Origin of the sequence: Enterobacter sp. HMSC16D10 (assembly GCF_001807145.1) — a bacterium.
Lineage (GTDB): Bacteria > Pseudomonadota > Gammaproteobacteria > Enterobacterales > Enterobacteriaceae > Enterobacter > Enterobacter roggenkampii.
The window spans coordinates 57,672-112,610 of the sequence record NZ_KV787899.1 but is presented as its reverse complement, the minus strand read 5'-3'; the positions used below and the strand labels follow the sequence as shown (position 1 = coordinate 112,610).

Genomic DNA, 54,939 nt, shown 5'->3' with positions numbered 1-54,939 from the left:
GCGCGGAAGCGCTGGCGGCACGCTTTATCGAAAAACCGGTTACGTCAGTTAATAACAATAAATCCGTCTACTAAACGTAAGATCTGGAGCGCACCATGACGACCTCTACCCTGCAAGCCCATGATAATAAAGCCGTTGAACACCGCGTCATTCACAAGCTGTTCCGACGCCTGATCGTCTTTCTCTTTATCCTGTTTGTTTTCTCGTTTCTCGATCGCATCAACATCGGCTTCGCCGGGCTGACGATGGGCAAAGATCTGGGCCTCACCTCAACCATGTTTGGCCTGGCCGCGACGCTCTTTTACGTCACCTACGTGCTGTGCGGGATCCCGAGCAACATCATGCTGGCGAAGATCGGCGCGCGACGCTGGATCGCCGGGATCATGGTAGTGTGGGGTATTGCCTCCACCTGCACCATGTTCGCCACCAGCCCCGAAACCCTTTACGTTCTGCGCATGCTGGTGGGCATTGCCGAAGCCGGTTTTCTGCCGGGGATTCTGGTCTACCTCACCTGGTGGTTCCCGGCCTATCACCGCGCCCGCGCCAACGCGCTGTTTATGATCGCCATGCCGGTGACCATGATGCTCGGCTCGATCCTCTCCGGGTACATTCTGGCGATGGACGGACTGTGGAACCTCAAGGGCTGGCAGTGGCTGTTCCTGCTGGAAGGGCTGCCGTCGGTGGTGCTCGGCGTGGTGACCTGGTTTTACCTCAACGACACGCCGGACCAGGCCACCTGGCTGGATGAGGACGAAAAGCAGGCGCTCAAAACGATGATCGCCCGCGAGCAGGAGGTTGCCATTGCTCAATCCGTCACGCCGCGCTCGACGCTGCGCGAGGTGCTGACCCCGGCGGTACTGCTCTACACGCTGGCCTACTTCTGCCTGACCAATACGCTGAGCGCGATCAACATCTGGACCCCGCAAATCCTGCAAAGCTTTAACACGGGGAGCAGCAACATCGTCATCGGCCTGCTGGCGGCGATCCCGCAGTTCTGCACCATCCTCGGGATGATCTGGTGGAGCCGCCGCTCCGACAGGCTGAAAGAGCGAAAAAAGCACACCATCCTGCCGTACCTGTTCGCCGCGGCGGGATGGATGCTGGCCTCCGCGACGGATCACAGCCTGATCCAGCTGCTTGGCATCATCATGGCCTCAACCGGATCGTTTACCGCCATGGCGATATTCTGGACCACGCCGGATCGGGTGATTAGCCTGCAGTCCCGCGCGGTGGCGCTGGCGGTGATCAACGCCATCGGCAACGTCGGCTCCGCCGTTAGCCCATTGCTGATTGGGATCCTGCGCGACGCGACCGGCAGCTTCAGCTCGGGGCTGTGGTTTGTGGCCGGGCTGCTGGTGGTCGGCGCGCTGGTGCTGACGCGCATTCCGATGACGCAGCGGGATCAACAGAGGAACGATCATGTGCCAGAGCCCTATCGCCAACATTGATATCAGCAAGGAGTACGACGAAAGTCTGGGCACCGACGATGTGCACTACCAGTCGTTCGCCCGCATGGCGGCCTTTTTTGGCCGCGACATGCAGGCGCATCGTCACGACCAGTATTTTCAGATGCACTTTCTCGATACCGGGCAGATTGAGCTCCAGCTCGACGATCACCGCTATTCGGTGCAGGCCCCGCTGTTCGTCCTCACCCCGCCGTCGGTGCCGCACGCGTTTATCACCGAATCCGACAGCGACGGACACGTGCTGACGGTGCGCGAGGATCTGATCTGGCCGCTGCTTGAGGTGCTCTACCCCGGCACGCGGGAGGCGTTTGGCCTGCCGGGGATCTGCCTTTCGCTTGCCGACAGGCCGGACGAGCTGGCGGCGCTGAAGCACTACTGGCAGCTGATTGCCCGGGAATCCACGGAGCAGCTGCCCGGGCGCGAGCATACTCTGGTCCTGCTGGCCCAGGCGGTTTTCACCCTGCTGCTGCGCAACGCGAAGCTCGACGACCACGCGTCAGGCGGCATGCGCGGCGAGCTGAAGCTGTTCCAGCGGTTTACCCAGCTGATCGACACCCACTACCACCAGCACTGGACGGTGCCGGAATACGCCAGCGAGCTGCACCTGACCGAATCCCGCCTGACCGATATCTGTCGCCGCTTCGCCAACCGCCCGCCAAAACGGCTGATCTTCGACCGCCAGCTGCGCGAGGCCCGACGACTGCTGCTCTTCTCCGACAGCACGGTCAGCGAGATTGCCTGGCAGCTGGGGTTCAAAGATCCGGCCTATTTCGCCCGCTTTTTTAATCGCTTAGTGGGGTGCTCGCCGAGCGCGTATCGGGCGCAGAAAGTACCGATCTCTTAGAATGAGACCTTCAGACGTACTGGATGTTCATCGTGCCGCGATCGGTTCGATAGATGGAGGCATCCACCTGCCAGGTTGACTGAATCAGCTCCGGCGTAAGCACGGCGGCAGGTTCACCGGATGCCACAACTCTTCCTTCATTCAGAACGACAAGGTGCTGACAATAATTCGCCGCCAGATTGAGATCGTGTAAAGCCACGATGACGGTAACAGGCAACGCGGTAACAAGACGCATCAGCTCAAGCTGGAACTGGATGTCCAGATGGTTAATCGGCTCGTCCAGCAGCAGAATATCCGGCTGTTGAGTGAGCGCACGCGCTATCTGGCATCGCTGACGCTCACCGCCAGAGAGCCTCTGCCAGGCTCGGTGGGCCAGGGCATTAAGTTTCATCATCGAAAGCGCCTGCTGTACCGCATCCTCATCAGCCTGATGCCAGGGCGTAAACGCTCTGCGATGCGGTGTGCGCCCAAGGCGAACAATATCAAGAACGCTCATTTCCGCCTCCGCTTCCGCATGTTGCGGAACGAAAGCCAGCTTGCGGGAAAGCTGACGCTGGCTCAGGGTATTCGTCTGCTTACCGCCCATTGTGATTCCGGCATAAGTGCAGGGCTGGACGCCCGCCATGGCACGGATCAATGTCGATTTTCCCGACCCGTTAGGGCCGAGTAGCCCTACCGTTTGCGACCGTTGTGCCATAAAACTGATGTCAGACAACACCCGGCGCGCCTGGAGCGTCACGCTCAGCTTATCCACCACGACATGCATGCTTATTTCTCCCGGTTACGGTACAGAATCAGGGCAAAAACAGGCGCACCAACCAGGGCGGTGACCACACCAACTGGCAAAACCTGGTGGCTAATCAGCATGCGTGAAATCAGGTCTGCAAGGATCATGAAATGACACCCGCCGAGGAAGGCGAGAGGGACAGTGAGCAAATGGCGGTGCCCAGCAATCATGCGGGTAATATGCGGGATGACCAGCCCAACAAAGCCCACCGCACCAATAGCACTGACGATGACCGCCGTTATCAGCGCGGTGGTCAGCAGTAAAATCACGCGTACCCGCTGAACGCGTGTGCCAAGCGTCGCGGAAACGTCCATGCCGAAATTAAAGGTATCCAGTGAACGGGCGTAGCAGATCGTTATCAGCAACCCTGCCACAACGACGGTGAAGCACAGGAGTGCATCAGCCCAGCGCACACCGCTCAGACTCCCCAGCAGCCAGAACATGACCCCACGAGACTCCTCCGCGTTAGCCGACGTACTGACAATGTACGACGTGAGCGCGTTAAACAGCTGCGTACCGGCGATTCCGGCCAGTACAATCCGTGCTGCCTTCTCGCGCATACCGCCTGATAAGACGACGATCAGCAGAAACGCCATACAGGCACCAATAAACGCTCCGGCGCCTGTCGTAAGGACACCGCTGCCAATCCCCAACAGCATTACGCTGACGGCACCGGTTGAGGCACCGGCAGAGATCCCCAGCAGGTAAGGGTCCGCAAGCGAATTACGCAACAGCGACTGCATGACCAGACCGCACAACGCCAGGCCACCGCCGCTGCTGGCCGCCATCAGCGCACGACTCATACGGTATTGCCAGACAATTCCGGCTTCAACGGCAGGCAAATCGACGTGGGTGATACCCAGACCATTGGTTATTGCCCAAAACGCAGTGGCATAGCTCACCGGTATATCACCAGTCGCAGCAGCCAGCGTTATCATGATCGGTAGACTCAGGATCCCAGCGCAGATGATCGTGCCGGTTCGCCAGTAATAAACGGTCTTGTGCATCATCTGGCTTGAGTCATCTCTTTCATATGCTGGCCGATGAGCTCAACCGCTTCGACGTTACGCAGTGAGGGATCCAGCGACATGGCAGGAACCACCACGATATTCCCTTGCCTGACCGCAGCCATTTCACGCGTGACGGGATCGGTTTCCAGGAACCGTTTTTTTGTCACCACGTCATCTGCGGGATGCAGTCGTCTGTCCATACTCGCGATGACGATAATATCAGGCTGAGATTTAACGATATGTTCCCACGTCACCGCAGGCCACTCCTCGCCAGAATCGATGATATTTGTCAGACCAAGGGTTTTACTGATCCAGTCTGGTGCGCCTTTATTGCCCGCTACCCACGGATCGCCTTTCAGGCGGGAGCTTGAAAACCAGTAAACCACCTTAAGCGGCGCCTGCGCATGCTGCTGCGCGGCGGCAATGCGCCCGGAAACTTTCTGTTTCAGCGCTTCGCCACGTGCCGGTACGTCAAAAATGCGAGCCAGAGCCGTAATCTCTTCAAGAATGATATCAATGGAGTAAGGCGCAGAGCGTGCGCCGTCGCCATTGGAGGTGGCTGTGACGGCCTTATTGGTACAGTCGGCTGGCGAGATCCAGGTCTTGATGCCTAACTGTTCAAATTGCTGACGCGTAGCAACCTCACCTTGCGGCCCGACATGCCAACTGTACTGGGCGAGAACAAGCTCAGGACGTTGAGCGACTACGGCTTCGAACCCAGGAGCATTCTCTGCCAGTCGCTTAAGTCTGGCACCCTGCGCGCTGACATCGTCGGGTAAGGCGCCAAACCAGACGGTAGTACCCGCAATCTTATCTGCCAGCCCCAGGGCGAGCATCAGTTCTGTTTCGTGCTGACCAATTGTCACCACGCGTGAAGGGGCATGCGTGAAGGTTTCTTTAATGCCGCAGTTTTCGATGGTTATCGGATAACGAGTATCAGCCGTGCTCACCAGAGGAAAGGTCAGCAATGCAGAGAGCATAAGGGGGATTGTAAATTTCATCATTTCGCTTAAAGTTATGTTATAACATAACAATATGCACAGTATAAAACATGCTGTCAAGTCAACGCGAGGCGAGGCGACAACGATCACAAAGCCCATACCCACCCGAAAAGTACCCGTCGTTGTCCCAATCGTCCCTTCACGTTACGCCCCTCTCAGGCTTCAATTAAACAACAAAAACAAAACATAAATTTAACAACACAATTCCGATACGAGGTCCCTATGAAGCCTGAAGAGTTCCGCGCTGATGCCAAACGCCCGTTAACCGGCGAAGAGTATTTAAAAAGCCTGCAGGACGGACGCGAGATTTACATCTACGGCGAGCGCGTCAAAGACGTCACCACCCATCCGGCGTTTCGCAATGCGGCGGCCTCCATCGCGCAGATGTACGACGCGCTGCACAAGCCGGACATGCAGGACACGCTCTGCTGGGGCACCGACACCGGCAGCGGCGGCTATACCCACAAGTTCTTCCGCGTGGCGAAAAGCGCCGACGACCTGCGCCAGCAGCGCGACGCCATCGCCGAGTGGTCGCGCCTGAGCTACGGCTGGATGGGCCGCACGCCGGACTACAAAGCCGCGTTCGGCTGCGCGCTGGGCGCCAACCCGGCCTTCTACGGCCAGTTCGAGCAGAACGCCCGCAACTGGTACACCCGCATTCAGGAAACCGGCCTGTACTTCAACCACGCCATCGTTAACCCGCCGATCGACCGCCACAAGCCGGCGGACGAGGTGAAAGACGTCTACATCAAGCTGGAGAAAGAGACCGACGCCGGGATTATCGTCAGCGGCGCGAAAGTGGTGGCCACCAACTCCGCCCTGACCCACTACAACATGATCGGCTTCGGCTCCGCGCAGGTGATGGGCGAAAACCCGGACTTCGCGCTGATGTTCGTCGCGCCGATGGATGCCGAGGGCGTGAAGCTGATCTCCCGCGCCTCCTATGAGATGGTGGCAGGCGCAACCGGCTCCCCTTACGACTACCCGCTCTCCAGCCGCTTTGACGAGAACGACGCCATTCTGGTAATGGATCACGTGCTGATCCCGTGGGAAAACGTGCTGATCTACCGCGATTTCGACCGCTGCCGCCGCTGGACGATGGAAGGCGGTTTCGCCCGCATGTACCCGCTGCAGGCCTGCGTGCGCCTGGCGGTGAAGCTCGACTTCATCACCGCCCTGCTGAAGAAATCCCTGGAGTGTACCGGCACCCTGGAGTTCCGCGGCGTGCAGGCGGATCTCGGCGAAGTGGTGGCCTGGCGCAACATGTTCTGGGCGCTGAGCGACTCCATGTGCTCCGAAGCCACCCCGTGGGTCAACGGTGCGTATCTTCCTGACCACGCGGCGCTGCAGACCTACCGCGTGATGGCCCCGATGGCCTACGCCAAGATCAAGAACATCATCGAGCGTAACGTCACTTCCGGGCTGATCTACCTGCCGTCCAGCGCGCGGGACCTGAACAACCCGCAGATTGACCAGTATCTGGCGAAATACGTGCGCGGCTCCAACGGCATGGACCACGTCGAACGCATCAAGATTTTGAAGCTGATGTGGGACGCCATCGGCAGCGAGTTTGGCGGCCGTCACGAGCTGTACGAAATTAACTACTCCGGCAGCCAGGATGAAATTCGCCTGCAGTGTCTGCGCCAGGCGCAGAGCTCCGGCAATATGGACAAGATGATGGCGATGGTCGACCGCTGTATGTCCGAATACGACCAACACGGCTGGACGGTGCCACACCTGCACAACAACAGCGATATCAACATGCTGGACAAGCTGCTGAAATAGCGCAGCGGGAGGTTGCAATGCATTCAGATGAACAACGCCTGCGTTTTCGCGACGCAATGAGTAGCCTGTCGGCGGCGGTTAACGTGGTCACCACCGAGGGCGAGGCGGGCCGCTGCGGCATCACCGCCACCGCCGTCTGCTCGGTCACGGACACCCCGCCGTCGGTCATGGTGTGCATCAACGCCAACAGCGCCATGAACCCGGTATTCCAGGGCAACGGCAGGCTGTGCGTTAACGTGCTGAACCACGAGCAGGAGATCATGGCGCGCCATTTCGCCGGGATGACCGGTATGACGATGGAAGAGCGCTTTGCCCTCTCCTGCTGGCAGAAAGGGCCGCTGGCGCAGCCGGTGTTGAAGGGCGCGCTGGCCAGCCTTGAAGGCGAAATAAGCCAGGTGCAAACCATCGGCACGCATCTGGTTTATCTGGTTGAAATTAAAAACATCATTCTGAGTGACGCGGGCCATGGCCTGATCTACTTCAGACGCCGCTTCCACCCGGTCATGCTGGAGACGGAAGTCGCCGTGTGATCCCCCCTCGCGCTGGCCTTTTTTCCGGCCAGCGCCGCTTTCTGCAAAAACTCCTAAGGTTTCCGCTAAATCACGCCGTTATATACCCATAAGAGAAATTTTCTGTGCCTGAATACTGACGCCGCCTGTCAGTGCACCCGCATCATTCAGCGCATACCTATATATACAGGATGACCTTATGGCTAAAACGACGCGGAGCCGCTCGGCTGAACGTCTGGTCGATATTCTCCTTGAGCTACATTTAAACGGTGTGGTAAACCGCGGTGCGCTAATGGAGAAATTTAAAATTACCGAACGCACCGTCTACCGGGATTTAAATGCCCTCTCGCCCATTGTTGAACATACCGGTAACGGTCTATATCGGCTGATTCATTCCGCACAATCGCCGGGTGGGCAAGGATTGCATCACACTCTGGCTAACTTTCTGAATGCCGACAGCTTTTTCCCTGAAAGAAATATGGAATTCTGGCAAAAGCTTGAAACGCGCGTAGACGAAAACCATATTCTTATTCTTGGCAATGAAGCGGAACATACGGTAGAACGCGATATTCGCCGTCATTTAACGAAAATCGAGAAATCGATTAAAAACCATAATGTTTGCCAGATCGTTTATAAGGGTAAAACCCGCCTGATTAATCCCTATAAACTCATTAACAAAAAAAATATATGGTATTTACAAGCCACCGAAAATAGCCGGCTGAAATCCTTCTCATTGAGCCAGATTAGCTGGTTTGATATTCAGAAAACGACCTTCACTCCCGAAGAAAATGTTCTTGAGCTGCTGGAGAAAAGCCTCGATCCCTGGGTGTCCGAAGATACTTTCGCGGTGAAAATATTTATCAAAGATAATATTTCACATTACTTCCTGCGCCGGGATCTTCTGCCGGAACAGGAGCTGCTAGAGGAGCAGCAGGACGGCGTCACGCTGCGCTGCCAGGCGGCCCACGAGAACCAGATCCTGCCGCTGCTGTTCTACTGGCTCCCCCATATTCAGATCCTGGAACCGAGCTGGCTGAAGGAGAAACTCATCAGGACGCTGGAGAGCTATCTGGCCGTAGAGCGCAACCCGAATAATCAAGTGATCTCAATCACATAATTTCGCCCTCCGGCGGCGCGCCGAAACCGCTCGTCGCCGCCTTTGACCGCTCACCCGGCACTTTCAACCACTCATTCATTTACCGTCCTTTTCGCGCGCGGGGATCTGGCACGATCGCTCCAGCATTAATCAATACCTCCTCACAACGAACCCTGACCCTTTTTTCTTTACATAAAAAACCAGGTCTTACTATGGATACTAAAAAACTACTGAAGCACGTGCCCTGGGCCTTACTCGGGATCCTCGGTGCTTTCTGTCTGGCGGTTGTCGCATTACGCCGGGGCGAACACGTCAGCGCCCTGTGGATCGTGGTCGCGTCGGTTTCCGTCTACCTTGTGGCTTATCGCTACTACAGCTTATACATCGCGCAGAAGGTCATGAAGCTCGACCCGACGCGTGCCACCCCGGCGGTCATTAACAATGACGGCCTGAACTACGTGCCTACCAACCGCTACGTGCTGTTTGGTCACCACTTTGCCGCCATCGCAGGCGCTGGCCCGCTGGTCGGCCCGGTACTGGCCGCGCAGATGGGCTACCTGCCGGGTACGCTCTGGCTGCTGGCGGGCGTGGTGCTGGCGGGGGCGGTGCAGGACTTTATGGTGCTGTTTATCTCCTCGCGCCGTAACGGTTCGTCGCTGGGTGAGATGATCAAAGAAGAGATGGGCCGCGTGCCGGGCACCATCGCCCTCTTTGGCTGCTTCCTGATCATGATCATCATCCTCGCGGTGCTGGCGCTGATCGTGGTGAAAGCGCTGGCCGAAAGTCCGTGGGGCGTCTTCACCGTCTGCTCTACCGTACCGATTGCGCTGTTCATGGGCATCTACATGCGCTTCCTGCGCCCTGGCCGCGTTGGCGAGGTCTCGGTGATCGGTATCGTGCTGCTGGTCGCCTCCATCTACTTCGGCGGCGTGATTGCGCACGACCCGTACTGGGGCCCGGCGCTGACCTTTAAAGACACCACCATCACCTTCGCGCTGATCGGTTACGCATTCGTTTCTGCCCTGCTGCCGGTGTGGCTGATTTTGGCTCCGCGCGACTACCTGGCGACCTTCCTGAAAATCGGCGTGATCGTCGGGCTGGCAATCGGGATTGTGATCATCAACCCTGAGCTGAAAATGCCGGCGGTAACCCAGTACATTGACGGTACCGGTCCGCTGTGGAAAGGCGCCCTGTTCCCGTTCCTGTTTATCACTATCGCCTGCGGTGCCGTGTCTGGCTTCCACGCGCTGATCTCCTCCGGCACCACGCCGAAGCTGATGGCCAATGAAACCGACGCGCGCTTCATCGGTTACGGCGCAATGCTCATGGAGTCCTTCGTGGCGATCATGGCGCTGGTTGCGGCGTCGATTATCGAGCCTGGCCTGTACTTCGCGATGAACACGCCACCAGCGGGTCTGGGCATCACCATGCCTAACCTGCATGAGATGGGCGGCGAAAATACCGCGCTGATCATGGCGCAGCTGAAAGAGGCCAGCGCACACGCGGCGGCGACCGTCAGCTCCTGGGGCTTTGTGATTTCGCCTGAGCAGATCATGCAGACCGCGAAAGACATCGGCGAACCGTCCGTGCTGAACCGCGCAGGTGGTGCACCGACGCTGGCGGTAGGTATCGCACACGTGTTCCACAAAGTGCTGCCGTGGGCGGACATGGGCTTCTGGTACCACTTCGGTATTCTGTTCGAAGCGCTGTTCATCCTCACCGCGCTGGATGCCGGTACCCGTGCGGGCCGCTTCATGCTGCAGGATCTGCTGGGTAACTTCGTGCCGTTCCTGAAGAAAACCGACTCTCTGGTGGCGGGCGTACTCGGGACCGCGGGCTGCGTAGGCCTGTGGGGTTACCTGCTGTATCAGGGCGTGGTTGACCCACTCGGCGGCGTGAAGAGCCTGTGGCCGCTGTTCGGTATCTCTAACCAGATGCTGGCGGCCGTGGCCCTGGTGCTGGGTACCGTGGTCCTCGTGAAGATGAAACGTACCAAATACATCTGGGTCACCGTGGTGCCTGCGCTGTGGCTGCTGCTCTGCACCACCTGGGCGCTGGGTCTGAAGCTGTTCAGCACCAACCCGCAGCTGGAAGGCTTCTTCTTCATGGCTAACCAGTACAAAGAGAAGATTGCTGCAGGCGGCGCGGATTTAACCGCGCAGCAGATTGCCAACATGAACCATATCGTGGTGAACAACTACACCAACGCGGGTCTGAGCATTCTGTTCCTGGTGGTGGTGTACAGCATCATCTTCTACGGCATCAAAACCTGGATGAAAGTGCGCAACATCAATGGCCGCACGGATAAAGAAACCCCGTACGTGCCGGTACCGGAAGGCGGCGTGAAGACCTCTTCACACCACTAAAACAATGGCGGGTGGCGCTGCGCTGACCCGCCCTACAACGGTGCTGTAGGCCCGGATCGCTGCGCGCCACCGGGCTTTTTCTTATCAGGACACGTTATGTTTGGTAACTTAGGCGAAGCAAAAAAATACCTCGGTCAGGCGGCGAAAATGCTGATTGGCATCCCGGACTATGACAACTACGTTGAGCACATGAAGACCAACCATCCGGATAAGCCGTACATGACCTACACCGAATTCTTCCGCGAGCGTCAGGAAGCGCGCTACGGCGGAAGTGGAGAAGGCGGCGTCCGCTGCTGCTAAAGGAGAGACCATGACCCCGATTGCCGTTACCCTGCTGACCGGTTTCCTCGGCGCCGGTAAAACCACCCTGCTGCGCCACATCCTGAACGAGCAGCACGGCTTCAAAATCGCCGTCATCGAAAACGAATTTGGCGAAGTCTCCGTAGACGACCAGCTGATTGGCGATCGCGCCACGCAGATCAAAACCCTGACCAACGGCTGCATCTGCTGCACCCGCTCTAACGAGCTGGAAGATGCCCTGCTGGACCTGCTCGACAGCCGCGATCGCAGCGACATCGACTTTGACCGTCTGGTGATCGAGTGCACCGGCATGGCCGACCCCGGCCCGATCATTCAGACCTTTTTCTCGCACGAGATCCTTTGCCAGCGCTACCTGCTGGACGGCGTCATTGCCCTGGTCGATGCGGTCCACGCCGACGATCAGATGAACCAGTTCACCATCGCCCAGTCTCAGGTGGGCTACGCCGACCGCATCCTGCTGACCAAAACCGACGTGGCGGGCGAAAGCGAAAAACTTCGCGAGCGCCTGACCCGCATCAACTCCCGCGCGCCGATTTACACGGTGACGCACGGCGATATCGACCTGTCTCAGCTGTTCAACACCAGCGGCTTTATGCTGGAGGAGAACGTCACCGCAAAACCGCGCTTCCACTTTATGTCCGACAAGCAAAACGACGTGGCGTCGATTGTGGTGGAGCTGGATTACCCGGTGGACATCAGCGAGGTCTCCCGCGTGATGGAGAACCTGCTGCTGTCGTTTGCCGACAGGCTGCTGCGCTACAAAGGGATGCTGTGGATTGACGGCGAGCCGAACCGCCTGCTGTTCCAGGGCGTGCAGCGCCTGTACAGCGCCGACTGGGACCGACCGTGGGGCGATGAAGCGCCGCACAGCGTGATGGTGTTTATAGGCATCCAGCTGCCGGAAGAGGAGATTCGGGCGGCGTTTGCGGGTCTGAAGAAATAGCCTCCCCGCTTAACTATGCGATCCGAACAATCCCCTCTCCCCTGTGGGGAGAGGGGTGAGCGGTAAACTTATTTCACCGCCTCCGGCAGCGTCACAATCCACAGCTCGCTGTCGGACTCCGGCTTCTTCAGCGGCTTCACGCTGAGCGTGGTTTCCACCGGTTTATCCTCCAGCGTCAGCTTGCCTTCCGCGTTCACCCGGTAATCCTTAAGCTTCTTGCCCTCGACCGGGTTTTGTATCGCGACCTTCACGCCAAAGTCGTTATCGTTCGCCACCGCAAGCGTTTTGCTGTCGATCAGCGCCAGTCCTTCAGCCTTCTCCTGCTGCCAGCCCAGCGCGCGGAGATCGACCACCTGCGTTTTTGCCGCAAGGGTAATGCCGCGCTGCGCCAGGGTTTTCTCATCATCAAACTCCGGGTACTCGCCCGGCTTGTCGAAGGCGGAAAGATCGCTCGCCTTGCTGAGATCCACCTTGTAAATCAGGTTGCGCATCCCGTCGTTTTTATCGCTTCCCTGCTCAATCAGCAGGATGTGCTGATTATCGAGCGCCACGATGTCGCCGATTTTGGCATCGCTGTTTTTGTCGTAGGCCGCGCTGTCGATAGGGTAACCGTACATCGCGGTTTTGCCGGTCGCCGGGTCGAAGCTCACCAGACGGGTGAACAGCGCCTGCTTTTTGCTCTTCCCGTCGATGTCCAGCGTGCTTTGCACGGCGGCGATAATCCGCCCGTCCGGCATCCGGGTCAGGCCTTCAAAGCCCCGGTTGGGCTGGCGCCATTTGATGATGTTTGGCAGACCGCCCGCGATAGATTTTTCCCCTTCCGCGGCCTGCGGCCCGTGGATCGCGAGGATTTTCCCTTTGCTGTCGACGTTAATCAGGAACGGGCCGTACTCGTCGCACAGCCAGTAGCCGCCTTTGCCGTCCGGCGTAATGCCTTCCGTATCCAGTCCGCGGTTATCACCTTTCAGGACCTTGAGGGTGTCGCTGAACGCCACTTCATTGGTGGAGCCAATCACGCCGCTTTGCAGCGGGAGACCGTTAATCTCGCCTTTATCGTCGTGCAGCGGGCGGGCATCAACCGCCTCCGCTTTGCCGTTCTGGACGCGGATGGTCATCAGGAGCGGCGCGAAATCCGGCGTAACAAAGATTTTGGCTTCGTTTTTACCCATTTTTGGCGCATCGGCGTTGGGACCGCGATCGGTCACGGTCGCAAACGTCAGGGCATCGCCCTGCTTGCCCGTAAACAGCAGGCCAGAGCCAATCCCCACCGGGAGCCCGTTCGGGAACGCATCGGCAAACGCGCCGCTGTATTTCACATGGGAGCCGTCAGGGAAGCTGACGATATAGCGCTCAGCGGTAGGCTGCGCAGCCAGGCCAGAGAAAGAGAGCGCACAACCGATAAGCACAGGAATAATTTTTCTTTTCATATTGTTAGTGTCCAGTGAGTGAAGCCAACAACGTAAAGAATAAACGTGTCAGAAAAATGACATAGAAAGGCAACCGACGTGCGCGGGTGAACGTATATTCATTGCCCTGAAATGTAAGGTTGTGTTGTATTGTGTGACATCTGAAATACTTCTGGAAATTATTAGAAACCCAATTAATTCACCTCTAATCACTATCCCTTCCTCGTTCAGTTTATGTTTAGTCAAAAAATTAAACGGTGCCTAAACGTCCAAACATCACGCGTTGACACCTCGACAATCAAACATCAATGCAACATTTCAAATAAAAAAGTTAACAATATCAGCATAAAACAGCGACCTTCATCACATTTGCAGTCATAAACATCGCTTGTTAAGGTGCCCCCAGATGAATTTAATGACGAGGCATAAAACATGAAAAAACTGAATATCCTTCTTCTTTCTGCTCTGACCGCCCTCTCGGGTTCCGCTCTGGCAATGGGCGGCAGCATTGAGCAGGGTAAAAACTTTACCAACCTCAACCTCGAGATGGGGAAATCCTCATCCGGCCTGTATGCCGAAAGCAACTGGCTTAAAAACACCGATGACGGTACCCAGACCGGCGGCGTGGGCGCAGGCTACAACCTGGAAGTGGGCCCGGTGATGCTGAATGCGGGTGCCAAAGCCATTTACATCGGCCCGAAGAAAGGCGATAACGGCGTGGCGTTCCCGATCGGCGGTGGTGTGAACGTTGCCCTGACCGACAGCATCCACGTGTACGGTGAAGGCTACGTGGCGCCAGAAGGGCTGAACAACAGCGTGAAAAACTACGTGGAAGCCAACGGCGGCGTAAGCTGGACGCCAATTACGCCTGTGACCCTGAAAGTGGGTTACCGCCACGTGAGCGTTGATGGCAAGGACGGCCGCCCTGGCCACACACTGATTGACGGCGCATATGTAGGCGGTGGAGTCACCTTCTGATGAAACACCGCATGACCGCGCTTTGCGTTCTGAGCCTCACGCTGATGCTCACCGGCTGCGTCCAGTACAAATGGGTGAAACCGGGCGTCAGCGATGCGGAAATGAATAAAAAGCTCACGGAATGCGAAGCGCAGGCGCTGATCGATCTTCCCCCGGATAACGTGGTGACCGGTTCGAGCTCGGAAAAAACGGACAAATCGAAAAAGAAAAAGGATATTTCCACGAGCTACACGGTTGAAGACGCGAATGAATATCGCCGGGATACGCTGGTTGACAGCTGCATGTTCAAAAGCGGCTGGGACAAGATCGAAGTGCAATAACTCCATAAAAAAACCTGCCGGTTGGCAGGTTTTTTTTATGGCCTCTTACTGACGCACCACCACCAGCTTCTGGTTCACAAACTCTTTGATCCCCAGATCCGACAGCTCGCGTCCGTAACCGGAGCGCTTCACGCCGCCGAACGGCAGCTCTGGCGCGGTATCGGTGAGCCAGTTGATATACACCATCCCGGTCTCGATCCGGGACGCCATCTTCTTCGCGCGCTCGATATTCTGGCTGAATACCGCCCCACCCAGGCCGTAGTGGGAGTCGTTCGCCAGCGCGACCGCCTCGTCGTCGTTTTTTACCACGTACATCTGCGCCACCGGGCCGAAGAACTCTTCAAAGTACGCCGGGTTGTCGCGCGAGATATTCGTCAGGATCGTCGGTTCGAAGAAGCTCCCCTCACGCTGCACCGGCTTGCCGCCATAGCGCAGCGTCGCGCCGTTTTTCACCGCCTCGTTGACCTGTTTGGTCAGCGTTTCCAGAGCATCTTTCGACGACAGCGGCCCCAGCGTGGTGCTTTCGTCGAGCGGATCGCCAATTTTCACCTGCTTAAATGCCTCGGTGAATTTGCTCAGGAAGGTGTCGGCAATCTTTTCATGCAGGATAAAGCGCTTCGCCGCGGTACAGACCTGCCCGGCGTTGTTGAGCCGCGCATTCACGCCAATCCTGACGGCTTTGTCCAGGTCCGCATCGTCCAGCACCACGAACACGTCGTTACCGCCCAGTTCAAGGGTGGATTTCTTGATGTGCTTCGCCGCCTGCGCGGCCACCACGCTGCCGGCTTTTTCAGAGCCGGTCAGCGCTGCACCCTGCACGCGATCGTCAGCAATGATGTTCGCCACCTGCTCGGACGAAATAAACAGGTTGGTCCACGCCCCTTCCGGCGCCCCCGCCTCACGCACCAGGTGGGCAAAGGTCTCGGCGCAGTGCGGCACGATGCTGGCATGCTTGGCGATAACGGGGTTACCCGCCGCCAGGTTTGGCGCCAGAACGCGCATCAGCTGGTAATACGGGAAGTTCCACGGCTCAACGGCCATCAGCACGCCGATGGGGTGATGCTCCACCCACGCTTCCCCGAGTTCGGATTGATACTTCACCGGGGCCAGGAACTGCTTCGCGTTGTCGGCGTAGTAGCGGGCGATCTGCGCGCACAGCTTCACTTCGCCACGGCTCTGTTCGATGAGCTTACCCATCTCCTGACTGGCAATTTTCGCCAGCTCCTCGGTGCGCTCGTCGATCAGATCGGCAAGCTTATGCAGCACCGGCAGGCGCTGATTGATGTCGCCTTTCGCCCAGTCCGAATGGTAAAGCGCATCGGCCGCCTTCAGCGCCGCTTCGATATCCGCGTCGGTATGCGAGGGGTATTCTTTGATGAGCTGGTTAGTGGCAGGATTTACTGTCTGATAAGCCATGTCGAATCTCCTTGTTTTACCGCTTAGGGTATTAAGGGTAGTCAACATGACTGGCTGTGGACGTAAAGTTGGGTATATCCGGAAGGTTCTTAATGAAGCGCTGCAAGACGGTTCGCTGACGTGGTATAAAAAACGTCCAGAAGGAGTTCATATGACCGATACCCGACACATCCGGCAGACTTTTCACCGCGCCTCAGGCCTTGAGCTGCGCAGCACGTGGCAGAGCACGCAGGCGTACAAACGCCACAGTCACCCTCAGCTCTCTATCGGCGCGATTATGGAAGGCCAGACCTGCTGCATTTGTCATGACAAAGAATACATCCTTAACCCCGGGGACCTCATTGTGATCCCGGCCTCTGCGCCGCACAGCTGCAACCCCGTCGCCGGGCAACCGCGCAGCTACCATATGCTCTATATCGACACCGATATTCCTCAGGCGTTACAGGTGATTCGCGACCCTGCGCTGTTTAAGCGCTACCTGGATATTGTTGAGGCGATGTCGCCTGTATCCGTGGACACGCTGCTTTCAGCCCTGCCCCGCTGCGTGGAAAACGCCGACGCGCTTCGCTCAACCAGCCAGCACGTGCGGCAGGCGTTTCTTGCCGACCTGGCCGCACCGCCTTCGCTTGACGAACTTGCCCAACGATTCTCGCTGCGCAAGGAGACGCTGATCCGCACCTTCCGGCAGGATACCGGCCTGACGCCGGGCAGCTTCCTCAACATCTCCCGCGTGGAGTTCGCCAAAGCGCGGCTACGAGCCGGGGACGACATTGCCGACGTTGGCTACCAGAGCGGGTTTGCCGACCAGAGCCATTTTCATAAGACCTTCGTCAGCTATACCGCCGCCACGCCGCGCCAGTACGCGACGGGCCGATCAATATCTGACAATAAATAACGTTGGCATCACCGTAGCCTGACCTCAGATTGTTAACCGAGGTTGCTATGGAACTGTTCTTCCCTTCCGCTTTTCTCGCCCTGGCGCTGGCGCATTTTGTCGCCCTGTTAAGCCCGGGGCCGGACTTCTTCCTGCTGGTGGGCTACGCGGCGCGCTACCGACTGCGCGGCAGCGCCGGATTGTGCGTCGGCATCGCCGCGGGTAACGCGCTTTATATTGTTCTGGTGATTATCGGCTGGAGCGCGCTGCGCCAGTTTGGCTGGCTGTTTACGCTGATAGAGCTTTGCGGGGCGCTGTACCTGCTGTGGATCGGCTCGCATCTGGTGCGCAGCCAACCGCAGGCACTGGCGCTGAATGAACCCCGTCAGCGCTGCCCCTCGCTGCGCAAGCAGATCCTGCTGGGGCTCGGCTCGGCGCTGCTTAATCCGAAGAACGCGCTGTTCTATCTGGCGCTGATGACGGCATTGCTGGGGCCGGACGTCACGCTGCTTCAGCAGGCAACGTGCGGCGTCTGGATGGTGACGGTGGTGCTGGCGTGGGATCTGGCGCTGGTGACGCTGATGGGGCTATCGCCGGTGCAACAGAAGCTCAGCCTTGCGCTGTGGCTGATAGAGCGCACGGCGGGGGTGGTGTTGATGGGGTTTGGCGGGTGGGTGCTGTGGCGGCTGCTGGAAAATATACGCTGAGATAGCGGGCAGCCAAACGCTGCCCGCTATTTATTTTTTGTTTTGATCGCGCAGCATTGCTTCACGCAAAATGGCATTGAGCCGCGTCTGATAACCTTTCCCAGGCCGTTTAAGCCACTCCATCACATCGGCGTCAATGCGTACAGATGCCTGAGTTTTGAGTGGTCGATAGAACTTCCCTCGCACCGCCCCTGACCACTGTTCATCGTCCGTGGCAGGAATATCGCTGTAATCAATCTCCGCATCTGGTTTTTCAGCTAATGCTTTGAGCTCAGCCACACGACGAGCGCTTACCTCAGGCGCACTACCGCGTTTATGTTTAACGATGCTCATAACGGCTCCTCTCTTTGCGGTCCGCCTTTCGTGCGCTAATGATACGGATGATTTCTCCTCCGCTTTCAAAACGTACCGTATGTGCGACCAAAATAACAAGAAGGCCTTGCACAAGGCCGATGGTTTGCCAGCGAAATTCCCCGTTTTCATAGCGATCCTGAACAGACAAATGATAAGGATCGTCGAAAACCATAACCGCATCCTCAAAGCGTATGCCATGTTTTTGCAGGTTACTTTTCGCCTTATTGTTATCCCACTCATACTCCATTGGCATAGTGTACCCTTCCCTGATTGTATATACAAAAAAGCATATACAAATTGCACAATGATTAAACCAAATATGTAAAAAGGTGTTTAATTCCGGAAGGTAGATTCCAGAAGCTGGAATGACATAACGTTCCCTGCTTTGCACATTCCCCTCGTATCCCTCTATCCTTAACCCATGGAAAAAATAGCTGAACTCAAACGCGCCAAGCTGCTGGCGCTGTCGCTGCTGCTGGTTGCCGCCGCGGCCTTTATCACCACCCTGTTCCTGCCGCAGACCTTTAGGGTGCGCGGCGTCAAGGCCATTGCCGAGGCGGCGATGGTCGGCGCGCTGGCGGACTGGTTTGCGGTGGTCGCGCTTTTCCGCCGGGTGCCGATTCCCTTTATCTCCCGCCATACGGCGATCATCCCGCGCAATAAAGACCGGATCGGCGACAATCTCGGCCAGTTCGTGCAGGAGAAGTTTCTGGATACCCAGTCGCTGGTGGCGTTGATCCGCCGCTATGAGCCCGCACAGATGATTGGCGCCTGGTTCAGCAAGCCCGACAACGCCCAGCGCGTCGGGCTGCATCTGATGCAGGTGATGAGCGGTTTTCTCGAACTGACCGACGACGGGCGCATTCAGCGCCTGCTCAAACGGGCGGTACATAAGGCCATCGACAAGGTCGACTTCACCGAAACCAGCGCCGTGATGCTGGAGAGCATGACCAAAAACAACCGCCACCAGGTGCTGCTGGACGCCATCATCAACCGGTTGATTACCCTGATTCAGCGGGAAAGCACGCGGGACTTTATTGCCGACCAGATTGTCCACTGGCTCAAGACCGAGCATCCCCGCAAGGCGATGGTGCTGCCCACCGAGTGGCTGGGCGATCAAAGCGCGGAGATGGTATCGAACGCGGTCAACACGCTGCTGGACGATATCAGCCACGACCGCACGCACCAGATCCGCCAGGCGTTTGACCGCGCCACGCTGAAGCTTATCGACAACCTGAAAAACGATCCGGAGATGGCGGCAAAAGCCGACAACATTAAGCACTACCTGAAAAACGACGAGGCGTTTAACCGCTATCTGGGGGAGATGTGGGCCGACCTGCGCCAGTGGCTGAAGGCGGATATGCAGAGCGAGGATTCGCGCGTGAAGCAACGCATCGCCAACGCCGGACTGTGGTTTGGCGAAACGCTGTCTAACGACGCCAGCCTGCGGGCATCTCTGAACGAGCATCTGGAGCAGGCGGCGCACCGCGTCGCGCCGGATTTTGCCGCGTTCCTGACCCGCCACATCAGCGACACGGTGAAAAGCTGGGACGCCAAAGACATGTCCCGCCAGATTGAGCTCAACATCGGAAAAGATCTTCAGTTCATCCGCGTCAACGGTACGCTGGTGGGCGGGACGATTGGCCTGATCCTGTTTTTACTCTCGCAGCTGCCTGCCGTGCTGGGACATTAATCCGCTTTGGGCGGCGCGATGACGTAGCGCGTTGCCTCGAAGCGGTTGAGGATCAGGTGCATCAGAAAGACCATCGTCAGCGTCGCCACCAGCGAAAAGGTGACGGAGGTGATGCGGTACAGATCGCTGAACACCAGGTCGGTATCCGGGTGCATGTTCTGCCCGAACATTATCCCGATGGTGGTGATGCTGGAGAAGCCTACGCCCGCCCCGACCTTCTCCATCACGTGGAGTCGCGCGCCAAACGCCAGCCCAAGGCCGATCAGCGGCATCATCAACAGCATATGGCTGCTGTGATCGTAGAGGATCAGCTGCACCACCAGAATATAGAGGCAGCCCAGCACCACGCCGACCACGCGCCAGATGGAGCTCATCACCGCGCCGCGATAGTGCATCGGGAACAGGATCAGAATCCCTGCCATCAGCGCCGAGAGCGAATCGCTTAAGTCGCTGATCTGAAACACCACGAAAATCATCGTCGCGACGGTGCCGGAGAGCAGCGACTCGTGGCGCACGCGGGCGTCGTCTTTCTCAATCAGCGGCGGCGGCTTGCGGGGCTCCACGTCCGGCAGGAGGTAGTTCATCAGCGCGCTCAGGCACACCGCCATCACGCTGGCTTCGATGTTCGAGAACAAAAGCGTATGCCAGTTGGTGGTGGGGTAGCTCATAAAGTTGAGCATCACGCTCTGGCACACCACGCCCATCGAACCGAACAAAAACAGCGGCCCTTTACTCATAAAGCGAAAACGCATCACGTAGAGGGCGAAGACCACCAGCGTCATGATCGCCGGCCATTGCGACAGATAGCCGATGATAATCACCATTTCAACGCAGTTCAGCGATGCGCTGAAGATAAACTGCTTCGCCACGTGGCGGTTAAACACCGGGACCAGCGAAAGCAGCATGATCGGGTAGACCACGAAAAAGACGCCGTAGCTAGTGTTGTAAAAGCTGGAGATGCTGAGCGCAATCATCCCGGCAAAGACGATGCGCAGAGTCTGGCGAAAGTCGTTTGCCGTATAGACGATGTTGCCGTGCGGGGTAAACACCCGCGCCAGGGTGCTAATAGACATAGTGAAGCAGGCTCACCAGGTGGATTTGCATCCCGGAGAAGAAGCGCGCAAACGGCCCTTCGCTGTTGTAGAGCTGTACGGTCGCGCGGGCGCCGGTCGGCAGATGCTTCGGCAGCGGCTCATCCAGCGAGACGTGAATGCGCATGCGCTGGGCATCGCGCACCCAGCGGTTAGAGGTTTCCGGCTCGGAAAGCTGGCCGTTAACGGCCTCCTGACCGGCGAGGATCCCCGCGTCGCTGCTGGTGACGTGGGCGCGGAAAACGTGTCCCGGGAAGGCGTCAAACACCACGGCCGCATCGGTGCCCTGATGGGTATGGCGCAGGCTCTTCTCACGGAAATCGGCCACGATATCGGTCTGGTTGTTTACCAGCGCCAGCGCGGCCGAACCGGAGGAAGCGTAGAAGCCCGGGCTCAGCTGCAGGTTACTGACCGTGCCGTCCGCCTGGGCGTAGACCTTCGTCCAGCCGAGGTTCAGCTCTGCTTCATCCAGCGCGTTGCGGTATTTTTGCAGCGTCACGTTGCGGTGTTCTTCGCGCTCACCACGCTGGATGCGCAGGTTCCGGATGTTGGCCTGAATCGTGCTGACGGACTGCTCGCTGCTCTGCCAGGTGGTGCGAACCTTATCCAGATCCGCCTGCGAGACGTTCTGCAGGGTGCTCAGCTTCTGGTAGCGATCAAAGGTCACTTTGTCGTTACGCGCGGTCAGCACGGCGGTTTTCAGGCTGGCCTGCGCGGCAGCGATCTGCGCATCCAGCTGTTCGTTGGACAGGCGTGCCTGCTCGAGCGCGATTTGCGCCGCTTCCACCTTATTGCGAAACGGCGTGTCGTCGAGTTCAAACAGCAGATCGCCTTTCTTCACCTGGCTGTTGTTATGGACATGTACCGCCGCCACGTAGCCGGAGACGCGCGGAGACACCGGCGTCACCACGCGCATCACGGTGGAGTCCGGCGTCAGCGGGATCCAGATATCCGCGACGATAAAGTAGACAAACATCAGCAGGAAAGAGGCAATACTCACCCTTACCCAGCGGGCAAACTTTTGTTCAGGGGTCATTATTTTTCGGTCTTGTTATCTTCTTCGCGGATTGTCCGCAAATTGCAGGCGATTTGATTCAACGTGGCGCTGAAAATGTCGAGATGTTCCGGCGCGATGTTTTGCGATACGCGCGCCTGATACGTCTCAATCACCTGAGTGAGCCTTTTTAATATGGCTTTTCCCTCAGGCGTCAGCGTCAGAAGCCGGATGCGCTTGTCATAAGGCGATGTGGTGCGCAGCAGGTAACCCTGTTTTTCCAGCTGTGTGAGGGTGCGCATCAGCGGCGGCAGTTCAATGCCCTGCACCTCCGCAAGCTCACTCATTGAGACGTTATCCCCGAGCTGATGAAGCTGCATCATCACCGTCCAGCTCGACTGGGTTAACCCGGTATCGAGAATGGCGTCGTCGATGACGGCACGCCACTGGCGCACGATCATCGCCATCCGCATGCCCATCGGCCTGCGGCAGAACAGTTCTTCTTCACTCATGGGGAACCTCTCGTCACACGCGGTCAAGATAATAGTTATCAGGGTAACTATCAAGAAACGGGAAGTTAAAGCGCAGGAATTGCGAAAGGTGTTACTGGAGGCGATGTACACGTAGGCCCGGTAAGCGCAGCGCCACCGGGGGTTTTTAGCGGCTAAAAAGCCTCTTAACAGCAGCCTTTCCCGAGGCCGTCACCACCACCTCCCGATACCCCGCCACCCGCTGGATCCAGCCTTTACTTTCCAGATGGTCGAGCAACAACGCACCGGCTTCTCCGCCCAGGTGAAACCGCCGCTCGCTCCAGTCCAGGCAGGCGCAGCAGGCCTTCCGGCGGGGATGCGCGCTTAACGAAATGCCGAGCGCCAGGAACTGCTCCCGGCCATAGAGTGTCAATGCGGAACCGTCAGCCTCCAGCCAGCCTTCCGCCTGCATGAAATCATAGATCTGCACCGCCACGGCGCCTGCGAGGTGGTCGTAGCAGGTCCGGGCTTCACGCATGGCTTTCGGCGCGGTGGTTTCCGGCGGGGTAATGCGGCTCCACGAAAGCCCCATCATCTGTTCCACCAGCGCCGCCACGTCGTGCCCGGCAAGACGATAATAGCGATGCCGCCCTTGCGACAGGCAGGTTATTAGCTTTCCTTCAACCAGCCGGGCAAGATGCCCGCTGGCGGTCGACGGCGCAACGTCTGCCGCCGCGCTCAGTTCAGTGGCCGTCCACGCACGCCCGTCCATTAGCGCACAGAGCATCTTCACGCGCGACGGATCGGCCATGGCAGCCGCCACCGCGGCAATCGCCTTTTCCAGCATCGCGCTGTTATCGGAGGGTAAACTCGTCTTAAGCATGGGCCGCCCAGGGTTCGGTGATCTCTGCGGCCAGCTTATCATCATCCGTCAGCAGAATAAGGTGATTCGCATGGTCGCTGTACTGTGTCAGGATAGACACGCCGCGTGCCCTCCGGTTTCGGAACTGTATTCCCGCACCAGCTGCGCCACCCGAATACGGTAGAAAGAAAAAATCGACGCCCGCCCTTCGGCCTGCGCCGCCTGATGAAAGACGTTCTGCTTCCAGTGGCGGACGGCCTCTTCATCCCGCCACCAGGAAAGAGAGAGGATTTTGCCGTCGGTCGTCAGGCTCTGGAACCGTTCGATATCAATAAAGCCGTCGATGTCGGCCAGTAAAGGCTTAAGCTCTCCGGCAAGCTGAAGATAGCGCGCCTGATGGGCAGGCTCGGCTTTGGCTTCGAAAAGAACTGCGATCATGGTTTTCTCTCCGTTGTGATGTTGGGGAGAGAATGCAGGAGGGAAAAGCACAATGCTTCGGCAAAGAGCGAAGCGTTGTGCCGGATGGCGCTGCGCTTATCCGGCCTACGGCTCATGTAGGCCCGGTAAGCGCAGCGCCACCGGGCGGGTTTTAGCCCACCATCGACCTCGGCTCCATAAACGCCCGAATTCCCCACTCGCCCATCTCGCGCCCCACGCCGGAGTGTTTGAAGCCACCAAATGGCGCTTTCGGTTCATGAGCCAGGGTGTTCACCAGCACGCGACCGGAAACAATCTGCTGTGCCACGCGTCGCGCGCGGTCCACATCGGCGCCCAGCACCATCGCACTCAGGCCGTACTCGGTATCGTTGGCAATGGCGATCGCCTCCGCCTCGTCCTGATAAGGGATGACGCACAGCACCGGGCCGAAAATCTCGTCGCGGGCAATGGTCATCCGATTGTTCACGTCGGCAAACAGCGTCGGACGCACGAACCAGCCGTCCCGGGTGCCGTCCGGTCGCCCTTCGCCGCCCGCCAGCAGGCGCGCCCCTTCTTCGATTCCTATGCGGATATAGCCCTGCACCCGCAGCCACTGCTTTTCGCTGACCATCGGGCCGACGTCTGTCGCGCTGCTGCGCGGGTCGCCGGATTTCACTGCCGCCACGGCCTGCGCCAGCGCGGTTTCGATCTCCGCCTTGCGCGAGTAAGGCACCAGAATGCGCGTCCCGGCCACGCACGCCTGCCCGCTGTTCATAAACCCGGCCTGGATCACCAGCGGGATCGCCTGCGCGAGATCCACATCATCCAGCAGGATCGTCGGCGATTTACCGCCCAACTCCAGCGTGACGCGCTTAAAGCTTTCCGCCGCGTTGCGCAGGATCGCCTTGCCGGTATTCGTGGAACCGGTGAACGAGATTTTTGCCACGTCCGGATGACGGCTAATCGTTTCGCCCACCGTCTCGCCGCGTCCGGTGACGATGTTAAACACGCCCGGCGGCAGCGCGGCGTCGCGCAGCGCTTCGGTGACAATCTGCGTTTGCAGGGCGCTCATTTCGCTCGGCTTGATGACCGCCGTGCAGCCCGCCGCCAGCGCGGCCGCCAGTTTGCCGCAGATAAACCCCGCATCGCTGTTCCACGGCGTAATCAGCCCGGCCACGCCGAGCGGCGTCATCTGCACCGTTGCGGCACCTGCTGGAGTGACAAACTCAAACGCCTCAAGCGCCTCGATGGCCTGAGCAATCACCTCTGCCGGATAGCTTGCCATCCACGCCGAGCGCGAGGCGGGCGCGCCGTACTCCTCAACAATCGCGTCCAGCAGCGCATCATGACGGGCGGCAACGGCGGCGTGCATGCGCTTCAGCGCGGCGATGCGTTCCTGCTTTGTGGTCCGGGACCACGCCGGAAACGCAGCTTTCGCCGCCGCGATAGCGCGTTCAGCGTCAACCTCATCCGCCAGGCGAACCTGACCCATAACCTGCGCCGTCGCCGGGTTGTACAAATCAAACCACTCGGTACCGTGCGGGGTAACAAATTCGCCGTTAATAAAGATCTGTTCGATGGTGTGCATATAAACCTCCTCAGGCTGTGTGAGCCCAGTCTGTCACGGCTTCTCCGTTGCGATAATCCACGCTATGCTGCAAGGGTTGTTTCGATTTTCAGGATAATCTATGCATCGTTCAGGTCTGACAGAGCTGGAAGTGGTGATGGCGGTGGTGCGGCGCGGCAGCTTTCGCGGTGCGGCGCAGGAGCTGGGGATGTCCGCCACGGCGGTCAGCAACGCCATCGCCGGGCTGGAGAGCCGCCTTGAGACGCGACTTTTCAACCGCACCACCCGCAGCGTGGCGCTCACCGACGCCGGGCAGCGCTACGTGGCGCGTATCGGCCCGGCGCTGCAGGAGATCCGTCTCGCCGGGGAGGCGATCCACAGCGACACCGGGGAACCCGCCGGCACGCTGCGCCTCAACGTGCCGAACCATATCGGCACGCTGTTTCTGGACCAGCTGCTGATCGACTTCATGATCCGCTACCCGAAAATGCGCGTGGAAACGGTGAGCGAAGCGAGGATGATCGACATCGTCGCGGAAGGCTATGACGCGGGGATCCGTCTCGAAGAGTCCGTCCCGCAGGACATGATCGCCGTGCCGCTGACCGGTGAGATCCGCCAGCTCGTCACCGCCACGCCGGACTATTTCGCCCGTCACGGCACACCCGAGACGCCGGACGATCTGCTTTCACACCAGGGGATCGGCATGCGTATGGCCCACGGCGGGATCTACCGCTGGGAGCTGGCACGCCGGGGTGAAACGTACGCGCTTGCCGTGCCGCCGCGCTTTGCGACGTCCGATCTTTTTGCCTCGATCCGCGCCGTAAAAGCGGGGTTAGGGGTGGGATTTTTACCGGAACTCTATATTCAGGACGAGCTGAAAAGCGGGGAGCTGGTGAGCGTCTTAAACGACTGGGCGCAGCCGTTTGCCGGGCTGCGCCTGTACTACCCTGGCCATCGCCACGTCCCGCCGGGGTTGCGGGCGCTGGTGGCGATGATCCGCGAGCGCGGGATTATTCCAGGTTAGCCTTATTCAGCCCGTACGCCGCGTCCAGCGAGCCGGGCGCCATGCGGGAGGTGATCCCCAGGCGGTTCCAGGCATTGATCGCCACGATGGCAAAGTTCAGCTCTGAAATCTCCACGTCGGAGAAGTGCTCCGCCACGCTGCGGTACAGCGCGTCGCTCACCCCGTGAACGCCAATCTGGGTCAGCGCTTCGGTGAAGGCCAGCGCCGCTTTCTCGCGGGCGCTGAACAGCGGGGACTCGCGCCAGGCCGCCAGATGGTACAGGCGCAGCTCGCGCTCCCCGGCGATTTTGGCCTCTTTAGAGTGCATATCCAGACAAAACGTACAGCCGTTCAACTGCGACACGCGAATGTCGATCAGGTGCTTCAGCGCCGGGTCGATGGAGGTTTTTGCCACCTCCATGCTCAGGGCAGACAGCGCGTTGGCGAGGGCAGGTGTAGCTTTATGGTGGTTAACGCGAGTGCTCATGGTCTTTCCTCTTTTTGTGCGGCATGTGTCATGCGATGAGGCAAATCTACGCCGTTCATGACATAGTAAAAAGATACAAAAATCGTGAAACGAGGTAGGACATGAAGCCGGGCTATCACGAGATTTATTCCCGCTATCGCGACAACATTATGCGCGGCGTGCTGAAGCCGGGCGACAGGGTACCTGCCATCCGCGTGCTGGCGGAAGAGCTGAAGGTGGCGCGTAAAACCGTCGAAACGGCGTATGCCATTCTGACGGGTGAAGGGTATCTGGTGAGCCAGGGGGCGCGCGGCACGCGGGTTAACCCGGACCTCCTGCTGCCGGACAAGCATGCCCCGGCGGAGCAGCCCACCGGTACGCTTCTGGCCTCGCTCATCAGCCAGCGCGAGCGGGCGGGGTTTCTGCGCCCCGGCATCCCCGCCCTCGACAGCTTCCCGTATAAAAAGTGGCTGCTGCTGGCGGGCCAGGCGACGCGGGCCATGCGTCAGGAGGAGATGCTCAACCCGCCGGTGCTGGGCTGGTATCCGCTGCGCCAGGCCATCGCCAGCTACCTCAACATCTCGCGCGGCTTGTCCTGCACCGCAGAACAGGTGCTCATCACCAGCGGCTACAGCGGCAGCCTGCGGCTGATCCTCGACACCCTCGCCAGCCGCAGCGACAAGGTGGTGTTTGAGGATCCGGGCTATTTTATGGGCCAGCAGCTGCTGAAGCGGATCGTGCCGCGCCTGCACACGGTGCCGGTCGATCGCTGCGGCATCGACACGGACTACCTGCTCCGCCACCATCGCGACGCCCGTTTTGCCATCGTCACCCCGTCGCATCAGAGTCCGCTGGCGGTCACGCTCTCGCTGCCGCGCAAGCAGCAGCTGCTCGACTGGGCCAGCCAGAACGAGGCGTGGATTATCGAAGACGATTACGACGGAGAGTTTCACTACACCCGCAAGGTGCTGCCGTCGCTGAAAAGCCTCGACCAGCACGACCGGGTGATTTTTATGGGCTCCTTCAGTAAAACCATTATGCCGTCGCTGCGCATGGGCTTCGTGATGATGCCCGCCAGCACCGTCGGGGCCTTTACCGACTGCGCGGACATCACCACCAGCGGCCAGCCGGTGCTGACGCAAAAGATCCTCACCGCGTTTCTCAACGAAGGGCATTTTTTCCGTCATCTGAAAAAGATGCGCGCGCTGTATCAGACCCGCCGCGACTGGATGATTGCCGCCCTGCGCGAGGTGTATGGCGATCTGTTTTTCACCGAGCAAAACGACGGCGGGATGCATATCGTGGCGTTCCTGACCAAAGGAAGCCGTGACCGGGAAATCGCGCGCTGCTGGCAGGAACAGCAGCTGCAGGTCAATGCGCTCTCGGAGTGGTATCGCGGGTCAGGCAAACGCTACGGGCTGGTGATGGGCTATAACAACGTGCGCTCGTATCAGGAGGCGCTGGATTTGCTGGAAAGGCCGAAGCGGCAGACGCTTGCGCTGTTGCGCTAAACATCGCCCGGTGGCGCTACGCTTACCGGGCCTACGGGATCGAGTAGGCCGGGTAAGGCGCAGCCGCCACCCGGCGACGACGTGGATCACACATCATATCGCGACAACCCGACGTCCTTGAGCTGCTCGTCGCTCATCTGGCTCAGGATGCGGCGGGTGCGGTTGATGCGATACCAGTTACGCAGCGTTTTCGCGATCCAGACAAACACAACAAACGGACGTTTTGAACGATTCTCGTAGAATTCCATGATGCTCTCCTCACTGTGTCAGTGGGGTTATCATCCCGGAAATCGGCCTGTGCAATACAGATGCAAAAACAACTTTTGTTTAACATACAGATCCGCTAAAACAGTATCTGCATGGCAATTTTCGCAGCAATCTGTACTGGTTTTATAATCTGTATGGTGAAAACAGAGGATACAGCATGACGCGCTATCAACATCTCGCCAACCTTCTGGCAGAACGCATTGAACAAGGGCTGTATCGCAGCGGCGAACGTCTGCCGTCGGTGCGCGCGCTGAGCCAGGAGCACGGCGTGAGCATCAGCACCATACAGCAGGCCTACCAGATCCTCGAAAACCTCCAGCTGATCACGCCTCAGCCGCGCTCCGGCTATTTTGTCTCGCCGCGCAAGGCCCAGCCGCCCGTCCCGGCGATGACGCGCCCGGTGCAGCGCCCGGTGGACGTTACCCAGTGGGATGAGGTGATGATGCTGCTGGACGCCCGCGCCGACAAAGAGATGATCTCCTTTGGCGGCGGTTCGCCGGACATTAACCAGCCGAGCCTGAAGCCCCTGTGGCGCGAGATGAGCCGCATCGCGCAGCATAACCCCGGCGAGATGCTGAGCTATGACGTGCTTGACGGGCGCCTGGAGCTGCGCGAGCAGATCGCCCGCCTGATGCTGGACGGCGGCTCCACCGTCTCGGCAAGCGACATTGTGATCACCAACGGCTGCCACGGCGCGCTGTCGATCGCCCTGCTGTCGGTGTGTAAACCGGGGGATATCGTGGCGGTGGAATCGCCGTCGTTTCACGGCACCATGCAGATGCTGCGCGGGTTTGACATCAAGGCGATTGAAATTCCTACCGATCCCGAGACCGGGATCAGCATCGAAGCGTTAGAGCTGGCAATGGAGCAGTGGCCGATCAAGGCGGTGATCCTGGTGCCCAACTGCAATAACCCGCTCGGGTTTATCATGCCGGAGGCGCGGAAAAAGCAGATGTTGGCCCTCGCCCAGCGGCACGATATCGTGATTGTCGAGGATGATATTTACGGCGAGCTGGCGGCGGAGTACCCGCGCCCGCGCACCATTCATTCGATGGATATCGACGGCCGCGTGATCCTCTGCAGCTCGTTTACCAAAACCGTGGCGCCGGGCCTGCGCGTCGGCTGGATTGTGCCGGGGCGCTACTACGACCGGGTGATGCACATGAAATACGCCGCGGGCGGGTTTAACGTGCCGGGCACGCAGATGGCGGTGGCGGCGTTTATCCGCGACGGCCATTACCATCGCCACGTGCGCCGTATGCGCCAGATTTATCAGCAGAATATGGAAACCTACACCTGCTGGGTGCGGCAGTATTTTCCGGCAGAGATTTGCGTCACGCGCCCGCAGGGCAGCTTCCTGCTGTGGGTGGAGCTGCCGGAAAATGTGGATATGGTGTGCGTCAGCAAGCAGCTGTGCCGGCTGAAAATCCAGGCCGCGGCCGGGTCGCTGTTTTCCGCCTCCGGGAAGTACCGCAACTGCCTGCGGATCAACGTGGCGCTGCCGCCAACGGAGAAAAATCGCGAGGCGTTGAGGAAGATGGGTGAAGCGATTGTGATTGCGATGGAGGAGGGCTAGTGCGGCCTGATGCCCTCACCCCAGTCCTCTCCAACGGTTCAGTAAGTCCCTATAGCGGGCTGGTTTAGATGCCATTACTCAACCAGCCGCTGAGTTACAGAGCGCTGCCCTGCTCCTGACGTGACGGCGCGTGCGTCAGAAACTGCACCTCAACGCGGCGATTACGCTCATCGCTGGGTGAAATCCCTTTTAGCGGCTGAGAGTCGCCAAAACCGGCCACAATCACACGATGCGATTGCTGATCGTTGAGGTTCGCAATTAACAATTTACGTGCTTCACGGGCTCTGGCAGCCGAGAGCGTGTAGTTATCGTCATACACGGTACAGAACCTGGTGTAATCGACCACAGGGTTATTCACGCTGATGTTATCCGTATGCCCCTCAACAAAAACCTGAGTGTTCGTCGAACCGCTCACGAACGCCTGAATCCGTGGTGCCAGACGAGCAAGTGCATCTCTTGCCTGATCGGTGATACAGGCACTACCGCGGGCGAAGATTTTATCCCGCAGCGTAATTTTTCCGCTGGCTATATCAAACCCCACCAGCGCAGCATCTCCCTGATCCACCATCTCCTGCTGCATGCTGTGCATCATGGCATTCAGTTTCTGTTGAGCGGCTGCCTGGCCGCTGTTTTTCTCCTGCTCGCGTTTTACGTCAGCCACTTTGTTTTGCAGTACCGATAACACCAGCATCAGCATCACCACGGCCATGACCCCTGCCATTAGATCGGAAATAGAAATCCACTCATTCGGTTTATCTTTCATCGGCAATATCAGACCTCAACACGTTCGGCGACAAGCTGTTGAGCCGGGAGCAACTTATCGATGCGGGTGCACAATGCAGACACCTGAGTGGTGATCTGCTTAACGGTTTCCGGCAATGCACCAAGCTGATCGAAGGCCTCGTTAAAGCGCGTGATGTAGTGCTCCATCTTACGGTTGCCTTCGGAAACGGCGGCCAGACCGAGAGCGATCTCCTTCGTGACGCGCTGAATATAGTTTGTCATAGAGGTGACTTGTTCATTCAGCGTCAGGCTGGTTTCGGAGAATTCATCCATCGCCTGACGTTGAATTTTCGCCGCGGCTTCGGTTCTCTCTTTCACCGTGGTCATGGTTGAATCGATCTGCGAAGACATGTTGTTAACCGACTCGCTGATCTGCGAAGTGGCGGATTCCAGCTGGTTGGCCATCTGCGTCATGTTGCCGCGGAAAGACGCATCCATGCTGGCGATAGCACCGTTAAGGGAGGTTTCTATCTGGCCCATTGTCGTACTGAGCTGATGAGTAGACTCCGCCAGCTTATCGCTCATCTGCTGCACGTTGCGAGTGAAGTCGGCATTCATCTCATTCACTACCTGCGACAGCTCTTGCTTAATGCCGGTCATGACCTCACTAAGTTCGGCACCCAGCGCGGTAACCACTTTTTCCAGGCTCATCGCCGAGCCAGAGACTTGCTGCGAAGCATCACTCATAGTAGTCGCCGCCTGCTGCAGTGCTACCAGGTTCTCTTCACTTTTACGGGTGTAAGTTTCCAGCAGATTGCGCGACTGATTATTAATATCTGCGATCTCTTTTAACGCCGCCAGATGGTATTGATGACGCTGCGCTTCCTGCTCTTCACTGCGTTTTGCCTGCTGACTGAACTCCTCGCGCAACGCGACAGTTTGCAGCGCCATCGCCTCCACCAGACGCTCGGTAGCCGCGTTACGTCCAGCTTCACGCTGCTGCTGCCTGGAAGCATTTTCCTCCGCCTGCAGGGCATATTCTTCGGTCAGGGAGTGCTGCAGTTTGGCCATACACCAGTTGAGACGGCGCTCTTCATAGCCATTTTTCGACTCCCAGATTTTGAGGGCGATAAAGGCAATAATCCCCCAGGTTGAGGTTTTGAATTTCGTGCCCAGGCCCTGCATCATCTCCATCAGGTCGCGCATGGAGGAGTCCATTGCACCAATGCTGTTTCCCGCGTTATGCAAAATGCCGGAAGCTTTATCGAGCGCCAGCCCCAGCCCAAGAAAGGTTCCCAACAGACCAAGGATCAACAGCATACCCGGCATAATGGCGGCTATTTTCTCAGCTTTGGTCGCCAGTGATTGGCTCAGCTCAGCGGCCGATCCCATTTCTGCACTCACCCCCGGCTGAGCAGCCTGTAATCCACTTTGCTCCCAGGCATGCTGCCAGCGCGCTTCCTGCGCATTGCGCCTGACGGAGAGCCAGGTGTAGATTACTGCCAGCAGCATTACGCCGAAAAAGCCCATCTGCAGCGCATCAAAGCCTGGGATCAAAAAGTGGCCAATTTCAGTCAGCAGATTCATGCAACCACCTCGACGAGCAGACCCGCTTCAGTACGTTTCTGGCAATCGGCAGCAAAGATGTTGGCGAAATCGGTAATTAAGCTCTGTTCCTGCTGGGAAAGAGAAGACCAGGCACGATCGTTTTGCGAGCAGTCGATCAGCAGTGCACCCACAATCGCCCCCTGATCGAGCAGATACGCTTTGCCTTCCGCAATCAGCTGCTGTTCTTCTTTTTCGAGCATCTGCAGAAAGCCTTCCGCCGCGTTGACGTAGCTATGGCGCGCCAGTAGATCGTCGCCTAGTTGTTCCAGATCGGCCGTATCACGCGGCAGGGTGATTTTAAGATCGTTCAGCACGCCCACTTCACCCGGTTCAAGTTCTTCGTATTTTAGCGCGCGCACCAGACGGTTATGCAGCAAACGATCTTTCGAAAGCGCGCTGTTTTTCTTCTCCCACTCCTCTTCCAGAAGCTGACGGCTTTTCTCCCATGCAATAATCATCTCTTCGAAGACAAACGGGATAATCGGCTTGCCGAATAGTCTCTGAGTGAGGTTATCCAGACGCAGAGTATCGGCATCGCTAAACTCTGCCTCCTGCTGGATCAGCGCGTTCGCGGCATAAACCATAAAGTGCATATCCGCATCGACATCACTGATGGACTTCACGGCCTGCATACGGGTTTCATAGAAGGCGAGCAGCTTTTGCACTGCACGCAGGCGCAGGAAATACTCGAAGTCCTGCAGCGTATCTCGCTTCACGGCGATATCCACTTCTGCTTTTGCGATAAGATAGCTGTTCACCAGTGCGAAAGCCGACACAGCCTCTTTCTCCTCACCACTCAACTCACCTCCCGCTTCAGCCATAGCCTGAGCATGATGGCGAGCCTCTTCAAGCTCCTGCTCCTCCATTTGTTTCTGGTGGGCGTTTTTACACCAGTTAATGACCCACTCCAGGGCTTTCTGCAGCTTTTTTACCAGCGGCTGTTTATCAAGTTTTTCCAGCCATGCCAGCGCGCGATCCAGCCCTGCCAGCGCGCTCTTTACCCATGGCAATGTGATAAAACCGCCTAGCATCTGAAGAATTTTACGTCCCGTGCCGATATGCGGCTTAATGCGTTGCCACATCTGGCTGACTTTACCAACAAAGCCTTCCGCTTTTTCTGCCATGAAACCGATCGCTTTTCCGGCAATTTCTTTTGCTTTGCTGACGACGGATGAAGCGACATCTCGTACGTACGAGACTGCAGAGCAAATACGACTCCATAAACCCATGATTCAACCCTTAGCTCAAACCGAGCATTTTTTTTGCTGTGTTAATGTGTGGTGGAACGAAAGAGGCCGCGTTCGATATCGCGTCGTAAGCATCACGAATTTGCGCAAGTGCACTTTCAAGATGCTTAAGCGTAAGTTTTTGTTCTGATTCCAGTACGGCTTTAGGTAGCGCCAGGCGCATGGCATTGCGGATATCTCGGCCAGAGAGCCCTTCGGAGAGAGACACGGCGCTTTCCAGCATCGTTTCCCGTGCATCGGCAAGCGGAATAGCGCGCACGAGCAATTTTTCCCAGATGCGAAAACGCTCCTGGCTGCCGGGTAACGTAAAACCAACATGGTGAGAGATACGGCTGAGGAATGCGCTGTCGTAGTTTTTGACGAAGTTGGTAGCAAAGATGACGATACCGGTATGCTTTTCCAGCTCAATCAATAAGGTGGAACGCATCGCGTTTACTTCATTATCAATGCCCTGAGTAACAGATGAGAGACGTTTACCCAAAAGGGTGTCTGCTTCATCAAAGAACAACACGGCCTCTTCCTCCGTGGCCTGACGGAAAAGAGCAGCGATATTTTTCGCGGTTTCACCCATAAATTTGCTTTCGAGATCGGCAATACTGACAACCATAATCTTGCGCTTAAGCGAACCTGCCAGCGCCTCTGCCGTCAGGGTTTTGCCGGTTCCTGGTGGGCCAAAAAAATTCAGCACGATCCCGTTCCCCATAGGGTCGACCGCTGCGAATTCCCATTCCACGTAAATTTTATGGAAGTGGTCAATTTTGGCTCTGGCTTCATCAAGCTGGGCAATGACCTGCGTCGTCAGCGCCACATCGTTTTCTAGCGTAAAACGGGGAATAACCGCTGATGCAAACGCCTTATTTTCTTCACCGGCTGCTTTCTCCAGGCCCTGCGTAAATTGCGGTCGAATTCGTCCCAGAGACATGTATTACCTCATTATGGGCTGTAGGAAATTTGAATTAAGTTGCTGGTGCAATATTGGTTAACGGCAGGAGCGTCGAAAACTCCAATGATATTTCCTACCGTTTCGAGCAGACCTACCAATATTGGTCAGTGAAGAGAAAATAGAGGATGGGACTGACAAAATGTGTCAGAAAAAAATATGCTTCAAGAAATAAGAAGAATACCTGGAAAAAGTTCCAGGCATCATCATGATTACGCTTTAAGAGGAAGGGGGGCGATGGAAACCAGCTCCTGGAGCAGTAGCGCGTTATCTTCCGATTTAAATAACAGACGCAAATCTTCCTGCTTACGGGTAAAGGCAAGCGACTGTGGCTCAACGCGACCGCTGATGCTCTCCTTAACTTTGCTATTACACCACTGGCGATAATGTTCCAGCGTGGCAGCATAGCGGCGTGAGTTTTCGCGCATCAGGTGCTCTGCCAGCCTGAATTTTCCGTAGCGATCGCAAAGTTGGCTCTCGATGTAGATCGCTTTTGGCACCAGATCGAGCATGAGAGTAATGAAATCCAGAACCTGTTCTAAATGCCTGTCGCTGAGTTTATCGGCAAAGGAGAGCAAGTTATCAATAAACGAGAGAACCTCGTTGCGTTCATTGCCCATTCGGACAATGAGGTGTGCCGCAACGTCATGCGTCTCATCCACCAGCGTGCGATCCAGCAACATAACGCGAGCAGACTCTACGACGCCAAAGTAGCGAGACAGTTTATCCATGTAGAAAATAACATTCTGCGCGTGCACATCTTCGGAGATCAGATCCATGCTCTGCTGCAGTTGATCAATTTTTTTCGACAAATACATGGTTTGTACCACCATTGCCCCCACGATGATCCCCGTGGAGACGCCGACTGCAGCCAGCTGAACGGTCTGTGCCATTTGTATAAGTTGTTTGATGTCGCCAATCGAGGCCGTTTCCAGCACCACCTCTTTTAGCGGAAGGTGTTGAGCGATCCCGCTTTTACCGGACATGGCGTGCCAGTACGCTACCCCATCACGAATAATGACGTGCCCGGTTTCCAGCGCGCTTTGAACCTCTTTGTACACATTCACCCAGTCGATAGTAAGCAACGTTTCCTTCATCAAAAGAAATCTCCACCTTTGTTTAGCATTTGCTGGCGCATGGCAGCAATTTGCACCACGGCAGGCAGCGTAACGCGAAACGCCGGGCCGCTGATGGCCGGGATAGTCAGTAACGCCGTAATGGCCATGCCGATCGGACCGGCAAAAATCCCAATCGCGCGTACCAGTCCCGCATTGGCGGCAGCGCCAACCCCCTGCCCAGCACCGCTTTCGCTACGGCATTCGCTACGATCATCGCCACCTGGTAGGACATAAATCCGCCCATACGGATTGCGGTGATGATTGCCGTCAGTGCCGCACCACTAGCAAGATTCCCGTCAATTTTGAGTTCGCGACGGATGTTGCGGCGCTCTTCCTCATTCATTTTATCCCAGGAGTCAGTGAATAATTTTGCGAGAAGGGCCTGCTCAATATCGACAGCATCCGCAGAGAAATCGGTTTTAACGGAGAGTTTCTTGCATACGTCCGTCAGGATTTCTTTATAAAGCACGCCGTTACCACGGAAGAGGTTAACAAAGGTATCGCCACCGAAATGTTGTAGCTCCGCCCCGATGAGTTGCCAAACCTGCTTATAGTTTTTACCTGCATCCTGAAATGCTTTCTCACCCGTTAAGGACTCAGTGTAACGCGTCGACCCGTCTTTATCCGTGGTGAGATAGTTAACCAATACTTCCAGCATCTCGTTGTCTGAGTAGCGAAGTAGCTCCAGGTCTTGATCTGTTCTGTATTTTCCCATTATCTCTTACCAGCCGAAGGCTATTTTCAGTTTTAATTGCGTAATTATTAAGGGTGCCTGATAGGTGTTAACGGCATTTGCAGAAAAAACTGCAATGAAAACCCTTCTCTTTTTAGGTAGTACAAGAATAACCGCAGGTAATGACAGAACATGTCAGCGGAAAGCAGAAAAAAACGGCCTTAACCCGAAAGCTAAGGCCGTATTGACGGTAAACGTCACTACTCGTCGAAGTACCAGTATCCCTGGTTAATCAGCCCGGTGAGCTCCTCGACAAACGCCGGGTTTTTCAGCGCATCGCCCAGCTCGGCCTGACCGAGTTCGGTGTAGCGGCACAGCGCATCCGCCGCCTTCGCGTCTACCGTCTCCAGCTGTTCGCTGTTGATGAAGAAGCTGCCGTTAACGTTCAGCACGCGCAGCCCGCTCAGGCGAGACAGCGTTTCGCCGCCCTGCAGCGCGTCCAGCACTTCTTCCGGCGCATACGGCGGCTCGGCGGCGGCGATATCCAGCTCGTGGCGCGGCGTGGAGACAAAGCTGCCAAACCATTTTGTGAAATCTTCCGGCTTGCCGATCATGTCGATCATCATCTGACGGATGCGATCAAGCTCGTACTGCTCCACGCGGCCCGGATGTTCGCGGCAGGTCAGATCCGGATCGCTGTAGTGCTCGCCGCCCAGATCGTTTTCCAGCGCATAGTCGGCGAAGCTGCTGATCAGATCGCGGCCGTTCGGCCCGCGGAAGCCGACGGAGTAGTTGAGCGCCGTTTCATGGGTAAAGCCGTCGTGCGGGAATCCTGGCGGGATGTAGAGGATATCGCCCGGGGCCAGATCTTCGTCAATAATCGGCTCGAACGGATCCACATGCAGCAGCGCCGGATGCGGGCAGAACTGACGCATCGGCAGCTTGTCGCCCACGCGCCAGCGGCGGCTGCCCATCCCCTGAATGATAAACACATCGTACTGATCGATATGCGGACCCACGCCGCCGCCCGGCACGGAGAAGGAGATCATCAGATCGTCCAGACGCCAGTCCGGCAGAACGCGGAACGGACGCACCAGCTCCGCGGCGGGCATATGCCAGTGGTTCACCGCCTGCGCCAGCAGCGACCAGCCGGTTTCGCCCAGATCGTCGAAGTGCTCAAACGGGCCATTGCTGGCCTGCCATTTACCGTTGAAATGGCTCACCAGACGGCTATCGACCTCCGGCTCCATCGCCAGCCCTGCCAGCTCGTCCGGGGTAATCGGATCGACAAAATTCGGGAAGGCATTTTTCAGCACAACGGGTTGTTTTTGCCAGTATTTCTCAAGAAATTCCGGCCAGTTCAGGTTCAGTTGATACGCCATGGGTAGCACCAGTGAGAGGGGAAACAGGCGCGATTATAGGTAAGAAAGCAGAGGGGGAACTTGTCATGGGTCAAACGAGGGCGTGTAGGTCGGGTAAGGCGTAGCCGCCACCCGACACGTACACGGCGGTAAAAACTTAGTCCAGCTTCAGCTCGTCATAATGGGTGATCAGCTTGCCCACGATGCCGTAGTCCAGCGCTTCCGCCGGGGACATCCAGAAGTTGCGGTCGGTGTCTTTTTTCACTTTTTCCAGCGGCTGGCCGGTGGCGTCAGCGATCAGCTTGTTCACGCGATCCAGCATGCGGATGATCTCGCGCGCTTCGATCTCAATATCCGTCGCCTGGCCGCGCACGCCGCCCAGCGGCTGGTGGATCATAAAGCGGGTATTTGGCAGCGAGTAGCGGTGCTCTTTTTTCGCGGCCAGGAAGATGGTGATCCCGGCGCTCGCCACCCAGCCGGTGCCGATGACGTGCACTTCCGGGCGAATGAATTTGATGAAGTCGTGGATGGTGTCGCCCGCTTCCACATGGCCGCCCTGGCTGTTGATGTACAGCTTGATCGGATCGTTGCTGACGCTTTGCAGCAGGATCATCTGGGTGATCACTTTCTGCGCCAGCTCCTGGTTGATCTCACCGGAGATCACAATCGAACGGGACTCCAGCAGTTTTTGCTGCAGAGCGCCCGCGCCGTTTGACCCTTCCGCTTTATCCTTGTCGCTTTCTTTCAGTGTGTAGTGCATTGTCTTTTCCTCAGCTTGTAGCGCTCAAAACCAGAGTGTAGCCTGTTTTACCGGTGAAAGTCCTCACCGACACATCACGAGGGAACTTATGCATATTGCCCATGTTGCACTCTGGACCCGCAGCCTGAACGCCCAGGTTCAGTTCTGGGAAACGGTTTTTAATGGCCGCAGCAATGAACGCTACGTCAGTAAAAATCGTCCGGGGTTTGAATCACACTTTATTACGCTGGATGACGGTCCGACCATCGAGCTCATGACGCTGCCAGAGCTGCCCGACGCCCCGCCGCACCCGGAGTTTATCGGCTGGGCGCATATCGCCATCAACGTCGGCAGCAAGGCAAAAGTGGATAGCATGGCCGAGCGAGCCCAGGCCAGCGGCACGCTGCTCAGCGCTCCGCGCCTGACCGGAGACGGCTTTTATGAGGCGGTGATCGCGGACCCGGACGGCAACCGCATTGAGCTTGTCGGTGCATAAAAACAGCGTTTCGTTCCTTCACCGCCCCCGCCCCGGCTCGCTATACTTCATACGGTTATCATATTGTTAAATGATAATGATAGTTAATGTGTTAAGATGAAAGGCAGCATAAACAGTCTCTTACGTCGCCGTAGTGACTGTTTGCATCCTCGACATGTCAATCAGCACCGGGGCGGTGAATGGAACACATTGTGTATGTGGTAGATGACGATGACGCCGTCAGACAGTCCGTGATCGGGCTGCTGGAATCGGCAGGCCTGAACGCCATCGGCTTTTCATCGGCAGAAGCGTTTCTGCAATACCGCTTTGAGGATCTGCCGTCGTGCGTGATCCTCGATATGCAAATGCCCGCCATTTCGGGTTTTGAGGTAGCAGACGCCCTCAAGGAAAGCGGGCGCGAAATCCCGATTATTTTCCTCACCGGCCACGGCACCATCCCGATGTCGGTGCGCGCCATCAAAGGCGGCGCGTACGAATTCCTTACCAAGCCCGTCGAATCTAACGCGCTGATAGACGCCATCGAATCCGCACTGCAGCTGGCGGAAAACAACGCCGTGCGCAATAAAGAGCACTACGCCCTGAAGCAGCGCCACATGTCCCTTACGCCGCGCGAGCACGAGGTGCTGACGCTGGCGATAAGCGGCATGCTGAACAAGCAAATTGCCGCCGAGCTGGGCGTCAGCGAGATCACGGTGAAGGTGCACCGACGCCGCGTGATGGAGAAAATGCAGGTGCGCTCCGTGGCCGAGCTGGTCAGGGCCGTTGAGCGCCTGACCAATAGCCAGCCTGCGGAGTAACCTTTACCCTTCCTGCGCGGCCAGCGGCAGCGCAAACGCAAACACCGTGCCGTACGGCTCCCGGCGGCGCGCGCTTAGCTTCCCGCAGTGGCGCTCGATAATGCTGGCGCTGATGGTCAGCCCCATCCCCATTCCCTGCGGCTTGGTGGAATAGAACGAGTCAAAAATCTGCTCCAGCCGCTCGGGCTCAATGCCGCTGCCGGTGTCGGCGATCTCGACGATCACTTTCCCGTCCGCGTTGGCGGTGCTGAGGGTGATGGTGCTGGCACGCTCCTTCACCTCGGCCATCGCCTCAACCGCGTTCATCACCAGATTCAACAGCACCTGCTGGATCTGCACGCTATCGCCGGTGATAAAGCTGTCGCTGGCGTTCAACAGATAATCAACGCTTATGTGTCGCTGCTCCAGCTCGCTGCGCGAAAGCGTGATGATATGGTGGATCAGGGAGTGCATGTCGATGCGCGAGAAGGTGGGATCCTGCTTGCGCGTCAGGGACTGAATGCTGCGAATGATCTCCCCCGCCCGCGCGCCTTCGGCGGCGATCTCCTCCAGCCCTTCCCGCACTTTATCCAGCCGGGCGGGCTCGCGGCTGAGCCAGCGCAGGCTCGCTCCGGCGTTCGAGACGATCGACATCAGCGGCTGGTTGATCTCATGGGCGATGGAGGAGGTCAGCTGTCCGACGGTGGTGGCCCGGGACACCCGCGCCAGATCCGCCTGCGCCACCCGCATGGCATCCTCCGCGGCGCGCTGGCTGGTGATATCGGTGATGATGCCGTAATACTCGTTCACCTCGCTGCCCACGCCCACCGGATCGCCAATGCCGAGGATGTAGCGCGTTGAGCCGTCGGGACGCTTAACGCGAAACTCCGCGCGCATTGAGAGCCCGTCGCGCACGCTTTGGGTAACGATGGCGCTGATGCGGGCGTAATCGTCCTCATGGACGAAGGTCAAAAACTCCGCCATGGAGATCGTCTTTTGCTGCTCGGGCAGGCCGAGAATGCGGGCGTATTCGTCCGAGACAAACATCAGATCCTGCTCCAGCTCCCAGCGCCAGCTGCCGGTGTGGCTGATCTGCTCGCCCAGCATCAGCGAGGTCTGGCTGGCGCGCAGCTCTTTCTCCACCCGGCGGCGCTGGATGTTCTCCGCCAGCAGCTCGGCGTACAGCCGCGCCGTCTCCAGGGAGACCGCCGCCTGCGCGCCCAGCAGGCTGACCACGCGCGAGTGCTCGGCGGTAAACACTTCCGGCATCAGGCGGTTTTCCAGGTACAGCACGCCCACCAGCCGCGCCTGTTTGAACATCGGGACGCACATCACCGCCGCCCCCGAGGTCACCAGATAGGGGTCCTGGCTGAAGGGGTGAAACTCCTCCGGCCTGCCGGTGCGGATCTCCTGCCCGGTGCGGATCACCGCCGCGAGCACCGACAGCGGCAGGTCGGTCGCCGTCGGCACGTCTTTCAGGATCCGCACCCGCACGCCGTCGGTGCTGGTCCAGGCGCTGGCCTCGATCTCCGGAATCAGGCTATCGCTCACGCGAAGCAGCAGGCCGCGCTGCGCCCCGGCGCGTTCGAGGAGGATCGTCATCAGGTTTTCGATTAAGCGCTCAAGGTTGATCTCTTCCGACAGCGCGCGGGAGGCTTTGATCACGCTCTGCAGATCGCGGATGGTCTCGTTCTGGGCGAACGCTACCGTGTCATAGGCGCTCGCCTGCCCGGAGGCCAGCAGGTGCGGAAAATCCTGCTCCAGCTGGCGCACCTTGGCCTGCGCGCCCGCCCGACCCCAGGCGGAGATGGCCCCGCGGAAGTGTGCGTCCGAGGCGGTTGGATAGCCGCAGGCCAGCGCAAAGCGCCCTGCCAGCTCGTGGGCCAGGGCGTTAATCGGATTAAATCCGTCCTCGCGGGAGAGCCGGACCGCCTTCTCGTACTGCTCAAGCGCGATGCTGTTCATCCCGTCCAGGCGCACGATTTCGGCGTAGATCAGCGCCTCTTTATCCGCGAACGTGCCGGGATTAATGCGCGCCCAGAGGGCGATTTTGTCGTAGTGGGCGTGAATGCTGCGGCGGTGGTTCGCCGAGAAGGTCTCCGGCGTCAGCTGACGCGAAAGCGCCAGCGCGCTGTAGAGATGGTAATCCAGCAGATGGATGTGCCCCGGCGCGGACCACGCGTACCAGCCCGCCATCTCCAGATCCGCCTGCGCGTCGGCGTACTCGCCGCAGGTAAAGTGCGCCATGCCGCGATAGAGCCAGTACCAGAACAGCATGGTGGAGGTCTGCTCCGGGGCCTGCTCCGGCGACGCGGGAAGCAGCGCCTCGGGCAAGACCTGCGACGCGGTCCAGGTGCCGATGACCGGCGTGCGCAGAAACTCAACGTAGCTGCGCTGCACCATCAAAATGGTTTCCACGTCCTGGAAGTGGGTTTTACGCACGAACGCCAGGCCGCGATCGATGCTGGTCAGCACCCCGTCCAGGTGATCGCCCCGGGAGAGGAAGTTGATCACCTGGTGGCAGGCCGCAAAGCAGGCCATCGTCATATCCCCGTGGGTGACCGCCGCGCTGAAGCAGGCTTTCGCGCACTCGATGGTGAACGACAAAGGCTGGGTCCAGACGCTGAGCTGGTCGAGCGGCAGCAGGGTCTTGGCTTCAAAGGCATCGTAGCCGTGGCGGGTCACCAGCTCGCGGGCCAGCGTGCCGTACTGAAACCCGAGGCGATACTCGGCGTAGCGGTGGCCCATCAGCACGCCAAACCAGGCCATCGCCGTGGTGGAGGCGCCGGTGATGCCGTGGTCAAGGGTCAGGTGCATCATGCGGCAGAGCAGTAAGAAATGCAGGCGCGGGCAGATGAAGCTGGCGCAAATGCTGGCGCTGTAGAGCAGGTTCATCACCGCTTCCGTTTCCGGGTTCTCCATCCGCGAGAGCGGGGCAAAGAGATGTTGCGGCGCGTCATTTGCGCGGTTGCAAAAGCGTTCCCAGGCCTCGTCGCAGTCGGCATCTTCCGGATAGCGGCCAATCTGGATGCCAAACACCCCCAGCCAGCAGAGCGCCGCCTCCAGCGCCAGACGGCTGTCCGACTGGCGAATGTACACTTCCACCAGCAGGTTGGCCGCCAGCGCTTTTTCGGTCAGCCCGCCGGGGCAGCCGAGGATGGCGTCACACAGCTCGCGGGTCCGCTCCAGGTGCCCCAGCGCAAACTCGCAGCCCGCCTCTTCGATATCGAGCATAAAGTCCGACACCGTCCCGGCGTTGCCCAGCGCTCTGGCGGTCTGGATATAGCTCAGCGCCGAAAGATAATCTCCCGAACGCTTCGCGCGTCGCGCGGCCAGCAGGCTCAGCTCGCGGAACCGCTGGCGCTGCGGGGCGGGCTGGATGCTGTCCAGTGCGGCCGTGACGTGATGTACAGCGCGGAACAGCAGCTCATTCCCCGCCGCCTGGCGCGCGGCGTCGGCCAGCAGGCTGGCGGTGGTCAGGTGAAGATGGCTTTTCTCATGCCGATCCAGCAGCGCAAAGGCGGCCTCCTGCACCCGGTCGTGGGTGAAGGAGTACGCTTTCTCCGTCAGCACGATGAGCTGCGCCATCACCGCCGGGTGCAGCGCATAGCGCATTTCCGCCATCGACATGCCGACCACGCGGCACATCATCTCCATCTCGCCCGTGCCGCCGAGACAGGCGATGCTGCCCAGCAGGCGGCGCGTCTCGTCGGGCAGCTCTTCGAGCTGCTCCAGCACCAGGGTGACCACGTTTTCGGTGTAATGCCGGGCGCGGATCGCCTGCAGATCGTAATGCCACTTGTCCTGGTATTTGTTATGCACCACCAGCCCGTCGTCGACGATGCGGCGGAAAAACTCGTGCACAAAAAGCGGGTTGCCGCCCGTCTTCTCGTGGATCAGGGTGGCAAGGTCGGTCGTCGCCGCGCTGCGGGTGCGAAACACCGTTGCCAGCCAGCGCGCCACGGCTTTAACCGAGAGCGCCTGCGGGACAATCTCGCTCGCGTGCTGTGCCGCCTCCGGCAGGCTCGCCAGCTGCTGTTGCAGCGTGGGGTCGGACAACGAGCCGATATCGCGGTGAGCGACAACCACCAGCAGCGGGATGGCGCCGCAGTTCACCAGCAGCGCGTTGAGCGTTTGCAGGCTGGCGGCATCGCTCCACTGAAGATCGTCCAGCACCAGCACCAGCGGGCAGCCCTGCGAGGCAAAGGTTTTCACCAGCGCCAGCACCATATGGCTGAAGCGCGCCCGGGCATCAATAGAAAACGTATCCGCCGAGAAGCGCGGCTTGCGCTCAAGCAGCAGGCCCAGCTCGGGCACCAGGCTGACGGCCAGTTCTTCATAGCCTTCAAGGGCGCGCGAGAGGCGGATTTTCCACTTCGCCACCTCGTCTGCCGGCAGCCCCAGCAGGTGCAGCGTCAGGGTGCGGAACGCGGAGCTTAATACGCCGTAGGGCAGCGACGGTGAAAACTGATCGACTTTGCCCACCGCCAGCAGCACCGCGCGCTGCTGCAGCGTTTTAAGCGCCGTCGCGATGATCGAAGATTTGCCGATCCCCGACGGCCCGCCGATGGTCACCAGCTCCGGCACGCGGTTCTGCCCCACCCGCTCAAACGCGGCAATGACGTCGTTCGCCTGCGGATGGGTCGCGAACAGGGAGTCCGCCAGATGGATCGCCGGGGTACGGTCCTGCTGGCCGGGAGTAAAGGCGACGATGTCGCCCTCGCAGGTCAACGTCGCCTGGCAGCGGCGAAGGTCGGCAATCAGCCCGTCGACCGTCTGGTAGCGGTTATCGGGGTGCTTCTCCAGCAGCTTCAGGATGATGGTCGACAGCATCCCCGGCACGTCCGGGCGTATCGCGTCCGGGGCCAGCGGCGCCGAGGCGATGTGGTAATGCGCCCAGTTGGTCTGGTCGTCCTCTCCCAGCTCAAACGGCAGGCGGCCGGTCAGGAGTTCATACAGCACCATGCCGAGGCTGTAGAGATCGCTGCGGTTATCCACGGGACGCTGGGTGCGGGAGGTGTGTTCCGGCGACATCCACGCAGGCGTACCGCCCGAAACGGCAAGCCGGGTCTGGGAGAAAGCATCGGAGAGCGTGCAGGAGAGGCCAAAGCTGCCCAGACGGCAGGTGGCATCGTGCTGAACAAAAATGCTGCCGGGCTTGATATCGCCGTGGATCAGGTTTTGCAGATGCATCTGGCGCAGAGGAACGCAGATCTGGATCGCCAGCTCGATAAAGCGCGCGATCCCCGAGATCGCCCTGCCCGCGCGCCGCGCCAGCAGCTCAAAGGAAAACGGGGCGTACACCAGCGCGAAGCGTCCCCGGTACTGGGTGGACGCGACGGCGCGAATGGCCCAGCTGTCCTGCAGCACGTCACGCAGCGCAAACTCGTTTTTCAGCAGCCGGGTGGCCCGCTCTTCCTCTTCGTCGCTGACCGCGGTGGCGATAATGAACGAGCCGCCGGAATGAGGATGTCGCGCGTGCATCCAGGCAATTCCGCCCTCCTGCGCCAGCACGGTAAAAATCACATCCTCTTTAAGGACAAAAACCCGCCCCTGGTGAAGATTTCCCTGGGCGGGCCAGAATGCAGGCTGCTCGTTTTCGTTCATCCGCGATCCTTATTGTCGGCGGGCCAGCTCCCGCTGGATATGATCCAGCAGAATATCGATGTTAATGGGCTTACGCAAAAAAGCAGCGGCGCCCAGACCGAGAGCGTACCGCTGCATATTTTCATCAGCATGACCGGAGATAAAGAGCACGGGCGGCGGCGGTACGGCCAGCAGCCGCAGCTTGTCAAACAGCTCAAGGCCGCTCATGCCCCGGAGCTTGATATCGGTGATCACCAGCGCCGCGCCGGACAGGGCAAGCGGATGGCTCAGAAATACCTCTGCCGAATCAAACGTGTCGGTTGAATAGCCTTCCGACTCCAGGAGATTACTCAACCCGCCGCGGACGGAACGTTCGTCATCAATGATGGCAATGCGCCACGGCAGCGTCATGCTGTTATTCCTCTAACCAGTCATTTAACGTCGCGGGTATCCTTCGCGGGCGCAGGGGGCGCCGTGCCGCTGATTTTCGGTACGCATTCGTGACGAAACCAGGCGAGGGTGAGCGGTTCGCGACTCAGTAAACGCCGTCCCACCGGGATGAGCTGTTCACTCACCAGCATGCCAAACAGGCCAAGCAGGGCGACAACCGGCGGCGCCGGGGAATGGACGTCGAGCAGAGCGTAAATTACCCCAGCACCCACGCCGCACACCAGCGAAATTATCCATGCTTTCATGACGACGCTCCCGTCTGCGAACTGGCCTGCGGAACGATCGCCTGAGGCGGCGGCGCGCCGTCGCGGGATAAGAGATGGCGCGTCGCCTGTTCACCCGCCAGCATCCCCAGCAGGCCAATCAGCGCCAGCGCGGGCGGCGCGGGGGAGCGCACCTTCAGCACGGCATACATCAGGCCAATCAACACGCCTGCCGCAAGGGATATCAGCCCAGTACTCATCGTGAACTCCAGAGAAAGAGGCAGCGGCGAGCCGGATGAGGGCCCAGCCCGCCAGCGGAACTTAGCGAGCCGGAACCGGCGCTAAGGTGCGGTGCTCGCTCTTCTGGCGAGACGGCGCTTTGTGCACCATGGTGTAGGCGTAATCCACGCCCATGCCGTACGCGCCGGAGTGCTCGCGCACGATGTCCATCACCGCGGTGTAGGTCTCTTTACGCGCCCAGTCGCGCTGCCACTCCAGCATCACCTGCTGCCAGGTCACCGGGATCACGCCCGCCTGGATCATGCGCTGCATCGCGTAGTCATGGGCTTCTTTGGAGGTGCCGCCGGACGCGTCCGCCACCATATAAATTTCATAGTCACCTTCCAGCATCGCGCACAGGGCAAAGCTGTTGTTGCACACTTCGGTCCACAGACCGGCAACCACCACCTTCTTCTTGCCGTTGGCCTTCAGCGCGTCGCGCACCTTCTGGTCGTCCCAGGAGTTCATGGAGGTACGCTCCAGAATGTCCTGGCCCGGGAACACGTCCAGCAGCTCCGGATAGGTGTTGCCGGAGAAGCTTTCGGTCTCAACGGTGGTGATGATGGTCGGGATGTTAAACACCTTAGCCGCTTTCGCCAGCGCCACGGTGTTGTTTTTCAGCACCTGGCGGTCAATCGACTGCACGCCAAACGCCATCTGTGGCTGGTGATCGATAAAGATGATCTGACAGTTCGCAGGGGTTAACACTTCGAGCTTTGAAGAGGTCATAGCATTTTCCAGTGGTTAAGGGTAGAAATCGCCGCGAGCGCCGCGACGATAAAATCACCTTTATCCTGCGGTTTTCCGCCTCCGCGCGTAATTATCTCTTCGTATAGTTAACCTAAGGTATAGTTATACTTTGGTATACCTATCCTATTGTATAACTGGATCTTTGCCGAAACCGGTTCCCATAATCCTGACCATTCCCCTCTCAGTCAGGAGCAGTTATGGTTACCCTCGGTAAAGCCGATCTCATTCTGGTTAACGGCCAGTTTCACACCGTCGATCGCGAAAACCCCGTCGCGGAAGCCGTTGCCGTGCGCGACGGAAAATTTCTGGAAGTGGGTACCGTCGCCGAGGTGATGCAGCACCACGGCGACGGCACCAAAGTGGTCGACTTAAAAGGCCACACCGCCATCCCCGGCCTGAACGACTCGCACCTGCACCTGATCCGCGGCGGGCTGAACTACAACCTCGAGCTGCGCTGGGAAGGCGTGCCCTCCCTGGCCGACGCCCTGCGGATGCTGAAAGAGCAGGCGCTGCGCACCCCGTCGCCGCAGTGGGTGCGCGTGGTGGGCGGCTGGACCGAGTTCCAGTTTGCCGAGCGCCGCATGCCGACCCTCGACGAAATCAACGACGCCGCGCCGGACACCCCGGTCTTCATCCTGCACCTGTACGACCGCGCCCTGCTCAACCGCGCCGCGCTGAAGGTGGTCGGCTACACCAAAGATACGCCAAACCCGCCGGGCGGCGAGATCCAACGCGACGCCAACGGCAACCCGACCGGGATGCTGATTGCCCGTCCGAACGCCATGATCCTCTACGCCACGCTGGCCAAAGGGCCGAAGCTGCCGCTGGAGCAACAGGTTAACTCCACCCGCCAGTTCATGCGCGAGCTGAACCGCCTGGGGCTGACCAGCGCCATCGACGCGGGCGGCGGCTTCCAGAACTACCCGGAAGATTACGAGGTGATTGCCGAGCTGCACGAGAAGAAGCAGATGACCATCCGCATCGCCTACAACCTGTTTACCCAGCGTCCGGGCCACGAGCTGGAAGACTTTGAAAAATGGACCGACATGCTCACGCCGGGCCAGGGCAGTGACTTCTTCCGCCACAACGGCGCGGGCGAGATGCTGGTCTTCTCCGCCGCCGATTTTGAAGATTTCCTCGAACCGCGCCCGGACCTCGCGCCGGGCATGGAGGATGAGCTGGAGCGCGTGGTGCGCCATCTGGTGGAGCACCGCTGGCCGTTCCGCCTGCACGCCACCTATAACGAATCCATCAGCCGCATGCTGGACGTCTTCGAGAAGGTGAACCGCGACATTCCGTTCAACGGCCTGCACTGGTTCTTCGACCATGCGGAAACTGTGTCACAGGCCAACATCGACCGCATCAAAGCGCTCGGCGGCGGCATTGCCGTCCAGCACCGCATGGCCTTCCAGGGGGAGTACTTTGCCGAGCGTTACGGCATCGAAGCCACCCGCCACACGCCGCCGGTGGCGAAAATGCTCGAGACCAGCGTGCCGGTGGGCCTGGGAACGGACGCCACCCGCGTGGCAAGCTACAACCCGTGGACCGCGCTCTACTGGCTGGTCTCCGGCCGCACCGTCGGCGGGATGCAGATGTACGATCACAGCGCCCGTCTGGACCGCGATACGGCCCTGATGCTCTGGACCCAGGGCAGCGCGTGGTTCTCCAGCGAGCAGAACCAGAAGGGGCAGATCAAGGTCGGCCAGCTCGCCGACCTGGCGGTGCTGAGCAAAGACTACTTCCGCGTGCCGGAAGAGGAGATCAAGGGCATCGAGTCCGTTCTCACGGTGGTCAACGGCGACATCGTCTATGCCGCGGGCAGCTTCGGCCCGCTCGCGCCGCCGGCCATCCCGGTCCTGCCCGAGTGGTCCCCGGTGGTCAAGGTGCCGGGCCACTACCGCAGCGCGCCGCCGCAGGCCGCCCGCGTGGGCATGAGTGTGGCTCACCACTGCAGCGGCCCGTGCGGGGTTCACAGCCACCAGCATGACTTCGCCCGCACGTCAGCGATGCCGGTGTCCGACGATAACGCTTTCTGGGGGGCGCTGGGCTGCAGCTGCTTTGCATTCTGATGAAAAACACCACTATGCCGCCCCGGGTCGACCTGGGGCTGTTCTTCCTGCGCCTGACCGGCAGCCTGCTGCTGCTCTACGTGCACGGCCTGCCGAAGGTGCTGCACTTCAGCGAAGAGCTGACGCGCATTGAGGATCCGTTCGGCTTCGGGCCTTACGCCAGCCTGATCCCGGCGATTGTCGCTGAGGTGATCTGCCCGCTGTTGATCATTGCGGGCGTTTACACCCGCCTGGCGTGCCTGCCGATCATCGCCGTGCTGCTGGTGGCGATGCTGGCGGTCCACCCGAACTGGTCGATTGCCGAAGGGCAGTTTGGCTGGCTGCTGCTGATTATCTTCACCACTCTCGCCCTCACCGGGCCGGGCCAGTGGCGGCTGCAGCGTAAGGCAGCGGAGAGGTTCGCATGACCCAGGTTAACGACGTTCGCGACGCACACGTCGAGACGACGCCCGCACCGACGGTTTCGCCGTGGCAGCCGCTGAGCCAGCCGGTGTTCCGCATGCTGTGGATCGCCACGGTGGTCTCTAACGTCGGCTCATGGATGAGCGACGTCGGTATCAACTGGAGCATGCTGACCCTGAGCGCCGATCCGCTGGATATCGCGCTGGTTCAGGCGGCCAGCAGCCTGCCGATGTTCCTCTTCGCCCTGCCGTCCGGGGTGATGGCGGACATCGTCGACCGACGTAAATACCTGCTCTTCTCTCAATTATGGGTGTTCATCGCCGCCGCCGTACTGACGGGGCTCTCCTTCACCGGACACGTCACCCCCACCGTGCTGCTGGTGGCGACGTTTCTGCTGAGCGTGGGGGCGGCGATGAGCTCGCCGCCGTTCCAGGCCGTGGTGCCCGATCTGGTGAGCAAGCCGGAGCTGGGCGCCGCCGTGGCGCTGAACTCGCTCGGGGTGAACATCAGCCGGGCGATTGGCCCCGCGCTGGGGGGGTTCCTGCTGTCGCTCGCCGGGCCGTGGATGGTGTTTGCCCTGAACGCGCTCTCCGTGGTCGGCGTGGCGTGGGTACTGTGGCGCTGGCGTCCGGCCCCGTCCATTCAGCGTCTGCCGCCGGAGCACTTCTTCTCTGCGGTGCGCACCGGCATCCGCTACGTGCACGCCGCCCCGGTGCTGCGCAACGTGCTGGTGCGTACCGTGGCCTTCTTCGTTTTCGGCAGCGCGGGCTGGGCGCTGCTGCCGCTGGTGGCGCGTCGCGAGCTGGGCTTAGGCCCGGCAGGCTACGGCGTGATGCTGGCCTGCATTGGCCTGGGGGCGATCGCCGGGGCCATCCTGCTGCCGCGACTGCGCCAGCGGCTGAACGCCGACCGGCTGATGGTGGCCGCCAGCCTGACGTTTGCTCTTACCATGCTGGCGCTGGCGTTCGTACGCCACTTCTGGCTGCTGAACCTGTTTGAGTTCTTCACCGGCTTCGCGTGGATTGCGGTGCTCTCTACCCTCAATCTCGGCGCGCAGCGCAGTGCGGCACGCTGGGTGAAAGCCCGCGCGCTGGCGGTTTATCTGACGGTGTTCTTCGGCTCGATGACCGCCGGCAGCGCCCTCTGGGGGCAGATTGCCTCCCGGTTCGGCACCCCGACCGCGCTGGTGGTCGCCACGCTGGGGATGGTGCTGGCGAGCGCGACGGTGTTCCGCTGGAAGCTGGAGAAAGATCCGGACCTGAACCTCGACCTGAGCGGTCAGCCGCTGGACGGCGTGGAGATCGACCTGCCGAACGAGCGCGGCCCGGTGCTGGTATCGCACGAGTACATCATCGACCCGCACAACGCGAAAGCGTTTTTGCAGGCAGTGCACGAGCTGCGCCGGGTACGCCGCCGCGCCGGAGCGATGAGCTGGGCGGTGTATGAGGATATCGAACGTCCCGGACTGTTTATCGAGACCTTCCTGATGGGCTCCTGGATTGAGCATCTGCGCCAGCAGGAGCGCCACACCATGAATGACCTCCTGCTGCAGAGCCGCGTTCTGGCTTTTCATCAGGGCACAACATCACCGGCCATTCGCTATCTGGTCGCGCCGGTATAACCACAACCATCACCTGCACAGGAACACACTATGGCAACGTTTAAGGCAAAAGACGGCACGCAGATTTACTACAAAGAAGGCGGCGCGGGCAAACCGGTTCTCTTCAGCCACGGCTGGCCGCTGGACGGCGACATGTGGGACAGCCAGCTGAACTATCTGGCCGAACGCGGCTTCCGCGCCATCGCCTTTGACCGTCGCGGCTTCGGCCGCTCGGATCAGCCGTGGAACGGCTACGATTACGACACCTTTGCATCCGACATCAACGACCTGATTACCACTCTGGATCTGCAGGACGTGACGCTGGTGGGCTTCTCCATGGGCGGCGGCGACGTGACCCGCTACATCAACAACTACGGCAGCGCGCGCGTGGCCGGTCTGGCGCTGCTGGGCGCGGTCACGCCAATCTTTGGCAAATCCGACTCCTTCCCGCAGGGTGTGGATCAGAGCGTGTTCGACGGCATTCGCGACGGACTGCGCAAAGATCGCGCCCAGTTCATTAGCGACTTCGCGACCCCGTTCTACGGCACCAACGCCGGGCAGACCGTTTCTGCCGGAGCCCTGACCCAGACGCTGAACATCGCCCTGCTGGCCTCCCTGAAGGGCACCATCGACTGCGTGACCGCCTTCGGCGAAACCGACTTCCGCCCGGATATGGCGAAAATCGACGTGCCGACGCTGGTGATCCACGGCAGCAACGACCAGATCGTGCCGTTTGAAAGCACCGGCAAGCTGGCGGCAGAGATGATTAAAAACGCCACGCTGAAGGTGTACGACAACGCGCCGCACGGCTTCGCGCTGACCCACCAGAACCAGCTCAACGAAGATCTGCTGGCGTTTGTGAAGTCGCTGTAAGTCATTACGCGAAGCCTGATGGCGCTTCGCTTATCAGGCCTACAAGGGCTGATCCTGTAGGCCGGGTAAGGCGCAGCCGCCACCCGGCGCTTTCGCAGACGCGTTACGCTCCGCCAGCAGCCGACAAATCTCCGCGTGCTTCTCCTCGGTAAAGGTAAAGCGCGACATAAAGCCCATGCGGATCAGCGACCCTATTGCCGGCAGCAGACAAATCCCGAAGAACAGCCCCGACAGCACGCCTTGGCTCTGGATTTGCGCCTGCGGCACGTAGCCGATCATCGTCAGAAACACGCCGATTAACCCGCCGCCCACCGCCACCGACATCTTGCCGGTAAAGGTCTGCCCGGAGAAGGTGATCGCCGCGCAGCGCTTGTGGGTATGGTACTCCGCGTACTCGATGGTGTCGGCAATCATCGACGAGGTGAGGATGTTGGTCATCATCACGAACAGCGTGCTCAGGCCTAGGAGAATGAACAGCATCGTCACCTGCTGATAGCCGACAAACCACATCACCACGCGCACCGCCACGTCCAGCCCGCAGAGGATCATAAACAGCTTCCGCTTCTGCATCCGGCGCGTCAGCATCGGGGCGACCAGGCACAGCACCGCCGCCACAATCCCCATCACGCCAATCGCCATCTGCAGGCTGCCGTCGCCCAGATTGTTGATAAAGAAGTAGATGTACAGACCGCCCGCCACGTTGTGGAACACGCAGAAGAAGAACGACAGCAGGACGATAAACAGCGGCTTGTTCTGGCGCAGGTTGTGGAAGGTGTCGCGGATGGTCACCTTCTCCGGGCTCGGCGGCACGCGCTCTTTGATCTGCATAAAGCCGTTAAGCATCAGCGGCAGGCCCACCAGCATCATCACCAGCGCAGCCATAAAGTAGCCTTTGTCATTGCTGTACTGGGCGAAGAACGCCGCCAGCTTCGGGAAGAAGATGTTGGCGCAGGCAATCCCGGCGTTCACCCCGAGCATCGCCGCCGTCACCGCGCGGGTGCGCTGCCCGGAGTCGTTGGTCATCACCGACGACATCGACCAGAACGGGATATCGGAGATGGCGTACAGCGTCCCCCACAGGATGTAGGTCACCCCGGCGTAGAGGATTTTGGTGGTCATGTCCGCTTCGATTTTATAGAACGACAGCAGCGTGACGCCGGTGATCAGCAGCGGGGCGATCAGCAAAAAGTGGCGAAACTTGCCAAACCGGCTGTTAATGGTGTCCATAATGCTGGCAAACAGCGGATCGTGAACCGCGTCCCACGCGCGGGCAATCAGGAAGATGGTACTGGCCGCCAGCGCCGAGATCCCCAGCACGTCGGTGTAAAAATAGTTAATAAACGAACCCACTAAACCAAAGCTAAAACACTGACCTAAACCATAACCAAAATAAGACCACAGCTCGCGAGACGGTATTTTCATTGTCATTGCCATTGTTATATGCCTGCCTGGTTGCCCGGCGGTCGGCCGCCGGGTCGATATTATTAGCCCTGAACTTTCGGGGCGATCTTGCGCAGCTGCTGCATTAATGAGATTTCACGTCGCGAGAACGGAATGCCGTTCTCCTCGAACACGTCGTGGAACCAGAGGCGGCAGTAGTCCGTGGACTCCTTCATCACCACCGGCCACGGCAGCCACGTCTGGGTTTTGCCGCGCACCAGCCCCCACTGATACGGCGCGACCTTCGCCGCGTACATCAGCGGAAGCTGCTCTTCGATGGTGCTGCCCACGTGGCGTGCCAGCCATTCGGTACAGAACAGCGGGCGACCGAGCGCCTGCAGCTGCTGGATAATCGCCGTCATGCGCCCCGTGTGGGTGTAGGCGTGGAAGCTCACCACGTCCGAGAGCGCCAGTGCGGTCTGGTCCAGCGGATGCTGGAAGAACGTCTCGCCCTCCTCTTCCGGCGGCAGACGCCACGCGCAGACGGTGAGCGGCTGGGTTGGGTCTTCTTCACGCACCCACTGGAACGCCAGCTTCATCAACTCGTGCGCGCAGGTCTCCAGCTTCGCGTCGTACTGCACCTCCTGCGTGCCCGTCGCGAAAATGCCGCGGTTGCCCGGCTCGTTATACAGATCCCACAGCAGCACGCGCTTATCGTCGCGGAACTGGCGGACAACGTCGCGGATATAACGCTCAATCTGGGGCCAGCAGTCGGGATCGCACACCTTGTCGCGCCCCGGGCTCGCCGCCGCCTGGCTGTTGTGCTTGCCCGGCACCGGGGGCTTTTGCGGGCCGAGGTACGGCTCGTCGCCGGAGAAGCCGCAGTCGTCCATCAGGGTCAGCATGATGCTGAAGCCGCGGCCGTCGGCAATCGTCAAAAAGCGGTCGATGCGCGCCATCAGCCCGTCGCGGTCGTGCTCCCACACGATAAACGGCAGGTTGATGCGCAGGGTGTTGTAGCCCGCGTCCGCCGCCCAGCCCAGCTCGCGCTCGATGGTTTCGGCATCGAAGGTCTCTGCCTGCCAGATATCGGTCCAGTTCACCGCCGTCGACGGCAGGTAGTTAAACCCGCACAGCCAGCCTTTTTGCTCATACCACGCCTGTGCCTGCTCCCTGCTCCACTGCTCTTTCATTACGCGTCCTCTTACTGATAATATTTAGCTAATAAATATTAGTTGTGGGATAAATGCGCAATTTCTCGCACGAAGAAAAGCGATGCCCCTCACAAAGTTCGCGCTTCGATGAATGAGAAACGTGATCGACGGCGCGTAAGCGTGCGGTTAGGGTATGATGCGAAGTCGCGAAAGGGAGAGGACGGATGAAGCGAAAAACGAAAGTGACGATGAACGATATTGCGCGGGCGGCCGGGGTGTCGCAGGCGACGGTATCGCTGGTGCTCAACCAGTCCCGCAACATCAAGCTCAGCGACGATACCCGTCATAGGGTGATTAGTGTGGCTACCGAGCTCGGCTACGACCGCCTCCCCGCCGTACACGCCCCGCGCAA

Annotated in this window: 54 protein-coding genes and 2 pseudogenes (2 of these 56 running past the window's edge); 24 read left to right on the top strand and 32 right to left on the bottom strand. The window is 59.1% G+C overall.

The window, feature by feature from the left end; genetic code table 11:
- The 3 genes in view from hpaI to hpaA are tightly spaced (at most 21 nt apart) and all read left to right on the top strand, a layout consistent with a single transcriptional unit that may run on beyond the window.
- Nucleotides 1-74, top strand: the 3' portion of a protein-coding gene (gene hpaI, locus HMPREF3143_RS18780; protein ID WP_070534078.1) for a 4-hydroxy-2-oxoheptanedioate aldolase. It extends 724 nt beyond the left edge of the window; 74 of the gene's 798 nt are visible here — the last part of the coding sequence; its start codon lies off the left edge, out of view; it ends in the stop codon at nt 72-74.
- A gap of 21 nt (nt 75-95) precedes the next feature.
- Nucleotides 96-1,448 (top strand): 4-hydroxyphenylacetate permease, encoded by a 1,353-nt coding sequence (hpaX, locus tag HMPREF3143_RS18775; RefSeq protein ID WP_023345388.1) that lies wholly within the window; start codon nt 96-98, stop codon nt 1,446-1,448.
- Nucleotides 1,420-2,310, top strand: coding sequence for a 4-hydroxyphenylacetate catabolism regulatory protein HpaA (gene hpaA, locus HMPREF3143_RS18770; RefSeq protein ID WP_063617507.1), 891 nt, complete (start codon nt 1,420-1,422; stop codon nt 2,308-2,310). The genes hpaX and hpaA overlap by 29 nt, the downstream gene beginning before the upstream one ends.
- A 10-nt stretch (nt 2,311-2,320) precedes the next feature.
- On the opposite strand, the gene HMPREF3143_RS18765 is transcribed toward hpaA, so the two are convergent.
- The 3 genes from HMPREF3143_RS18765 to HMPREF3143_RS18755 are packed head-to-tail and all read right to left on the bottom strand — an operon-like array spanning nt 2,321 to nt 5,108.
- The gene (locus HMPREF3143_RS18765; RefSeq protein WP_063617506.1) at nt 2,321-3,076 is read right to left on the bottom strand and encodes an ABC transporter ATP-binding protein; all 756 of its coding nucleotides are present in this window, start codon (nt 3,074-3,076) and stop codon (nt 2,321-2,323) included.
- Nucleotides 3,077-3,078: 2 nt separating this feature from the next.
- Nucleotides 3,079-4,107, bottom strand: a complete 1,029-nt coding sequence (locus HMPREF3143_RS18760) for a FecCD family ABC transporter permease (protein ID WP_070534077.1) — start codon at nt 4,105-4,107, stop codon at nt 3,079-3,081.
- Nucleotides 4,104-5,108 (bottom strand): ABC transporter substrate-binding protein, encoded by a 1,005-nt coding sequence (locus HMPREF3143_RS18755; protein ID WP_217628557.1) that lies wholly within the window; start codon nt 5,106-5,108, stop codon nt 4,104-4,106. Before HMPREF3143_RS18755 ends, HMPREF3143_RS18760 begins: the two co-directional genes overlap by 4 nt.
- Nucleotides 5,109-5,330: 222 nt before the next feature.
- On the opposite strand from HMPREF3143_RS18755, the gene hpaB reads away from it, so the two are divergent.
- From hpaB to yjiA, 6 genes are all read left to right on the top strand, one after another.
- Nucleotides 5,331-6,893, top strand: coding sequence for a 4-hydroxyphenylacetate 3-monooxygenase, oxygenase component (hpaB, locus tag HMPREF3143_RS18750; RefSeq protein WP_008501307.1), 1,563 nt, complete (start codon nt 5,331-5,333; stop codon nt 6,891-6,893).
- A gap of 17 nt (nt 6,894-6,910) precedes the next feature.
- A complete protein-coding gene (locus tag HMPREF3143_RS18745) occupies nt 6,911-7,423 on the top strand; it encodes a 4-hydroxyphenylacetate 3-monooxygenase reductase subunit (protein WP_044597195.1) in 513 nt (170 codons plus the stop codon).
- Nucleotides 7,424-7,601: 178 nt separating this feature from the next.
- A complete protein-coding gene (locus HMPREF3143_RS18740) occupies nt 7,602-8,519 on the top strand; it encodes a helix-turn-helix transcriptional regulator (protein ID WP_008501309.1) in 918 nt (305 codons plus the stop codon).
- A gap of 191 nt (nt 8,520-8,710) precedes the next feature.
- Complete coding sequence (locus tag HMPREF3143_RS18735) at nt 8,711-10,864, top strand: carbon starvation CstA family protein (protein WP_025912112.1); 2,154 nt, start codon at nt 8,711-8,713, stop codon at nt 10,862-10,864.
- A 96-nt stretch (nt 10,865-10,960) separates the two neighbouring features.
- Nucleotides 10,961-11,164, top strand: a complete 204-nt coding sequence (locus HMPREF3143_RS18730; protein WP_003856610.1) for a YbdD/YjiX family protein — start codon at nt 10,961-10,963, stop codon at nt 11,162-11,164.
- A 10-nt stretch (nt 11,165-11,174) separates the two neighbouring features.
- Nucleotides 11,175-12,128 (top strand): GTPase, encoded by a 954-nt coding sequence (gene yjiA, locus HMPREF3143_RS18725; RefSeq protein WP_070534073.1) that lies wholly within the window; start codon nt 11,175-11,177, stop codon nt 12,126-12,128.
- Nucleotides 12,129-12,196: 68 nt separating this feature from the next.
- Here the strand turns inward: yjiA and HMPREF3143_RS18720 are convergent, their stop codons facing one another.
- On the bottom strand, nt 12,197-13,555 hold the full coding sequence (locus tag HMPREF3143_RS18720) for an esterase-like activity of phytase family protein (protein WP_070534071.1): 1,359 nt from the start codon (nt 13,553-13,555) through the stop codon (nt 12,197-12,199).
- 411 nt (nt 13,556-13,966) lie between these two features.
- Between HMPREF3143_RS18720 and HMPREF3143_RS18715 the strand changes: the two genes are divergently transcribed.
- On the top strand, nt 13,967-14,512 hold the full coding sequence (locus HMPREF3143_RS18715; protein ID WP_008501313.1) for a YfaZ family outer membrane protein: 546 nt from the start codon (nt 13,967-13,969) through the stop codon (nt 14,510-14,512).
- The gene (locus tag HMPREF3143_RS18710; protein ID WP_008501314.1) at nt 14,512-14,832 is read left to right on the top strand and encodes a hypothetical protein; all 321 of its coding nucleotides are present in this window, start codon (nt 14,512-14,514) and stop codon (nt 14,830-14,832) included. The genes HMPREF3143_RS18715 and HMPREF3143_RS18710 overlap by 1 nt, the downstream gene beginning before the upstream one ends.
- A 45-nt stretch (nt 14,833-14,877) precedes the next feature.
- Here the strand turns inward: HMPREF3143_RS18710 and HMPREF3143_RS18705 are convergent, their stop codons facing one another.
- Entirely contained in the window at nt 14,878-16,248 is a 1,371-nt protein-coding gene (locus HMPREF3143_RS18705; protein WP_070534070.1) for an NAD-dependent succinate-semialdehyde dehydrogenase, read from the bottom strand.
- A 151-nt stretch (nt 16,249-16,399) separates the two neighbouring features.
- On the opposite strand from HMPREF3143_RS18705, the gene HMPREF3143_RS18700 reads away from it, so the two are divergent.
- Together HMPREF3143_RS18700 and HMPREF3143_RS18695 are read left to right on the top strand one after the other, a co-directional pair.
- Complete coding sequence (locus tag HMPREF3143_RS18700) at nt 16,400-17,143, top strand: helix-turn-helix transcriptional regulator (RefSeq protein ID WP_070534068.1); 744 nt, start codon at nt 16,400-16,402, stop codon at nt 17,141-17,143.
- 47 nt (nt 17,144-17,190) lie between these two features.
- Nucleotides 17,191-17,829: a LysE family translocator gene (locus tag HMPREF3143_RS18695; RefSeq protein ID WP_070534066.1), complete on the top strand. Its 639-nt coding sequence runs from the start codon at nt 17,191-17,193 to the stop codon at nt 17,827-17,829.
- A 30-nt stretch (nt 17,830-17,859) separates the two neighbouring features.
- Here the strand turns inward: HMPREF3143_RS18695 and HMPREF3143_RS18690 are convergent, their stop codons facing one another.
- Together HMPREF3143_RS18690 and HMPREF3143_RS18685 are read right to left on the bottom strand one after the other, a co-directional pair.
- On the bottom strand, nt 17,860-18,162 hold the full coding sequence (locus HMPREF3143_RS18690; RefSeq protein WP_023293359.1) for a BrnA antitoxin family protein: 303 nt from the start codon (nt 18,160-18,162) through the stop codon (nt 17,860-17,862).
- The gene (locus HMPREF3143_RS18685; protein WP_063418479.1) at nt 18,149-18,436 is read right to left on the bottom strand and encodes a BrnT family toxin; all 288 of its coding nucleotides are present in this window, start codon (nt 18,434-18,436) and stop codon (nt 18,149-18,151) included. The genes HMPREF3143_RS18690 and HMPREF3143_RS18685 overlap by 14 nt, the downstream gene beginning before the upstream one ends.
- A 168-nt stretch (nt 18,437-18,604) precedes the next feature.
- On the opposite strand from HMPREF3143_RS18685, the gene HMPREF3143_RS18680 reads away from it, so the two are divergent.
- Nucleotides 18,605-19,876 (top strand): DUF445 domain-containing protein, encoded by a 1,272-nt coding sequence (locus HMPREF3143_RS18680; protein WP_070534063.1) that lies wholly within the window; start codon nt 18,605-18,607, stop codon nt 19,874-19,876.
- On the opposite strand, the gene HMPREF3143_RS18675 is transcribed toward HMPREF3143_RS18680, so the two are convergent.
- The 7 genes and pseudogenes from HMPREF3143_RS18675 to HMPREF3143_RS18650 form a co-directional block, all read right to left on the bottom strand.
- Nucleotides 19,873-20,949, bottom strand: coding sequence for a DUF2955 domain-containing protein (locus tag HMPREF3143_RS18675; protein ID WP_063617498.1), 1,077 nt, complete (start codon nt 20,947-20,949; stop codon nt 19,873-19,875). The two genes, HMPREF3143_RS18680 and HMPREF3143_RS18675, sit on opposite strands and share 4 nt — an antisense overlap.
- Nucleotides 20,939-22,006, bottom strand: a complete 1,068-nt coding sequence (locus HMPREF3143_RS18670) for an HlyD family secretion protein (protein ID WP_085930304.1) — start codon at nt 22,004-22,006, stop codon at nt 20,939-20,941. Before HMPREF3143_RS18670 ends, HMPREF3143_RS18675 begins: the two co-directional genes overlap by 11 nt.
- Complete coding sequence (locus HMPREF3143_RS18665) at nt 22,003-22,473, bottom strand: MarR family winged helix-turn-helix transcriptional regulator (RefSeq protein ID WP_008501325.1); 471 nt, start codon at nt 22,471-22,473, stop codon at nt 22,003-22,005. Before HMPREF3143_RS18665 ends, HMPREF3143_RS18670 begins: the two co-directional genes overlap by 4 nt.
- 145 nt (nt 22,474-22,618) lie before the next feature.
- The gene (locus tag HMPREF3143_RS18660; RefSeq protein ID WP_070534061.1) at nt 22,619-23,314 is read right to left on the bottom strand and encodes an ArsR/SmtB family transcription factor; all 696 of its coding nucleotides are present in this window, start codon (nt 23,312-23,314) and stop codon (nt 22,619-22,621) included.
- Nucleotides 23,307-23,423 (bottom strand): annotated as a pseudogene (locus tag HMPREF3143_RS25155) (amino acid-binding protein); the annotation flags it as partial. The gene HMPREF3143_RS18660 and the pseudogene HMPREF3143_RS25155, both read right to left, overlap by 8 nt.
- Nucleotides 23,402-23,731: an antibiotic biosynthesis monooxygenase family protein gene (locus HMPREF3143_RS18655; protein ID WP_070534059.1), complete on the bottom strand. Its 330-nt coding sequence runs from the start codon at nt 23,729-23,731 to the stop codon at nt 23,402-23,404. The gene HMPREF3143_RS18655 and the pseudogene HMPREF3143_RS25155, both read right to left, overlap by 22 nt.
- A 151-nt stretch (nt 23,732-23,882) precedes the next feature.
- Entirely contained in the window at nt 23,883-25,298 is a 1,416-nt protein-coding gene (locus HMPREF3143_RS18650) for an aldehyde dehydrogenase family protein (protein WP_070534056.1), read from the bottom strand.
- Between the two features lie 100 nt (nt 25,299-25,398).
- Between HMPREF3143_RS18650 and HMPREF3143_RS18645 the strand changes: the two genes are divergently transcribed.
- Complete coding sequence (locus HMPREF3143_RS18645) at nt 25,399-26,301, top strand: LysR family transcriptional regulator (RefSeq protein WP_070534054.1); 903 nt, start codon at nt 25,399-25,401, stop codon at nt 26,299-26,301.
- Here the strand turns inward: HMPREF3143_RS18645 and HMPREF3143_RS18640 are convergent.
- The gene (locus HMPREF3143_RS18640) at nt 26,288-26,767 is read right to left on the bottom strand and encodes a carboxymuconolactone decarboxylase family protein (RefSeq protein WP_008501331.1); all 480 of its coding nucleotides are present in this window, start codon (nt 26,765-26,767) and stop codon (nt 26,288-26,290) included. The genes HMPREF3143_RS18645 and HMPREF3143_RS18640 overlap by 14 nt on opposite strands.
- A 101-nt stretch (nt 26,768-26,868) precedes the next feature.
- On the opposite strand from HMPREF3143_RS18640, the gene HMPREF3143_RS18635 reads away from it, so the two are divergent.
- Nucleotides 26,869-28,257, top strand: a complete 1,389-nt coding sequence (locus HMPREF3143_RS18635) for a MocR-like pyridoxine biosynthesis transcription factor PdxR (protein WP_070534051.1) — start codon at nt 26,869-26,871, stop codon at nt 28,255-28,257.
- A gap of 86 nt (nt 28,258-28,343) precedes the next feature.
- Here HMPREF3143_RS18635 and HMPREF3143_RS18630 read toward each other — a convergent pair whose 3' ends face one another.
- Nucleotides 28,344-28,505: a DUF1127 domain-containing protein gene (locus tag HMPREF3143_RS18630; protein ID WP_008501333.1), complete on the bottom strand. Its 162-nt coding sequence runs from the start codon at nt 28,503-28,505 to the stop codon at nt 28,344-28,346.
- A gap of 176 nt (nt 28,506-28,681) precedes the next feature.
- Here HMPREF3143_RS18630 and HMPREF3143_RS18625 point away from each other — a divergent pair, with 176 nt between their 5' ends.
- Nucleotides 28,682-30,100, top strand: coding sequence for an aminotransferase-like domain-containing protein (locus HMPREF3143_RS18625; protein WP_070534050.1), 1,419 nt, complete (start codon nt 28,682-28,684; stop codon nt 30,098-30,100).
- A 94-nt stretch (nt 30,101-30,194) separates the two neighbouring features.
- Here HMPREF3143_RS18625 and HMPREF3143_RS18620 read toward each other — a convergent pair whose 3' ends face one another.
- The 9 genes and pseudogenes from HMPREF3143_RS18620 to HMPREF3143_RS18585 all read right to left on the bottom strand — a co-directional run.
- The gene (locus HMPREF3143_RS18620; protein WP_023617165.1) at nt 30,195-30,863 is read right to left on the bottom strand and encodes an OmpA/MotB family protein; all 669 of its coding nucleotides are present in this window, start codon (nt 30,861-30,863) and stop codon (nt 30,195-30,197) included.
- Between the two features lie 8 nt (nt 30,864-30,871).
- Entirely contained in the window at nt 30,872-32,410 is a 1,539-nt protein-coding gene (locus HMPREF3143_RS18615) for a hypothetical protein (protein WP_008501336.1), read from the bottom strand.
- A complete protein-coding gene (locus HMPREF3143_RS18610; RefSeq protein WP_045409336.1) occupies nt 32,407-33,660 on the bottom strand; it encodes a hypothetical protein in 1,254 nt (417 codons plus the stop codon). The genes HMPREF3143_RS18615 and HMPREF3143_RS18610 overlap by 4 nt, the downstream gene beginning before the upstream one ends.
- Before the next feature lie 10 nt (nt 33,661-33,670).
- Nucleotides 33,671-34,486: an ATP-binding protein gene (locus HMPREF3143_RS18605; RefSeq protein WP_237716803.1), complete on the bottom strand. Its 816-nt coding sequence runs from the start codon at nt 34,484-34,486 to the stop codon at nt 33,671-33,673.
- 344 nt (nt 34,487-34,830) lie between these two features.
- A complete protein-coding gene (locus tag HMPREF3143_RS18600) occupies nt 34,831-35,715 on the bottom strand; it encodes a hypothetical protein (protein WP_008501339.1) in 885 nt (294 codons plus the stop codon).
- Entirely contained in the window at nt 35,715-35,843 is a 129-nt protein-coding gene (locus HMPREF3143_RS26430) for a hypothetical protein (protein WP_302622599.1), read from the bottom strand. Before HMPREF3143_RS26430 ends, HMPREF3143_RS18600 begins: the two co-directional genes overlap by 1 nt.
- A complete protein-coding gene (locus HMPREF3143_RS18595) occupies nt 35,822-36,451 on the bottom strand; it encodes a ubiquinol-cytochrome C chaperone family protein (protein WP_254668442.1) in 630 nt (209 codons plus the stop codon). The genes HMPREF3143_RS26430 and HMPREF3143_RS18595 overlap by 22 nt, the downstream gene beginning before the upstream one ends.
- A 218-nt stretch (nt 36,452-36,669) precedes the next feature.
- Nucleotides 36,670-37,791, bottom strand: a complete 1,122-nt coding sequence (locus tag HMPREF3143_RS18590; protein ID WP_070534047.1) for a ribosomal protein uL16 3-hydroxylase — start codon at nt 37,789-37,791, stop codon at nt 36,670-36,672.
- 136 nt (nt 37,792-37,927) lie between these two features.
- Nucleotides 37,928-38,533, bottom strand: a pseudogene (locus HMPREF3143_RS18585) (ATP-dependent Clp protease proteolytic subunit); the annotation flags it as partial.
- Between the two features lie 85 nt (nt 38,534-38,618).
- Between HMPREF3143_RS18585 and HMPREF3143_RS18580 the strand changes: the two are divergent.
- On the top strand, nt 38,619-39,005 hold the full coding sequence (locus HMPREF3143_RS18580) for a VOC family protein (RefSeq protein WP_059363227.1): 387 nt from the start codon (nt 38,619-38,621) through the stop codon (nt 39,003-39,005).
- 179 nt (nt 39,006-39,184) lie between these two features.
- Nucleotides 39,185-39,802 carry a response regulator transcription factor gene (locus HMPREF3143_RS18575; protein ID WP_059363226.1) on the top strand — a complete coding sequence of 206 codons (618 nt, stop codon included), beginning with the start codon at nt 39,185-39,187 and terminating at the stop codon, nt 39,800-39,802.
- Between the two features lie 3 nt (nt 39,803-39,805).
- Here the strand turns inward: HMPREF3143_RS18575 and HMPREF3143_RS18570 are convergent, their stop codons facing one another.
- The 5 genes from HMPREF3143_RS18570 to HMPREF3143_RS18550 form a co-directional block, all read right to left on the bottom strand.
- A complete protein-coding gene (locus tag HMPREF3143_RS18570) occupies nt 39,806-45,388 on the bottom strand; it encodes a trifunctional serine/threonine-protein kinase/ATP-binding protein/sensor histidine kinase (RefSeq protein WP_070534045.1) in 5,583 nt (1,860 codons plus the stop codon).
- Nucleotides 45,389-45,397: 9 nt separating this feature from the next.
- Nucleotides 45,398-45,778 carry a response regulator transcription factor gene (locus HMPREF3143_RS18565; protein ID WP_070534042.1) on the bottom strand — a complete coding sequence of 127 codons (381 nt, stop codon included), beginning with the start codon at nt 45,776-45,778 and terminating at the stop codon, nt 45,398-45,400.
- 20 nt (nt 45,779-45,798) lie between these two features.
- Nucleotides 45,799-46,062, bottom strand: coding sequence for a XapX domain-containing protein (locus HMPREF3143_RS18560; protein ID WP_070534040.1), 264 nt, complete (start codon nt 46,060-46,062; stop codon nt 45,799-45,801).
- A complete protein-coding gene (locus tag HMPREF3143_RS18555; protein ID WP_008501348.1) occupies nt 46,059-46,280 on the bottom strand; it encodes a DUF1427 family protein in 222 nt (73 codons plus the stop codon). The genes HMPREF3143_RS18560 and HMPREF3143_RS18555 overlap by 4 nt, the downstream gene beginning before the upstream one ends.
- Nucleotides 46,281-46,341: 61 nt before the next feature.
- Nucleotides 46,342-47,028, bottom strand: coding sequence for a hydrolase (locus tag HMPREF3143_RS18550; RefSeq protein ID WP_008501349.1), 687 nt, complete (start codon nt 47,026-47,028; stop codon nt 46,342-46,344).
- 218 nt (nt 47,029-47,246) lie between these two features.
- Between HMPREF3143_RS18550 and HMPREF3143_RS18545 the strand changes: the two genes are divergently transcribed.
- Genes HMPREF3143_RS18545 through HMPREF3143_RS18530 form a run of 4 tightly spaced genes read left to right on the top strand, consistent with a single transcriptional unit; the run spans nt 47,247 to nt 51,993 of the window.
- On the top strand, nt 47,247-49,118 hold the full coding sequence (locus HMPREF3143_RS18545; protein ID WP_070534037.1) for an amidohydrolase: 1,872 nt from the start codon (nt 47,247-47,249) through the stop codon (nt 49,116-49,118).
- On the top strand, nt 49,118-49,525 hold the full coding sequence (locus HMPREF3143_RS18540; RefSeq protein ID WP_070534035.1) for a DoxX family protein: 408 nt from the start codon (nt 49,118-49,120) through the stop codon (nt 49,523-49,525). Before HMPREF3143_RS18545 ends, HMPREF3143_RS18540 begins: the two co-directional genes overlap by 1 nt.
- Nucleotides 49,522-51,141, top strand: coding sequence for an MFS transporter (locus HMPREF3143_RS18535; protein ID WP_070534032.1), 1,620 nt, complete (start codon nt 49,522-49,524; stop codon nt 51,139-51,141). The genes HMPREF3143_RS18540 and HMPREF3143_RS18535 overlap by 4 nt, the downstream gene beginning before the upstream one ends.
- A gap of 30 nt (nt 51,142-51,171) precedes the next feature.
- Nucleotides 51,172-51,993 (top strand): alpha/beta fold hydrolase, encoded by an 822-nt coding sequence (locus tag HMPREF3143_RS18530; protein WP_070534029.1) that lies wholly within the window; start codon nt 51,172-51,174, stop codon nt 51,991-51,993.
- Between the two features lie 39 nt (nt 51,994-52,032).
- Here the strand turns inward: HMPREF3143_RS18530 and HMPREF3143_RS18525 are convergent, their stop codons facing one another.
- Together HMPREF3143_RS18525 and HMPREF3143_RS18520 are read right to left on the bottom strand one after the other, a co-directional pair.
- Nucleotides 52,033-53,427, bottom strand: coding sequence for an MFS transporter (locus HMPREF3143_RS18525; protein ID WP_045409318.1), 1,395 nt, complete (start codon nt 53,425-53,427; stop codon nt 52,033-52,035).
- A 50-nt stretch (nt 53,428-53,477) separates the two neighbouring features.
- Nucleotides 53,478-54,566 carry a cellulase family glycosylhydrolase gene (locus HMPREF3143_RS18520; RefSeq protein ID WP_070534027.1) on the bottom strand — a complete coding sequence of 363 codons (1,089 nt, stop codon included), beginning with the start codon at nt 54,564-54,566 and terminating at the stop codon, nt 53,478-53,480.
- Nucleotides 54,567-54,751: 185 nt separating this feature from the next.
- Here HMPREF3143_RS18520 and HMPREF3143_RS18515 point away from each other — a divergent pair, with 185 nt between their 5' ends.
- On the top strand, nt 54,752-54,939 hold the start of the coding sequence (locus HMPREF3143_RS18515; RefSeq protein WP_070534024.1) for a LacI family DNA-binding transcriptional regulator. 820 nt of this gene lie beyond the right edge of the window; only the first 188 of its 1,008 coding nucleotides appear in the window; it begins with the start codon at nt 54,752-54,754; its stop codon lies beyond the right edge, outside the window.

What these genes read in the sequence shown, in the direction of transcription:
- HMPREF3143_RS18740 (WP_008501309.1), top strand. Translation starts at nt 7,602, where the DNA reads ATGGCTAAAACGACGCGGAGCCGCTCGGCTGAACGTCTGGTCGATATT.
- HMPREF3143_RS18685 (WP_063418479.1), bottom strand. Translation starts at nt 18,436, where the DNA reads ATGCCAATGGAGTATGAGTGGGATAACAATAAGGCGAAAAGTAACCTG.
- HMPREF3143_RS18675 (WP_063617498.1), bottom strand. Translation starts at nt 20,949, where the DNA reads ATGTCTATTAGCACCCTGGCGCGGGTGTTTACCCCGCACGGCAACATC.
- HMPREF3143_RS18560 (WP_070534040.1), bottom strand. Translation starts at nt 46,062, where the DNA reads ATGAAAGCATGGATAATTTCGCTGGTGTGCGGCGTGGGTGCTGGGGTA.
- HMPREF3143_RS18705 (WP_070534070.1), bottom strand. Translation starts at nt 16,248, where the DNA reads ATGGCTTATCAGACAGTAAATCCTGCCACTAACCAGCTCATCAAAGAA.
- HMPREF3143_RS18695 (WP_070534066.1), top strand. Translation starts at nt 17,191, where the DNA reads ATGGAACTGTTCTTCCCTTCCGCTTTTCTCGCCCTGGCGCTGGCGCAT.
- HMPREF3143_RS18625 (WP_070534050.1), top strand. Translation starts at nt 28,682, where the DNA reads ATGACGCGCTATCAACATCTCGCCAACCTTCTGGCAGAACGCATTGAA.
- HMPREF3143_RS18730 (WP_003856610.1), top strand. Translation starts at nt 10,961, where the DNA reads ATGTTTGGTAACTTAGGCGAAGCAAAAAAATACCTCGGTCAGGCGGCG.
- HMPREF3143_RS18715 (WP_008501313.1), top strand. Translation starts at nt 13,967, where the DNA reads ATGAAAAAACTGAATATCCTTCTTCTTTCTGCTCTGACCGCCCTCTCG.
- HMPREF3143_RS18745 (WP_044597195.1), top strand. Translation starts at nt 6,911, where the DNA reads ATGCATTCAGATGAACAACGCCTGCGTTTTCGCGACGCAATGAGTAGC.
- HMPREF3143_RS18595 (WP_254668442.1), bottom strand. Translation starts at nt 36,451, where the DNA reads ATGGGAAAATACAGAACAGATCAAGACCTGGAGCTACTTCGCTACTCA.
- HMPREF3143_RS18635 (WP_070534051.1), top strand. Translation starts at nt 26,869, where the DNA reads ATGAAGCCGGGCTATCACGAGATTTATTCCCGCTATCGCGACAACATT.
- HMPREF3143_RS18765 (WP_063617506.1), bottom strand. Translation starts at nt 3,076, where the DNA reads ATGCATGTCGTGGTGGATAAGCTGAGCGTGACGCTCCAGGCGCGCCGG.
- HMPREF3143_RS18520 (WP_070534027.1), bottom strand. Translation starts at nt 54,566, where the DNA reads ATGAAAGAGCAGTGGAGCAGGGAGCAGGCACAGGCGTGGTATGAGCAA.
- yjiA (WP_070534073.1), top strand. Translation starts at nt 11,175, where the DNA reads ATGACCCCGATTGCCGTTACCCTGCTGACCGGTTTCCTCGGCGCCGGT.
- hpaA (WP_063617507.1), top strand. Translation starts at nt 1,420, where the DNA reads ATGTGCCAGAGCCCTATCGCCAACATTGATATCAGCAAGGAGTACGAC.
- HMPREF3143_RS26430 (WP_302622599.1), bottom strand. Translation starts at nt 35,843, where the DNA reads ATGGCCATTACGGCGTTACTGACTATCCCGGCCATCAGCGGCCCGGCG.
- HMPREF3143_RS18600 (WP_008501339.1), bottom strand. Translation starts at nt 35,715, where the DNA reads ATGAAGGAAACGTTGCTTACTATCGACTGGGTGAATGTGTACAAAGAG.
- HMPREF3143_RS18530 (WP_070534029.1), top strand. Translation starts at nt 51,172, where the DNA reads ATGGCAACGTTTAAGGCAAAAGACGGCACGCAGATTTACTACAAAGAA.
- HMPREF3143_RS18580 (WP_059363227.1), top strand. Translation starts at nt 38,619, where the DNA reads ATGCATATTGCCCATGTTGCACTCTGGACCCGCAGCCTGAACGCCCAG.
- HMPREF3143_RS18690 (WP_023293359.1), bottom strand. Translation starts at nt 18,162, where the DNA reads ATGAGCATCGTTAAACATAAACGCGGTAGTGCGCCTGAGGTAAGCGCT.
- HMPREF3143_RS18620 (WP_023617165.1), bottom strand. Translation starts at nt 30,863, where the DNA reads ATGAAAGATAAACCGAATGAGTGGATTTCTATTTCCGATCTAATGGCA.
- HMPREF3143_RS18590 (WP_070534047.1), bottom strand. Translation starts at nt 37,791, where the DNA reads ATGGCGTATCAACTGAACCTGAACTGGCCGGAATTTCTTGAGAAATAC.
- HMPREF3143_RS18755 (WP_217628557.1), bottom strand. Translation starts at nt 5,108, where the DNA reads ATGAAATTTACAATCCCCCTTATGCTCTCTGCATTGCTGACCTTTCCT.
- HMPREF3143_RS18655 (WP_070534059.1), bottom strand. Translation starts at nt 23,731, where the DNA reads ATGATCGCAGTTCTTTTCGAAGCCAAAGCCGAGCCTGCCCATCAGGCG.
- HMPREF3143_RS18615 (WP_008501336.1), bottom strand. Translation starts at nt 32,410, where the DNA reads ATGAATCTGCTGACTGAAATTGGCCACTTTTTGATCCCAGGCTTTGAT.
- HMPREF3143_RS18540 (WP_070534035.1), top strand. Translation starts at nt 49,118, where the DNA reads ATGAAAAACACCACTATGCCGCCCCGGGTCGACCTGGGGCTGTTCTTC.
- HMPREF3143_RS18570 (WP_070534045.1), bottom strand. Translation starts at nt 45,388, where the DNA reads ATGAACGAAAACGAGCAGCCTGCATTCTGGCCCGCCCAGGGAAATCTT.
- HMPREF3143_RS18525 (WP_045409318.1), bottom strand. Translation starts at nt 53,427, where the DNA reads ATGGCAATGACAATGAAAATACCGTCTCGCGAGCTGTGGTCTTATTTT.
- HMPREF3143_RS18760 (WP_070534077.1), bottom strand. Translation starts at nt 4,107, where the DNA reads ATGATGCACAAGACCGTTTATTACTGGCGAACCGGCACGATCATCTGC.
- HMPREF3143_RS18665 (WP_008501325.1), bottom strand. Translation starts at nt 22,473, where the DNA reads ATGAGTGAAGAAGAACTGTTCTGCCGCAGGCCGATGGGCATGCGGATG.
- HMPREF3143_RS18545 (WP_070534037.1), top strand. Translation starts at nt 47,247, where the DNA reads ATGGTTACCCTCGGTAAAGCCGATCTCATTCTGGTTAACGGCCAGTTT.
- HMPREF3143_RS18630 (WP_008501333.1), bottom strand. Translation starts at nt 28,505, where the DNA reads ATGGAATTCTACGAGAATCGTTCAAAACGTCCGTTTGTTGTGTTTGTC.
- HMPREF3143_RS18735 (WP_025912112.1), top strand. Translation starts at nt 8,711, where the DNA reads ATGGATACTAAAAAACTACTGAAGCACGTGCCCTGGGCCTTACTCGGG.
- HMPREF3143_RS18700 (WP_070534068.1), top strand. Translation starts at nt 16,400, where the DNA reads ATGACCGATACCCGACACATCCGGCAGACTTTTCACCGCGCCTCAGGC.
- hpaB (WP_008501307.1), top strand. Translation starts at nt 5,331, where the DNA reads ATGAAGCCTGAAGAGTTCCGCGCTGATGCCAAACGCCCGTTAACCGGC.
- HMPREF3143_RS18710 (WP_008501314.1), top strand. Translation starts at nt 14,512, where the DNA reads ATGAAACACCGCATGACCGCGCTTTGCGTTCTGAGCCTCACGCTGATG.
- HMPREF3143_RS18660 (WP_070534061.1), bottom strand. Translation starts at nt 23,314, where the DNA reads ATGCTTAAGACGAGTTTACCCTCCGATAACAGCGCGATGCTGGAAAAG.
- HMPREF3143_RS18535 (WP_070534032.1), top strand. Translation starts at nt 49,522, where the DNA reads ATGACCCAGGTTAACGACGTTCGCGACGCACACGTCGAGACGACGCCC.
- HMPREF3143_RS18645 (WP_070534054.1), top strand. Translation starts at nt 25,399, where the DNA reads ATGCATCGTTCAGGTCTGACAGAGCTGGAAGTGGTGATGGCGGTGGTG.
- HMPREF3143_RS18555 (WP_008501348.1), bottom strand. Translation starts at nt 46,280, where the DNA reads ATGAGTACTGGGCTGATATCCCTTGCGGCAGGCGTGTTGATTGGCCTG.
- HMPREF3143_RS18575 (WP_059363226.1), top strand. Translation starts at nt 39,185, where the DNA reads ATGGAACACATTGTGTATGTGGTAGATGACGATGACGCCGTCAGACAG.
- HMPREF3143_RS18550 (WP_008501349.1), bottom strand. Translation starts at nt 47,028, where the DNA reads ATGACCTCTTCAAAGCTCGAAGTGTTAACCCCTGCGAACTGTCAGATC.
- HMPREF3143_RS18650 (WP_070534056.1), bottom strand. Translation starts at nt 25,298, where the DNA reads ATGCACACCATCGAACAGATCTTTATTAACGGCGAATTTGTTACCCCG.
- hpaX (WP_023345388.1), top strand. Translation starts at nt 96, where the DNA reads ATGACGACCTCTACCCTGCAAGCCCATGATAATAAAGCCGTTGAACAC.
- HMPREF3143_RS18680 (WP_070534063.1), top strand. Translation starts at nt 18,605, where the DNA reads ATGGAAAAAATAGCTGAACTCAAACGCGCCAAGCTGCTGGCGCTGTCG.
- HMPREF3143_RS18640 (WP_008501331.1), bottom strand. Translation starts at nt 26,767, where the DNA reads ATGAGCACTCGCGTTAACCACCATAAAGCTACACCTGCCCTCGCCAAC.
- HMPREF3143_RS18565 (WP_070534042.1), bottom strand. Translation starts at nt 45,778, where the DNA reads ATGACGCTGCCGTGGCGCATTGCCATCATTGATGACGAACGTTCCGTC.
- HMPREF3143_RS18610 (WP_045409336.1), bottom strand. Translation starts at nt 33,660, where the DNA reads ATGGGTTTATGGAGTCGTATTTGCTCTGCAGTCTCGTACGTACGAGAT.
- HMPREF3143_RS18720 (WP_070534071.1), bottom strand. Translation starts at nt 13,555, where the DNA reads ATGAAAAGAAAAATTATTCCTGTGCTTATCGGTTGTGCGCTCTCTTTC.